The 55364-nt window shown below is 68.5% G+C and carries 45 protein-coding genes and 20 pseudogenes (2 of these 65 running past the window's edge); 21 read left to right on the top strand and 44 right to left on the bottom strand.

The window, feature by feature from the left end; translation table 11 throughout:
* Positions 1 to 440, top strand: partial view of a type I DNA topoisomerase gene (gene topA, locus AV541_RS09170; protein ID WP_060384739.1) — the 3' end only. It extends 2035 nt beyond the left edge of the window; 440 of the gene's 2475 nt are visible here — the last part of the coding sequence; the start codon falls outside the window, past its left edge; the stop codon is at positions 438 to 440.
* On the top strand, positions 440 to 703 hold the full coding sequence (locus AV541_RS09165) for a hypothetical protein (RefSeq protein WP_014509855.1): 264 nt from the start codon (positions 440 to 442) through the stop codon (positions 701 to 703). Before topA ends, AV541_RS09165 begins: the two co-directional genes overlap by 1 nt.
* On the opposite strand, the pseudogene AV541_RS09160 reads toward AV541_RS09165, so the two are convergent.
* From AV541_RS09160 to AV541_RS09145, 4 pseudogenes are all read right to left on the bottom strand, one after another.
* Positions 645 to 1762, bottom strand: a pseudogene (locus AV541_RS09160) (VanW family protein). The gene AV541_RS09165 and the pseudogene AV541_RS09160 sit on opposite strands and share 59 nt — an antisense overlap.
* A 119-nt stretch (positions 1763 to 1881) precedes the next feature.
* Positions 1882 to 2555: pseudogene (locus AV541_RS09155) on the bottom strand (ATP-binding cassette domain-containing protein).
* Positions 2552 to 3186: pseudogene (locus tag AV541_RS09150) on the bottom strand (ABC transporter permease). The pseudogenes AV541_RS09155 and AV541_RS09150 overlap by 4 nt, the downstream one beginning before the upstream one ends.
* Positions 3173 to 3969 (bottom strand): annotated as a pseudogene (locus AV541_RS09145) (ABC transporter substrate-binding protein). Before AV541_RS09145 ends, AV541_RS09150 begins: the two co-directional pseudogenes overlap by 14 nt.
* 30 nt (positions 3970 to 3999) lie before the next feature.
* On the opposite strand from AV541_RS09145, the gene AV541_RS09140 reads away from it, so the two are divergent.
* Positions 4000 to 4284, top strand: coding sequence for a DUF309 domain-containing protein (locus AV541_RS09140; RefSeq protein WP_008631090.1), 285 nt, complete (start codon positions 4000 to 4002; stop codon positions 4282 to 4284).
* Entirely contained in the window at positions 4281 to 5261 is a 981-nt protein-coding gene (locus AV541_RS09135) for an asparaginase (RefSeq protein ID WP_060384738.1), read from the top strand. Before AV541_RS09140 ends, AV541_RS09135 begins: the two co-directional genes overlap by 4 nt.
* Here the strand turns inward: AV541_RS09135 and AV541_RS09130 are convergent, their stop codons facing one another.
* The 3 genes and pseudogenes from AV541_RS09130 to AV541_RS09120 form a co-directional block, all read right to left on the bottom strand.
* The gene (locus AV541_RS09130) at positions 5262 to 5570 is read right to left on the bottom strand and encodes a DUF4282 domain-containing protein (protein WP_060384737.1); all 309 of its coding nucleotides are present in this window, start codon (positions 5568 to 5570) and stop codon (positions 5262 to 5264) included.
* Positions 5571 to 5629: 59 nt separating this feature from the next.
* Positions 5630 to 6288 (bottom strand): annotated as a pseudogene (locus AV541_RS09125) (DUF5639 domain-containing protein).
* 9 nt (positions 6289 to 6297) lie between these two features.
* A pseudogene (locus AV541_RS09120) lies at positions 6298 to 7355 on the bottom strand (MFS transporter).
* A gap of 17 nt (positions 7356 to 7372) precedes the next feature.
* Here AV541_RS09120 and AV541_RS09115 point away from each other — a divergent pair.
* The 3 pseudogenes from AV541_RS09115 to AV541_RS09105 all read left to right on the top strand — a co-directional run bounded on the left by AV541_RS09115 (position 7373) and on the right by AV541_RS09105 (position 10945).
* A pseudogene (locus AV541_RS09115) lies at positions 7373 to 9498 on the top strand (primosomal protein N' family DNA-binding protein).
* A 14-nt stretch (positions 9499 to 9512) separates the two neighbouring features.
* Positions 9513 to 10621, top strand: a pseudogene (gene alr / locus AV541_RS09110) (alanine racemase).
* 4 nt (positions 10622 to 10625) lie between these two features.
* A pseudogene (locus AV541_RS09105) lies at positions 10626 to 10945 on the top strand (DUF3208 domain-containing protein).
* Here the strand turns inward: AV541_RS09105 and AV541_RS09100 are convergent.
* The 5 genes from AV541_RS09100 to AV541_RS09080 form a co-directional block, all read right to left on the bottom strand.
* Positions 10932 to 11171 carry a hypothetical protein gene (locus AV541_RS09100; protein WP_008631108.1) on the bottom strand — a complete coding sequence of 80 codons (240 nt, stop codon included), beginning with the start codon at positions 11169 to 11171 and terminating at the stop codon, positions 10932 to 10934. The pseudogene AV541_RS09105 and the gene AV541_RS09100 sit on opposite strands and share 14 nt — an antisense overlap.
* Before the next feature lie 85 nt (positions 11172 to 11256).
* Positions 11257 to 11928, bottom strand: a complete 672-nt coding sequence (gene moaD, locus AV541_RS09095; RefSeq protein ID WP_060384736.1) for a molybdopterin converting factor subunit 1 — start codon at positions 11926 to 11928, stop codon at positions 11257 to 11259.
* Positions 11918 to 12820, bottom strand: a complete 903-nt coding sequence (locus tag AV541_RS09090) for a LexA family protein (RefSeq protein ID WP_060384735.1) — start codon at positions 12818 to 12820, stop codon at positions 11918 to 11920. Before AV541_RS09090 ends, moaD begins: the two co-directional genes overlap by 11 nt.
* 4 nt (positions 12821 to 12824) lie before the next feature.
* Entirely contained in the window at positions 12825 to 13175 is a 351-nt protein-coding gene (locus AV541_RS09085) for a P-II family nitrogen regulator (RefSeq protein ID WP_060384734.1), read from the bottom strand.
* Positions 13172 to 14503, bottom strand: a complete 1332-nt coding sequence (locus AV541_RS09080; protein ID WP_038035009.1) for an ammonium transporter — start codon at positions 14501 to 14503, stop codon at positions 13172 to 13174. The genes AV541_RS09085 and AV541_RS09080 overlap by 4 nt, the downstream gene beginning before the upstream one ends.
* Positions 14504 to 14719: 216 nt before the next feature.
* On the opposite strand from AV541_RS09080, the gene AV541_RS09075 reads away from it, so the two are divergent.
* Both AV541_RS09075 and AV541_RS09070 read left to right on the top strand, forming a co-directional pair.
* Positions 14720 to 16255 carry an ATP-binding protein gene (locus AV541_RS09075; protein ID WP_008631115.1) on the top strand — a complete coding sequence of 512 codons (1536 nt, stop codon included), beginning with the start codon at positions 14720 to 14722 and terminating at the stop codon, positions 16253 to 16255.
* Between the two features lie 28 nt (positions 16256 to 16283).
* Complete coding sequence (locus AV541_RS09070) at positions 16284 to 16736, top strand: tRNA (cytidine(34)-2'-O)-methyltransferase (RefSeq protein ID WP_008631116.1); 453 nt, start codon at positions 16284 to 16286, stop codon at positions 16734 to 16736.
* Here the strand turns inward: AV541_RS09070 and AV541_RS09065 are convergent.
* A complete protein-coding gene (locus tag AV541_RS09065; RefSeq protein ID WP_209440254.1) occupies positions 16723 to 17355 on the bottom strand; it encodes a metallophosphoesterase in 633 nt (210 codons plus the stop codon). The genes AV541_RS09070 and AV541_RS09065 overlap by 14 nt on opposite strands.
* Before the next feature lie 28 nt (positions 17356 to 17383).
* Here AV541_RS09065 and AV541_RS09060 point away from each other — a divergent pair, with 28 nt between their 5' ends.
* Complete coding sequence (locus AV541_RS09060; protein ID WP_060384732.1) at positions 17384 to 18268, top strand: histone deacetylase family protein; 885 nt, start codon at positions 17384 to 17386, stop codon at positions 18266 to 18268.
* Here AV541_RS09060 and AV541_RS09055 read toward each other — a convergent pair.
* Together AV541_RS09055 and AV541_RS09050 are read right to left on the bottom strand one after the other, a co-directional pair.
* Entirely contained in the window at positions 18238 to 19095 is an 858-nt protein-coding gene (locus AV541_RS09055; RefSeq protein WP_060384731.1) for a GNAT family N-acetyltransferase, read from the bottom strand. The genes AV541_RS09060 and AV541_RS09055 overlap by 31 nt on opposite strands.
* Positions 19052 to 19735, bottom strand: coding sequence for a histidine phosphatase family protein (locus AV541_RS09050; protein WP_060384730.1), 684 nt, complete (start codon positions 19733 to 19735; stop codon positions 19052 to 19054). The genes AV541_RS09055 and AV541_RS09050 overlap by 44 nt, the downstream gene beginning before the upstream one ends.
* A 17-nt stretch (positions 19736 to 19752) precedes the next feature.
* Here AV541_RS09050 and AV541_RS09045 point away from each other — a divergent pair.
* Positions 19753 to 20669, top strand: a pseudogene (locus AV541_RS09045) (diacylglycerol/lipid kinase family protein).
* Here AV541_RS09045 and AV541_RS09040 read toward each other — a convergent pair.
* Both AV541_RS09040 and AV541_RS09035 read right to left on the bottom strand, forming a co-directional pair.
* Entirely contained in the window at positions 20666 to 21055 is a 390-nt protein-coding gene (locus tag AV541_RS09040) for an HI0074 family nucleotidyltransferase substrate-binding subunit (protein WP_014630168.1), read from the bottom strand. The pseudogene AV541_RS09045 and the gene AV541_RS09040 sit on opposite strands and share 4 nt — an antisense overlap.
* Positions 21033 to 21338 (bottom strand): nucleotidyltransferase domain-containing protein, encoded by a 306-nt coding sequence (locus AV541_RS09035; protein ID WP_008631124.1) that lies wholly within the window; start codon positions 21336 to 21338, stop codon positions 21033 to 21035. Before AV541_RS09035 ends, AV541_RS09040 begins: the two co-directional genes overlap by 23 nt.
* Positions 21339 to 21368: 30 nt before the next feature.
* Between AV541_RS09035 and aspC the strand changes: the two are divergent.
* Positions 21369 to 22525, top strand: a pseudogene (aspC, locus tag AV541_RS09030) (aspartate/prephenate aminotransferase).
* Here the strand turns inward: aspC and lspA are convergent.
* Positions 22522 to 22980 carry a signal peptidase II gene (gene lspA / locus AV541_RS09025; RefSeq protein ID WP_060384729.1) on the bottom strand — a complete coding sequence of 153 codons (459 nt, stop codon included), beginning with the start codon at positions 22978 to 22980 and terminating at the stop codon, positions 22522 to 22524. The pseudogene aspC and the gene lspA overlap by 4 nt on opposite strands.
* Before the next feature lie 73 nt (positions 22981 to 23053).
* Between lspA and rpmB the strand changes: the two genes are divergently transcribed.
* Positions 23054 to 23350 carry a 50S ribosomal protein L28 gene (rpmB, locus tag AV541_RS09020; protein WP_008631133.1) on the top strand — a complete coding sequence of 99 codons (297 nt, stop codon included), beginning with the start codon at positions 23054 to 23056 and terminating at the stop codon, positions 23348 to 23350.
* Between the two features lie 190 nt (positions 23351 to 23540).
* Positions 23541 to 24236 (top strand): M23 family metallopeptidase, encoded by a 696-nt coding sequence (locus AV541_RS09015; RefSeq protein WP_014630165.1) that lies wholly within the window; start codon positions 23541 to 23543, stop codon positions 24234 to 24236.
* Here AV541_RS09015 and AV541_RS09010 read toward each other — a convergent pair.
* The 20 genes and pseudogenes from AV541_RS09010 to AV541_RS08925 all read right to left on the bottom strand — a co-directional run bounded on the left by AV541_RS09010 (position 24233) and on the right by AV541_RS08925 (position 42999).
* A pseudogene (locus AV541_RS09010) lies at positions 24233 to 25581 on the bottom strand (FAD-binding oxidoreductase). The gene AV541_RS09015 and the pseudogene AV541_RS09010 overlap by 4 nt on opposite strands.
* A gap of 78 nt (positions 25582 to 25659) precedes the next feature.
* A complete protein-coding gene (locus tag AV541_RS12690; RefSeq protein WP_244880528.1) occupies positions 25660 to 26502 on the bottom strand; it encodes an ABC transporter ATP-binding protein in 843 nt (280 codons plus the stop codon).
* On the bottom strand, positions 26454 to 27221 hold the full coding sequence (locus tag AV541_RS12685; protein ID WP_244880527.1) for a hypothetical protein: 768 nt from the start codon (positions 27219 to 27221) through the stop codon (positions 26454 to 26456). The genes AV541_RS12690 and AV541_RS12685 overlap by 49 nt, the downstream gene beginning before the upstream one ends.
* 293 nt (positions 27222 to 27514) lie before the next feature.
* The gene (locus AV541_RS13610; protein WP_060384728.1) at positions 27515 to 27850 is read right to left on the bottom strand and encodes an IS5/IS1182 family transposase; all 336 of its coding nucleotides are present in this window, start codon (positions 27848 to 27850) and stop codon (positions 27515 to 27517) included.
* 193 nt (positions 27851 to 28043) lie between these two features.
* Positions 28044 to 28397 (bottom strand): hypothetical protein, encoded by a 354-nt coding sequence (locus AV541_RS12675; RefSeq protein WP_244880526.1) that lies wholly within the window; start codon positions 28395 to 28397, stop codon positions 28044 to 28046.
* 782 nt (positions 28398 to 29179) lie between these two features.
* Positions 29180 to 29764: an SMP-30/gluconolactonase/LRE family protein gene (locus AV541_RS08990; RefSeq protein WP_038035012.1), complete on the bottom strand. Its 585-nt coding sequence runs from the start codon at positions 29762 to 29764 to the stop codon at positions 29180 to 29182.
* 354 nt (positions 29765 to 30118) lie between these two features.
* Positions 30119 to 30520 (bottom strand): PIN domain-containing protein, encoded by a 402-nt coding sequence (locus AV541_RS08985; protein ID WP_244880525.1) that lies wholly within the window; start codon positions 30518 to 30520, stop codon positions 30119 to 30121.
* A complete protein-coding gene (locus tag AV541_RS08980) occupies positions 30517 to 30759 on the bottom strand; it encodes an AbrB/MazE/SpoVT family DNA-binding domain-containing protein (protein WP_008631141.1) in 243 nt (80 codons plus the stop codon). Before AV541_RS08980 ends, AV541_RS08985 begins: the two co-directional genes overlap by 4 nt.
* A gap of 73 nt (positions 30760 to 30832) precedes the next feature.
* Positions 30833 to 31807 (bottom strand): MFS transporter, encoded by a 975-nt coding sequence (locus AV541_RS11215; protein WP_244880666.1) that lies wholly within the window; start codon positions 31805 to 31807, stop codon positions 30833 to 30835.
* Between the two features lie 168 nt (positions 31808 to 31975).
* The gene (locus tag AV541_RS08970) at positions 31976 to 32947 is read right to left on the bottom strand and encodes an NHL repeat-containing protein (RefSeq protein WP_008631144.1); all 972 of its coding nucleotides are present in this window, start codon (positions 32945 to 32947) and stop codon (positions 31976 to 31978) included.
* A gap of 72 nt (positions 32948 to 33019) precedes the next feature.
* Positions 33020 to 34216, bottom strand: coding sequence for an MFS transporter (locus AV541_RS08965; RefSeq protein ID WP_003043751.1), 1197 nt, complete (start codon positions 34214 to 34216; stop codon positions 33020 to 33022).
* Positions 34209 to 35597, bottom strand: a complete 1389-nt coding sequence (locus AV541_RS11210) for a radical SAM protein (RefSeq protein WP_119361266.1) — start codon at positions 35595 to 35597, stop codon at positions 34209 to 34211. The genes AV541_RS08965 and AV541_RS11210 overlap by 8 nt, the downstream gene beginning before the upstream one ends.
* Before the next feature lie 40 nt (positions 35598 to 35637).
* A pseudogene (locus AV541_RS08960) lies at positions 35638 to 37265 on the bottom strand (IS1634 family transposase).
* A 359-nt stretch (positions 37266 to 37624) separates the two neighbouring features.
* A pseudogene (locus tag AV541_RS08955) lies at positions 37625 to 39102 on the bottom strand (hypothetical protein).
* Positions 39103 to 39188: 86 nt separating this feature from the next.
* A complete protein-coding gene (locus AV541_RS11205; protein WP_008631157.1) occupies positions 39189 to 39383 on the bottom strand; it encodes a hypothetical protein in 195 nt (64 codons plus the stop codon).
* Between the two features lie 408 nt (positions 39384 to 39791).
* Positions 39792 to 40686 (bottom strand): annotated as a pseudogene (locus tag AV541_RS11460) (IS5 family transposase).
* A 100-nt stretch (positions 40687 to 40786) separates the two neighbouring features.
* Positions 40787 to 41218: pseudogene (locus AV541_RS08940) on the bottom strand (MFS transporter); the annotation flags it as partial.
* A gap of 86 nt (positions 41219 to 41304) precedes the next feature.
* A complete protein-coding gene (locus AV541_RS08935; RefSeq protein WP_060384726.1) occupies positions 41305 to 42264 on the bottom strand; it encodes an aldo/keto reductase family protein in 960 nt (319 codons plus the stop codon).
* A 43-nt stretch (positions 42265 to 42307) separates the two neighbouring features.
* Complete coding sequence (locus AV541_RS08930) at positions 42308 to 42517, bottom strand: CDGSH iron-sulfur domain-containing protein (protein ID WP_008631176.1); 210 nt, start codon at positions 42515 to 42517, stop codon at positions 42308 to 42310.
* Positions 42518 to 42526: 9 nt separating this feature from the next.
* Positions 42527 to 42999, bottom strand: a pseudogene (locus AV541_RS08925) (AbrB family transcriptional regulator).
* Positions 43000 to 43027: 28 nt separating this feature from the next.
* Between AV541_RS08925 and AV541_RS08920 the strand changes: the two are divergent.
* Entirely contained in the window at positions 43028 to 45334 is a 2307-nt protein-coding gene (locus AV541_RS08920) for a penicillin acylase family protein (RefSeq protein ID WP_038035019.1), read from the top strand.
* 98 nt (positions 45335 to 45432) lie between these two features.
* On the opposite strand, the gene AV541_RS08915 is transcribed toward AV541_RS08920, so the two are convergent.
* Complete coding sequence (locus tag AV541_RS08915) at positions 45433 to 47526, bottom strand: AAA family ATPase (RefSeq protein WP_038035676.1); 2094 nt, start codon at positions 47524 to 47526, stop codon at positions 45433 to 45435.
* Positions 47527 to 47591: 65 nt separating this feature from the next.
* Between AV541_RS08915 and glgC the strand changes: the two genes are divergently transcribed.
* The 6 genes and pseudogenes from glgC (at position 47592) to AV541_RS08885 (ending at position 52560) form a co-directional block, all read left to right on the top strand.
* On the top strand, positions 47592 to 48836 hold the full coding sequence (glgC, locus tag AV541_RS08910) for a glucose-1-phosphate adenylyltransferase (protein ID WP_008631183.1): 1245 nt from the start codon (positions 47592 to 47594) through the stop codon (positions 48834 to 48836).
* 2 nt (positions 48837 to 48838) lie between these two features.
* Positions 48839 to 49525, top strand: a complete 687-nt coding sequence (locus tag AV541_RS08905; protein WP_008633992.1) for a SagB/ThcOx family dehydrogenase — start codon at positions 48839 to 48841, stop codon at positions 49523 to 49525.
* Positions 49526 to 49533: 8 nt separating this feature from the next.
* On the top strand, positions 49534 to 50205 hold the full coding sequence (locus AV541_RS08900; RefSeq protein WP_008631184.1) for a response regulator transcription factor: 672 nt from the start codon (positions 49534 to 49536) through the stop codon (positions 50203 to 50205).
* 26 nt (positions 50206 to 50231) lie between these two features.
* Complete coding sequence (locus AV541_RS08895; protein ID WP_008631185.1) at positions 50232 to 50603, top strand: gamma-glutamylcyclotransferase family protein; 372 nt, start codon at positions 50232 to 50234, stop codon at positions 50601 to 50603.
* Between the two features lies 1 nt (position 50604).
* A pseudogene (locus AV541_RS08890) lies at positions 50605 to 51926 on the top strand (glycogen synthase).
* Position 51927: 1 nt separating this feature from the next.
* Entirely contained in the window at positions 51928 to 52560 is a 633-nt protein-coding gene (locus AV541_RS08885; RefSeq protein ID WP_008631187.1) for a tetratricopeptide repeat protein, read from the top strand.
* Here AV541_RS08885 and dusA read toward each other — a convergent pair.
* From dusA to AV541_RS08860, 5 genes and pseudogenes are all read right to left on the bottom strand, one after another.
* Positions 52456 to 53483, bottom strand: a pseudogene (gene dusA, locus AV541_RS08880) (tRNA dihydrouridine(20/20a) synthase DusA). The gene AV541_RS08885 and the pseudogene dusA overlap by 105 nt on opposite strands.
* Positions 53476 to 54498 carry a 4-hydroxy-3-methylbut-2-enyl diphosphate reductase gene (gene ispH, locus AV541_RS08875; protein ID WP_038035024.1) on the bottom strand — a complete coding sequence of 341 codons (1023 nt, stop codon included), beginning with the start codon at positions 54496 to 54498 and terminating at the stop codon, positions 53476 to 53478. The pseudogene dusA and the gene ispH overlap by 8 nt, the downstream one beginning before the upstream one ends.
* Position 54499: 1 nt before the next feature.
* Complete coding sequence (locus tag AV541_RS08870) at positions 54500 to 55096, bottom strand: hypothetical protein (protein WP_008631190.1); 597 nt, start codon at positions 55094 to 55096, stop codon at positions 54500 to 54502.
* Entirely contained in the window at positions 55084 to 55275 is a 192-nt protein-coding gene (locus AV541_RS08865) for a hypothetical protein (RefSeq protein ID WP_008631191.1), read from the bottom strand. The genes AV541_RS08870 and AV541_RS08865 overlap by 13 nt, the downstream gene beginning before the upstream one ends.
* Positions 55276 to 55282: 7 nt before the next feature.
* Positions 55283 to 55364, bottom strand: a pseudogene (locus tag AV541_RS08860) (polyprenyl synthetase family protein); it runs 909 nt beyond the window's last position.

The following is a 55364-nucleotide window of genomic DNA, read 5'->3' as shown; positions in this document are numbered from 1 at the left end:
GGGGCCGGGTTCTGGAAAAGCGGAGCCGGAGGGGCAGGCCCTACTACAAGTGCGAGAACAACGCTTGCGACTTTCTCTCCTTCTACCCCCTCCTGGAGGAGGCCTGCCCCGCCTGCGGTTGGCCCCTGGTGAAGAAAGGGGAGAAGGCCTTCTGCCTCAACCCCGCCTGCCCGGAGCACGAGCCGAGCCTCCTTCCCGCCCCCAAGGAGGCCAAGAAAGGGCGGTCCCGGGGGAAGGGCAAGCCCCCCCTCGCCCCCCCTAAGGACTGGGAGGAGCTCGTCCCCTTCCTCCCCGGGCTTTCCCCCGAGGAGCGCCGGGCGGTGGAGGCCCTGGCCCGGGGGGAGGCCCTGGCCGAGGAGGAGGCGCGGCTTGCCCGGCGGGCCCTCTTCAAGCTCCGCATGCGCAAGGGCAAGGCCCGGAAGGAGCCGGTCCGGGCGTGATGGCGAGCTTCAAGCTCCACCTCCTGCGCCTCGCCCGGGAGGGCCAGGTGGAGGTCCCGGGGGTACCGGGGCTTAGGGCCTACACCTTGAGGGAGGGGCTGGAGCGGCCGGGGCCGGCCTTCTACCTCCTCCTGGAGGGGGAGCTCGTGGTGGACCTGCCCGAGGGCCGGTACCTGCACCTGCGCCGCGGGGAGGCGGCCCGGGTCACGGAGCCGCACCGGCTTCTTCCGGTGGAGCGGGCGGTGCTTCTGGAGCTGGGCTAGGCCCCACCAGATAGACTGCCCCCCAGGGGCGGTAGACGCTCACCACCTGGTCCTCCCGGACGCGCCCGTCCCCGTAGCGCACGCGGCGGCGGACCACCACCTTGGCCCCTTCGGCGGCGAAGTCCACCTGCTTGCGCGCCCCCGGGGGAAGGGTGGGGTCGGGGATCTCCCGGGGGGGGAGGGGGGGCTTGCGGTCCGTGATGAAGGGGCCCTCCCAGGCCACCTCCCGGTCCTTGGTGCCGAAGAGGTGGAAGCGGAGGCGGCCTTCCTGCACCGAGGCCTGGATCCAGAGGGCCCCGGGGGTGTCGTTCAGGACCTTGAGGTCCTTGTAGGGCTGGATCACGGCGGCGTCCAGCCCGGGGGGCTTATAGTAGGCCACCTGGTAGCTGTGGGCGTGGCGTTCCAGGATGGGGAGGCCGGCGAAGAAGAAGGCCCGGAAGAGGGTGGTGGAGACCTGGCACACCCCGCCCCCCACGCCGATTTCCGTCCGGTCCCCCACGATGACGTAGGCCTCCTTGAACCCGGCCTCGAGGGCAATGGGCCCCAGGGCCCGGTTGAAGGAGAAGGGGCCTGGGGGGACGAGGAGGCCGTCCAAGCGGCTCGCCGCCAGGCGGATGTTGTGGACCCGCTCGGGGCTCGAGCCCCAAAAGCCCGTCTCCGCCGTGGCCAGGTGCTCCCGCACCCCGAGGGCGTAGAGGTCCTCAAGGCTTGGGGAAGGGGGCGTGTAGCGCACCGGGAGGAGGAAGCGCTTTTTCCCCTGCGCTCGGGCCTCGCGGAAGGCCTTTAAGGCCTCCTCCCGGTCAAAGGCGAGGCCCTTCTTCTCCACACCCTGCCACCGCCCGTCCTGGTAGATAAACCGGGGGGCCGGGGCGGCCGGGCGAGCCGGTCCAGGAGGCGGAGAAGCTCTCCTTCCGAGGCCACGGGGTAGCGTTGGGTTCCGGTGTAGGCCACGAGCCGCCCCTCCTCGAGGACGTTCTCCCGCAGGACGAGGACCGCCTCCAGGGGAGCGCTCTGCCCCAAGGCGAGGCCGAGGAGGAAGAGGAGGGCGATGGGGCGCATACCCTATTATGCCTCCCATCCGGACCTGAGGCCAGTCATACCCTCGCTTCCTTCGGCCCACAAACCCTAGCAGGGACCTTTTGCCGGGGCCCCATGCTTTGGGCCAGCCTCGGGCGGGGTCAGAAGACCATCTCCCCCCGGAGGAAGGCCTGGGTTCTTGGGTCCTTGGGGGCGGCGAAGACCTCCGCTACGGGGCCTTCCTCCACCGCCTCCCCCGGTGCAGGAAGAGGAGGTGGTGGCCCAGGCGCCGGGCCTGGAAGAGGTTGTGGGTGGCGAGGACCACACCCCGGCCCTCCTCCGCGGCCCGGCGCAGGAGGACCTCCACCCGGAGGGCGTTCGCCGGGTCCAGGTTGGCGGTGGGCTCGTCCAGGAGGAGGACCTCGGGCTCCACCGCCAGGGCCCGGGCCAGGGCGAGGCGGGCCGCCTCCCCGGCGGAGAGGCGGTGGGCCGGCCGGGAGGCCAGGGCCTCGAGGCCCACCTCCTTGAGCCGGGCCTGGGCCCGCTGGCGCGCCTTTTCCCGGGGGACGCCGTGGAGGAGGAGGCCGAAGGCGGCGTTGTCCAGGACGCTTCGGTGGAGGAGGGGCGGGGTCTGGGGCAGGTAGACCCTAAGCCCCCCCGTCACGCGCCCCCCTTCCGGCGGGAGGAGGCCCGCGAGGAGGCGGAGGAGGGTGGTCTTGCCGCTCCCCGAGGGGCCGAGGACCACGAGCACCTCTCCCGGGGCCAGGGCGAGGCGCGGCACCCGGAGCCGGAAGCCGGGGAAGGTTAGGGTCAGGTCCTCCGCCTGGAGGATCACTCCCGCTCCAGGATAACCAGGAAGGCGGTGACCAGGAGGGCGATGCCGAGGAGGACCGCCCCCAGGGCCAGGGCCGCCTGCAGCTCCCCCATGCGGGTCTCCACCACGATGGCGGTGGTGAGGACCCGGGTGTGGTGGCGGATGTCCCCCCCTACCAGGGTGGCCGCCCCCACCTCGCTGATGGCCCCCCAAACCCCGCCGCCAGGGCGGCGGCCAGGGTGCGGCGGCTTTCCCAGAAGAGGGTGGGAAGTACCTGCCCCTCCTTACCCCCCAGGCTCCGCACCAGAAGCCGCACCTCTTCCACCCGGCTCCGGGCCCCGGAGAGGACGAAGGCGGCGATGGGGGGAAAGGCCAGGACCGCCTCCGCCAGCACCATGGCGTAGGGGGTGTAAAGAAGCCCCAAGAAGCCCAAGGGCCCGGAGCGGGAAAGGAGGAGGTAAAAGAGGAGGCCCACCACCACCGAGGGCAGGGCGAGCCCGGAGTAGAGGAGAACCCGCCCCAAGAGCCCCCCGCCCCCCCGCAAGGCCAGCCAGAGGCCCAAGGGCACCGCAGGCAAGGCCGCCAAGAGGGTGGCGAGCCCCGCCACCCAAAGGCTGCGCAGGGCGATCTCCCAAAGCTCAACGGCCTCCACTTACCGGGATGATACACCGCCCCCTCAGGGGCTGGAACAGGGTCTGCCCTTCCACCTTCAGGCTTTCCACCAGGCGGGCGGCCTCCTCCGTGGCCAGGAAGCGGCGGAGCGCCTGGGCCTCCTTGACCCTCGCCCCCCGGGAACCACGTAATAGGTGTACTGGTTCAGGAGAAGGGGGTCGTCTTCCCGGGCGTAAAGGGCCACCAAGCCCCGCTTCCGGCCCACGGTGAGGTAGGTGGCCAGGTCGGAGAGGGTGTAGGCCCCCTTCTCCGCCGCCAGGACCAGGGTCTGGCCCATCCCCGCCCCCGACTCCAGGTACCAGTCCCCCTGCGGAGTCAGGCCCGCCGCCTGCCAAAGGGCCAGCTCCTTTAGGTGGGTGCCCGAGCGGTCCCCCCGGGAAACAAAGAGGGCCCGGGCCTGGGCGATGCGCCGCAGGGCCTCCCGGATGTCCTTCGCCCCCCGCACCCCGGCGGGGTCCCCCGCGGGCCCCACCAGGAGGAAGATGTTCTTGGCCAAGCAGAAGGGCTCGGCTATGATACCCCGCCTAAGGGCCTCCTCCTCCAGCTCCGGGGCGTGGGTCAAGACGGCATCCACGTCCTTGCGCTCCGCCAGGCGCAGGGCCTGGCCCGTGCCCACGGCCAGGACCTCCACCTGCACCCCCGAGGCCTTCGTGAAGGCCGGCAAGAGCCGGTCCAGAAGCCCCGAGTCGTAGACGCTGGTGGTGGTGGCGAGCCGCAGGGCCAAGGCCGGCCCCAGCAGAACGAGGAGGGCGAGGAGGCGCATGGGACAATTATAGCCCGGTAAGCTGGGGGCGTGGTGCCCGACTGGGAGGAGGTCCTGGGCCTGTGGCGGGCGGGGCGGTACTACGAGGTGCACGAGGTCCTGGAGCCCTACTGGCTTAAGGCCACGGGGGAGGAGCGCCGCCTCCTCCAGGGGGTGATCCTCTTGGCGGCGGCCCTCCACCAGAGGCGCTTGGGCCGGCCGGGCCTGCGCAACCTGAAGAAGGCGGAGACCCGGCTGGAGGGGCTTCCCTGCCCCCTCATGGGCCTGGACTGGTGCTCGCTTTTGCAGGAGGCCCGGCGTAGACTCGGGGCGTGAGCGCCGAGGTCTTCGTTTACCGCGGCTCCTTGGTGGAAAACCGGCACCGCGTTTCCCTGGCCCTCTGGGGCCCGGAGGGGCTTGTGGCCTACGGGGGCGACCCCGGCCTGGTGGCCTACCTGCGTTCCTCCGCCAAGCCCTTCCAGGCCCTAGCCCTCTACCTTACGGGGGCGGTAGAGCGCTTTGGCCTCACGGAGGAGGAGGTGGCCTTGGCCACGGCGAGCCACGACGGGACGCCCCGGCACGTGGAGGTGGCGGCCCGCTTCCTGGGGAAGCTCGGACTGGGGCCGGAGCACCTGGCCTGCGGGGTCCACCCGCCCTTCTCCCGGGAGGCGCGGGCGGCCCTCGAGGCCCAGGGCCTTAGGCCCACCCCCCTGCACCACAACTGCTCCGGGAAGCACGCCGGGATGCTGGCCGCGGCCTTGGCCCTCGGGGCGCCCGCGGACGAGTACCACCTGCCGGACCACCCCGTCCAGCGCCTCAACCTGGCGACGCTGGAGGCCCTCTCAGGGGTTCGGCCGGGGCTCGCCACCGACGGGTGCAGCGTCCCCACCTTCGCCCTCCCCCTGGCCCGGGCCGCCCGGGCCTTCTTCCTCTTGGCCGACCCTGGCCGCGCGCCCGAGGCCTACCGGACACCCCTCCTCCGGGTGCGTGAGGCCATGCGCCGCCACCCTGACCTGGTGGCGGGGCCGGGGAGCGTGGATACCCTCCTCATGGAGCGGCTCCCCGTGGTGGCCAAACGGGGTGCGGACGGGTACTACGGCCTCGCCCTTCTGGAAGGCCCCCGGGGGCCCTTGGGCGTGGCCTTGAAGGTGGAGGACGGGGCTACCCAGGCCCGGGAGGTGGCGGTGGTGGCCCTCCTCCGGGTCCTGGGCCTGGAGCCGGGAGAGACACCTTGGGACCGGCCCCCCGTACGCAACCACCGGGGCCTCGAGGTGGGCCACTGGGAGGCCCGGCTCAACCTGGTCTGGGTTTGATCAGGCCTTTTCCTTCCGCAGGGCGTCCCGGATCTCCCGGGTGTTTTCGGCGATGCGGATTAGGGAGACCAGGGCCTCGAGGGTCACCCGGACGGCGACGGCGTAGAGGAGGAACCCGAGGGGAGCGAGAACGAGGAGGGTGAGGACGCCGAGGCCTGCGGAGGCCTCAAAGGCCCCCACCACGGCGAAGAGGGCGTAGATGCCCCCCACCGCCAGGGCCAGGGCGTAGACGAGCCCCGTGAGCTGGATGGTTACGAACCGCTCAAAGGCCAGGTCAAAGAGGGCGGCGAAGAACTCCTTCGCGTTCATGTTTACCTCCTTTCCCCTCAAGCTTACCCTTGGCCCCTCCGGAAAATCAATCCACCCGGCTAGAGCACCCGGGCGAGGCGCAGGAAGGCCGGGGGCGGGGGAGGGGGGGCGCCGCCGTCCTGGTAGCGGAAGCGCAGGTCCCAAAGGGGCCCTTCCCCCAGGCCCAGGCCGCGGGGGAAGCGGGGCCTCAGGTCCAAGGGCCGGGCCTCCTCCCCCCGAAGGCCTCCCGGAACCTCTCCACCTCCTTAGGGTGGCCGAAGTGGTAGGCGTAGAGCCACGGGCCTTCCTCCTCCTCGAGGGCGAAGAGGAACCGGGGAGTGGGAACGAGGCGGGGGAAGCTCCCGGAAAAGGGCCGCCGCAGGAAGGCTTGGGCCCGCCCGGGGCGCAGGCGCAGCACCACCTCCTCCGCCTGGCCCAGAAGGCCGAAGCTCCCCACGAAAAGCCGGACCAGGTCGTAGCCCTGGACGTTCTTCACCACCACTCCTCCTGCCCGGACGCGGCGTCCCTTGGGGGTGCGGAAGGTGAGGCCCAGGACCTCCGCGGGGAAGAAGAAGGTCTGGGCGAAGCCGCCCCGGGCCACGAGCCCCCCGACCCCGCCCGGGAGCTCCACGGGGGGAAAGGGAGGGAAAAGCCCCGTTCCCGCGAGGAGGGCGTGGACCTCCAAGAGGCCCGCTTCGCCCGGGGCCACCAGGTACTGGTCGGCTGCGTGAACCTCCATGGGGTCATGCTACTTCGCCTCCACGGGGGCGAGGAGAAGGGCGAGGAGGGCGAGGGCGGCGCCAAGCCCCACCGCCAAGGGGAAGCTGTGCAGGAAGAAGAGGTAGGCGAGGCCCGCCAGGGTGCCCCCCAGGTAGAAGCTTGCCACGTAGGTCCCGCTCACCCCCGGCCCCCTCTGCCCTGCGGCCCCCGAGGCCAGGCTTTGGGCCGTGAAGAGGAAGGCCATGAGGAGAACGAAGCCCGCCACCAGGAAGGGCGGGGGAAGGAGGAGGAGGCCTAGGGCCACGAGGACGCCGAGGAAGGCCAGGCGGAAGGTGCGCCGAGGACCGAGCCTTGCGGCGAGGAAGCCCGAGAGGGCGCTCCCCGGGAGGCCAAAGAGGTAGGCCAGGTACACGAGCCCCACCTCCGCCGGGCGGTAGCCCAGGTCCAAAAGCCGGTAGGGGAGGAGGTTGGCCAGAAAGAGGTTGAGGAAGAGGAGGACAGCGCCCACCAGGTACAGGGGGAGAGCCCGGAGGTCGTAGCGGGCGGGCCCCAGGGCGGGTGTCTTCCCCCCGGGGAGGCTGAGGAGGAGGAGGCCCAGGGCCAAGGCGGGGAGGGAGAGGAAAAGGAGGGCCTCCCGCACCCCCAGGCCCTCGGCCAGCACCCCGGCGAGGACCCGGCCGAGGCCACCCCCAAGGACGTTGCCCGCCATGTAGAGGCCCGCCACCTCCCAGGCCCGCTTGGGGTAGAGGCGGGGGAGAAGGGCGATGGCCAGGGCAGGGACGAGGGCCGCCCCGGCCCCCTGGAGGAGCCGGGCCAGGGTCCAGAGGAAAAGGCTCGGGCTCAAAGCCCCCAGGACCCCGCCCGCCCCCACCAGGAGGAGGCCCCCGCCCAGGAGGACCCCGGGGGGAAGGGAAAGCCTCGGGGTCAGGGGGGAGAGGAGGACGAGGAGGAGGAGGGGAAGCCCCATTCCCAGCCCCGCGGCCCCCGGGGGGCCCCGAAGAGCCTCTCCAGGAGGGGGAGGAGGGGGACCACCGCGTAGAGGGCGCTGTAGAGGGCTACGCCCGAGAAGAGCACGGCGAGCCGCACACCCTTATGCTAGGCCTGTGCGGGTGCTCCAGGTGGCCCTTCCCCTGCCGCTTCCGCCCATGAGCTACCTTCCCCCCCTGGGGCAGGAGGGAGAAGAGGCCTTGGGGCGGCGGGTGGCCGTTCCTTTTCGGGGGGAGGTCCAGGTGGGGGTGGTGGTGGGGGAGGGGGGGCGGCCCTCCCTGAGCCTCCGCCACGCCATCGCCTACCTGGACCCCGCCCCCTACCTGCGCCCGGAGGAGATCCTCTTTTTGGAGGAGGCGGCCCGCTACCTCTTCGCCCCCCTGGGCCAGGTGCTGGCGGACTTCCTCCCTCCCTTCCCCCCTTTGCGCCACCGGGTCCGCCTCTACCCGGGGGCGGACCCGAAGGTCCTGCCCCCGGGGCTTGGGGCCCTGGTGGACTGGCGGGAGGCCCGGGGCTTTGACCCCAAGCTTTTGGACTACCTGCGGGAGGCGGGGATGCTGGAGGAAGAGCTCGCCTTCCGGGAAGCGCGGGGGGTGCTGGTGCCCCTGAAGCCCGCCCACCCCGATCCCCAGCTGGACCGCGTCCTTCAGGTCCTGCGGGAGCTGGGCTTCGCCGAAAGCCAGGCGGCCTTGGCCCGGGCGGCGGGGGTGGGGGTGGGCCGGGTGCGCCGTCTCGTCCAGGAGGGGTACATCGGCACCGCGTCCCTAGAGGAGGCCGCCCCGCCCCCGGCGGACGGGGTGGACGTGGCGCCCCTCCACCTTCCCGAGAGGCCCGAGCGGGTCAACGGCGGGAGGTTTCTGGAGCGTATTCGGGCGCTCAAGGGGCTTTTGGGGGAGGGGGACCACCTGGTCCTCTTCCCCGAGGTGAGCCTCTTGGAGCGGTTTCTCGCCCACTTCCCCGAGGCCACGCCCTACCACGGGGGGCTTTCCGGCCCGGTCCGGGAGCGGTTTTTCCGGAGGCCGCGCGGCGTGGTCTTCGCCACCTACGGCGGGCTTCTCCTCCCCTTCACCCCGCGCGCTTTGGTGGTGGTGGAGGAGGGGAGCGAAAGCTACAAGCTCCCCTCGGGGAGCCGGGCCTTCGTTCCTCCGCTTGCGGAACTTAGGGCCCGGCTCCTTGGGGTGCCCCTCACCTACCTCTCCCTGGTGCCCGCGGTGGAGGTTTTGGAGCGGAAGGGGTTTGCCCTGCCCGTGCCCAAGCCCCGCCTTCTCCTCTTGGACCTCCGGCGGGAGCGGGGCTTTCCCGTCACGGGGCGGGCCTTGGCCCTTCTCCGCCAGGTGGAGGAGCGGGGGCGGCAGGCCGTGGTCCTCTCCGCCCGAAAGGGGTACAGCGCCCTCCTCCTCTGCCAGGACTGCGGCTTCCGGCCCATGTGCCCCGACTGCGCCTTGCCCCTGCGGTACCACCGGGAGGGGAAGGGGGCGCTGGTCTGCCACCAGTGCGGCCACCGCGAGGACCCGCCCCTTCTCTGTCCCCGGTGCGGTTCCCCCCTTCTCGCCCCCAAGGGGCCCGGGGTGGACTGGATCCGGGAGGCCCTTGCGGAGAGGCTTTCCCTTCCCGTTTACCGCTACGCCGGCGACGGAAAAGACGACCTCACCCCCCTTCTCGAGGGCCGGCCGGGGGTGGTGGTGGGGACCACGGCCCTCCTCAGGGGGCCTAGGCTTCCCGACCTCGCCCTCGTCCTCCTCCCTTTGGCGGACGGCTTCCTCCTGGAGTCGGACTTCCGGGCGGCGGAGCGGTACCACCGCCTTCTCTGGGCCCTCACGGAGCTCAGGCCCGGGCGGAGGCCCCTCCTCGTCCTCCAGACCTTCACCCCGAGCACCCCGTGCACCGAGCCCTCGAGGCGGGGGAGGTGGAGGCCTACCTGTGGCAGGAGAAGGCCCTGCGGGAGGCCCTCAACTACCCGCCGCGGGTGCGCATGGTGAAGCTTGAGGTGCGCCACCGGAAGGAAGAGCGGGCCCGGGAAAAGGCCTTCGCCCTCCTGGAGGCCTTGCGGGCCGAGGCGGAGGAGGGGGAGGTCCTGGGCCCCGCCCCCGCTCCCGTGCCCCGGGTGAAGGGGCATTACGTCTTCCACCTCCTCCTCCGGGGGAGCACGGAGCGGCTCGCCCGCCTCCTCGGCCTCCTGGACCGGCGGCAGTTCAGGCTGGACCCCGACCCCTTCCACTTCGTGGGGCTTTTGGAGGACTGAGCGCCCCCAAGGGCGTGCGCCCGGGCGGGTATCCTAAAGGGGTGCAGGCCCGGGCCTGGATAGAGGTGGACCTTGCCGCCCTCTGGGCGAACTACCGGCTTCTCGCCGGGCGGGCGGGAGGGGAGGTGATCCCCGTGCTCAAGGCGGACGCCTACGGCCACGGGGCCCTTCCCCTGGCCCGCTTCCTGGAGGGAAAGGGCGTGGGGCGCTTCGCCGTGGCCACCCTGGAGGAGGGGAGGGCCTTGAGGGAAGGGGGGTCAAGGGGGAGGTCCTCCTTCTCGGGAGCCTCCACCCCCTAGAGGCGGAGGCGGCTCTAAGGTGGGGGCTTACCCCAACCCTTTCCACCCTCGAGGCGGCGGAGGCCCTTTCCCTGCGGGCCCGCGCCCTGGGTCTTGTGCCCCGGGCCCACCTCAAGGTGGACACGGGCATGAACCGGGTGGGCTTTCCCTGGGAGGAGGCGGCTTCGGCCCTGCGGGCGGTGGAGGCCATGGGGGTGAGGGTGGAAGGCGTCTACACCCACCTCGCCACCGCCGGGGAGGACGCGGCCTTCGTGGAGACGCAGCGGCGCCGCTTCCAGGAGGTGCGCCGCGCCCTGGGGAAAAATTACTTTTACCACCTGGAGAGCTCCCTGGGCCTCCTCCGCCACGGGGCCACGGCGGGGGTGCGGGTGGGGCTCGCCCTTTACGGCCTCGTCCCCGGCTTTGGCCTCAAGCCCGTCCTTCGGATCCTCGCCCGGCCCACCCTGGTGAAGCGCCTGAAGGCGGGGGACCGGGTGGGGTACGGGGGGGTCTATGTGGCCCGGGGCGGGGAGTGGCTCGCCACCCTGCCCGTGGGGTACGCCGACGGGCTTCCCTGGGGGGCGGTGCGGTTCGTGAAGGGGCCGGACGGGCGCCTCCTGGAGGTGGCGGGCCGGATCTCCATGGACCAGACCACCGTCCTCCTCCCCGGCCCCGTGGGCCTCGAGGCCGTGTTTGAGGTGCTCTCGGCGGACTTCGGTCCCACGGGCCTCCTGGCCTGGGCCGAGGCCCGGGGCACCCTTCCCTACGAGGTGGCGGTGCACCTTTCCCGGAGGCTTCCGAGGCTTTACCTCCTGGAAGGGGCGGTCTTCGCCCGGGTAGGCTAGGGGCGTGGAGGCCATCCGGCTTTTCCAGGGCTACCTCTGGCATCCCAAAGAGGACCCTTGGGACCTCAAGGCCCTTTTGCCCCAGGAGGTCCTTGGGGCGAGGCTTCTTCTGGACGAGGTCCCGCCCCCCACCCCCTTCTTTGAGGACGGCACCCCCACCCACACCCAGCGCTTCTACCAGCTCACCCTCCTGGTCCTCACGGAAAAGCCCCCGAGGCCCTGAAGCCCCTGGCCGAGGAGGCGGCAAAGGCCCTTGGGGAAGTTTTAGAGGGCCTTCCCCCGGGAGTGGGCTGGCTCCTTCTGGAGGACCTCAGGCCCCTCTAGGCCGCCTGGGGACGGCGTACCCCCAGGTGAGGCCGAGGGCGAGGAGGAGGAGACCCAAGGGCCTAGGCCGCGCCAGGAGGCCCACGAACCCCCCGAAGAGGAGAAGCCCGAAGGCCACCCGGCCCCGCCCCGCCCGGTAGGCCCGGCCCGAGAGGAAGCCGAGGAGGAGGGGGAGGGCGAAGAGGACGAGGAGGAGGAGAAAGGCGGCGAAGGCAAAGGAGGTCATGCCCCTTTCCCCTATTCGGGCCATCCAGGGCGAGGGGGCCTGCCCTCAGGGCCCCTCTGCGGGCTCAGGCCCGCAGAGGGAAGGCTCATAGCCGCTTGTCCTCCGGGGCGAAGCCCTCCACCCAGAAGCTTCCGTCCTTGCGGTGCTCCTTCTTCCAGACGGGGAGGATCTGCTTCACCCGGTCAATGGCGTACTGGCAGGCGGCGAAGGCCTCCTTGCGGTGCCGTGCCGAGACCACGATGGCGATGGAGGCCTCCCCCGGGTCCACCCGGCCCAGGCGGTGCCAGAGGGCGATGCGGCCCAAGGGCCAGCGGGCGCGCATCTCGGCGAGGATCTCCGCCATCACCTTTTCCGCCATCTCCGGGTAGGCCTCGTACTCCAAAAAGGCCACCTCCTCCCCTCGGTTGGGGCTTCGGGTGGTGCCGAGGAAGCTCACCACCGCCCCGTACTCCGGGGCCGTGGCCCAGGCCACGAGGGCCTCGAGGTCCAAAGGCTCCTGGGTCAGGCCGTAGGAGTCCTGCCCGCCGGAGACCGGGGGAAAAAAGGCCACCTCGTCCCCCTCCTTTAAGGGGGTTTCCGCCCCCGCCAGGGCCTGGTTCACCGCTGCCATTCCGCCCTCGAGGCGAAGCCCGGGGAAGCGTTCCTCCAGGGCTTTCTGGGCCTCCCGCACCCGGGCGCCCTCGGGGAGCTCCAGGGCGAGGCGGTCCGTCCCCGCTTGCTCCCGGTAAAGGGCGAAGAGCCGGACCTCAATCCGCATGCTGCCCAGTATAGACCTGGGAGAGGCTATAGGCCACGGAGAGGGCCTCGGCGTAGCGCATGCGCAAGGGGCCGATCAGGGTGAGCTCCCCCAGCCACTCCCCCTTCTGGAAGCCCGCCTGGACCAGGGCGAGCCCCTCCACCTCCCCCACCCGCACGTCCACCCTGCCGGGTGGAGTGAGGAGGTCCTCGCCGCCTTCCTCGTAAAGGGCCACGAGCCGCTCCAGAAACCCGGGATCCTTGGCCTCGGGCTCCTTCAGGGCCTCGGAGAGGCCCTCCCGGTACCGGAGGGCGAAGCCGGAGGCGAGGGCCCGGGAGAGGTGGGCGAAGAGCTCCTCCAGGCCCTTGGGGGCCTCGGGCAGGGCCTCCAAGGACCCCGTGAGGGCCTCCTCCGCCCGGCGGAGGGCCTCCTGGGGGAGGACGAGGGGGAGCCGGACCTCCTTGACCCGCCCCCCCTCGAGGACCAGCACCGCCAGGGTGCCCTCGGGGAGGGGGGAGAGGTGAACCTGGAGGAGCTTGGGGGCCCGCCGGGGCCGGAGGCGGAGGAGGGCGGGGTAGCCGGAAAGCCCCACCGCCACCTTCACCAGGAAGGCCTCGGGCTCCCGGGCTCCCTCCAAGGCCCGTTCCAGGCGCCTACGGGTGGCTTCCGGCAGGGGCCTGGGGGGGAGGAGGGAAAGGGAGTACTGGCGGAAGCCCTGCCGCGTGGGTACCCTCCCCGCCGAGGCGTGGGGCTTGGTGAGGTAGCCCATCTCCTCGAGGGCGATGAGCTCGTACCGGGCCAGGGCGGGGGAAAGGCCCAGCCCCTCGGCGATCCGCGCCGAGGGCACCGGGGCCTTGGTCTGGATGTACTCGTCCACCAAGAGGTGGAGAACCCGCCGCTGCCTGGCCGTCACATCCTTATTGTACCGGGGTCACGGCGGCCTCGTCCTCCTCCCCGGTGCGGATCCGGTAGACCTTCTCCACCGGGAGGACGAAGATTTTCCCGTCCCCCACCTCCCCGGTGCGGGCCGCCCTCAGGATGGCCTCCACCGTGGGCTTCACGAAGGGCTCCGAGACCCCGATCTCCAGGCGCACCTTCTCGTGGAGCTCCATCTTCACCGTGGTGCCCCGGTAGGTCTCCACCTTTTCCGTCTCCCCGCCGTGGCCCTGGACGCGGCTTAGGGTGAGCCCGCGGACCTCCGCCTGGAAAAGGGCCTCCAGCACCTCGTTGAGCTTCTCCGGGCGGACGATGGCCACGATGAGCTTCACGCCTCACCTCCCTTAGGCTTCAGGGCGGGCACGGAGGGGTTCCCCGAGGAAAGGACCAGGATGGCCCCTTCCCCGCTCGTGTAGGCCTCCTCGCCGTGCTGGGTCACGTCCAGGCCCACCCCTTCCTCCTTGGGGCCTGCCCGCAAGGGGGTGAGGAGGCCCACCAGCTTGAGGAGGGCGAAGGTGCCCAAGGCGGAGTAGGCCATGGCCACCGCCACCGCCAGGGCCTGGACCCCAAGCTGGGCGGGGTTGCCGAAGAGAAGGCCCTTGGCCCCGCCCCAGGCCTCCTCCGCCAGGAGGCCGGTGAGGAGGGCCCCGGTGATCCCTCCGACCCCGTGGCCGGCGAAGACGTCCAGGCTGTCGTCCAGCCGGGTCCTCGCCCGCCAGAGGAGGGCGTAGTAGCTGGGGAAGGCGGCAAGCGCCCCGATGAGGAGGGCGGAGAGAGGGGAGACGAAGCCTGCGGCCGGGGTCACGGCCACCAGGCCCACCACGATGGCCGTGGCCGCCCCCACCGCCGTGGCTTTGCCGGTGCGAAGGAGGTCCAGGAGGGTCCAGGCCAGAAGGGTGGCCGCGGGGGCCAGCATGGTGTTCGCGAAGGCCAGGGCAGCCGAGGCGTTGGCCGCCAGGGCGCTTCCCCCGTTGAAGCCGAACCAGCCGAACCAGAGGAGAGCTGCTCCCAAAAGGGTGAAGGGGACGTTATGGGGCAGGATGGCCTGCCGCCCGTAGTCCTTCCGCGCGCCCAGGACCAGGGCGCCCACCAAGGCGGCGACGCCGGCGTTGATGTGCACCACCGTGCCCCCGGCGAAGTCCAGGGCGCCCAGGGCCCCCAAAAACCCCCCGCCCCAGACCCAGTGGGCGATGGGGGCGTAGACGAGAAGCCCCCAGAGGGTGAGGAAGAGAAGAAGGGCAGGAAAGCGCATCCGCTCCACCAGGGCCCCCGTGAGGAGGGCGGCGGTGAGGATGGCGAAGGTGCCCTGGAAGGCCATGAAGAGGAGGTGGGGGATATCCCCCTTGGCCTCGAGGCCCACCCCCTTGAGGAAGGCGTGCCCAAGCCCTCCAAGCCATGGGCTTCCTTCGGCGAAGGCCAGGCTGTAGCCCAAAAGGGCCCAGCCCACCCCCACGAACCCCAGGGCGGCGAAGCTCATCATCATGGTGTTCAAGGCGTTTTTGGAGCGTACCAGCCCTCCGTAGAAAAAGGCCAAGGCCGGTGTCATGAGGAAGACCAGGGCCGTGGACACCAGGATCCACGCCGTGGCCGCCCCGTCCACCCCTTCCGCCAAGGCAACTCCCGATAGCCCCAATGCCGTTATGAGGGTTTTCTTCCGCATCCTCGCACCCCCTTAGGGCCAAGGGTAGAGGATGGGATGCAAAATGTCAATAGATCCTGCGACAAATTGCAATAACTATCCGAACGTTACAAGAAGACTTGCCGACTTACCTTGCTAAGTGTTCCGCAAAAATGGCGCATATGCCACGGATTTATTGAACAAACCTGCGACCGAGCCCCTCCCTCTCCTCCCCGGACGCCCCGTAAACTGGGCCCCGTGACGTGGGAGGAGCTTGAGGAACGTCTGGCCCGGGGGCAGGACGAGCGCACCCTCTTCCTGCCCCAGGACATCTCCCCCGAGGACCTGGCCCGCTACGCCGCGGGCCTCGCCAACCACAAGGGGGGCACCCTCTTCCTGGGCGTGAGCCCCGAGGGCAAGGTCCTGGGCGCCCAGGACCTCCACCCCCTGCAGGTGACCCACGCCCTCTTTGAGCTCACCCAAGGGCTCCTCCTCCCCTACGTGGAGGTGGTGGAGGGGCCCTGGGGCCGGGTGCTCGCCCTCCACGTGCCCCAAAGCCCGGCGGCCATCGCCGTGGGGACGGGGCGGGTGCCCTTCTGGGACGGGAGGCGCCTTTCGGAGCTCAAGGTGGGCCAGAGCCTGCCCGAGCCCGACTTCACCGCCCAGGTCCTGCCCGCGGCGAGCCTTTCCGACCTGGACCCGGTGGAGGTCTTGCGCTTAAGGCGCATCCTGGAGGAACGGGGAAGCGCCTTGGCCGCCCTCCCCGACCTGGAGCTCCTCTTTGCCCTGGGGCTCTTGGAGCGGGTGGAGGGGGAGGTGCGCCCCACGGTGGCGGGTCTTCTCCTGGCGGGGACGTCCCTCGCCTTAAAGCGGCTTCTCCCCCAGGCGGAGGTGAGCTACTACTTCCACGAGGCCGAAGAAGGCTACAGCTTCCGGGAGGACCTCCTTAAGCCCATCCCCGCCCTCCTGGAGCGCCTGAAGGAGCTCATCCAGGCGCGGAACCGGGTCCGTTTCCTCACCGTGGGGCTTTTCCGCCTCGAGGTCTGGGACTTTGACCAGGAGGTCTACCGCGAGGCCCTGGTCAACGCCCTCGTCCACCGGGACTGGCGGAGCAAGGACGCCATCCAGGTCCACCACTACCGGGACCGGCTGGAGGTCTCCAACCCCGGCGGCTTCCCCCCCGGCATCACCCCGGAGAACGTCCTCCGCCACCCCCCCAAAAGGCGGAACCCCCGCCTGGCCGAGGCCCTCTACCGCCTGGGCTACGTGGAGCGGGCGGGAAGCGGCGTGGACAAGATGTACCGCCTCCTCCTCAAGTACGGCAAGGAGCCCCCGGAGTACCGCCTCTTCCCCGAGGCCCTGACCCTCGTCCTCTACAACCCCGAGCTGGACGAGGCCTTCGTGCGGGAGATCGCCGAGGCCCAGGAGCGGCTTGGGGGGTTCAGCCTGGACCACCTCATCGCCGTGGGGTACCTGCGCCGGGTGGGGGAGGCGGGCTTGGAGGAGCTTGCCCGGGCGCTCCAGCTTCCCGAGGAGGCGGCGCGGCGGGTCCTTTCCCGCATGGAAAGGATGGGGCTTCTGCGTAAGGAGGGAGGGCGGTACCACCTGGCCCGGCGGGACCTTTTGGCGGAGCGGGCCCTCGCCCTCTTGGAGGCGCCCAGGCGCCGCCAAGAGGTGGAGCGGGCCCTCGGGCTTTCCCGCAAAAGGGCCCTGGAGCTTCTCCGCCGCCTCATCCGGGAGGGTCGGGTGGAACGGGTGGGCCGGGGGGCGGCCACCCGCTACCGGAGGCGGTGAAATCGCCCCATCCCGGTTTAGGAGAAGCATGGCGCTCCACTTGGTCCTCTACCAGCCCGAGATCCCCCAGAACGTGGGCAACATCGCCCGCACCGCGGCCGCCTTGGGGTGGCCCCTCCACCTCATCCGCCCCTTGGGCTTCCTCCTCTCTAGCCCCAAGCTCAAGCGGGCGGGCCTGGACTACTGGCCCCACGTGGACCTCAGGCTCCACGACTCCTTTGCGGCGTTCCTGGAGGCCCTGCCCCGGGGGGCGCGGGTCTTCGCCTTCAGCGCCCGGGGGGAAGCCTCCCTCTACGAGGCCCGCTTCCGGGAGGGGGACTACCTCCTCTTCGGCCCCGAAAGCCGGGGGCTTCCCGAGGAGGTCCTCGCCCGCTTCCCCACCCTAAAGATCCCCATGCCGGGACCGGTGCGCTCCTTGAACCTGGCGGTGGCCGTGGGGGTGGCGGCCTACGAGGCCTACCGCCAGCTCACAGGGCGATGAGGGCGTAGCCCTGGGCGTGGACCACCTCCACGCCCAAAGGGGTGCGGTGCCGCCTTTTTGGGTTCGCCCCGAGGAGCGGGGTGTGGCCGTGGACGTGGAGCCTGGGCCGGTAGAGGCGGTGGAGGAGGAGGAAGGCCCCTGCCCCCCGGTGGGCGAAGTCCTCCCCGGAGGTGGGCCCCGGGGGCGGGGCATGGGTGAGGAGGACGTCCAGCCCGTGGCCCAAGAGGAGCCGCCTTGGGAGGAGGAGGGGAAGGGGTTTGAGGGCCAGACGGTAGAGCTCGGCCTCCGAGAGCTGCCCCTCCCCCTCCCGGTAGCGGGGTACCCCCCCGATGCCATAGAAGAGCCTCCCCCGGTGGCGGAAAAGTCGGCCGTGGAGGTTCACCACCCCTCCGGGGCGCCGCCTCTTTCCCCCCTCCCACACCCACTCCTCCCCGTGGTTCCCGGGCACGTAGAGCACGGGCACCCGGACCTTGGTGGCCACGTACTCCAGGTACTCCCCCGGAAGGTCCCCCGCCGCCAGCACCAGGTCAAAGGGGGGGAGGTTTTCGGGGAAGCGGGGGGAGTGGATGTGGGGGTGGACCTGGTCGGAGAGGAGAAGGAGGCGCACGCTCCTTTTCATTCTGGCAAAAAGGCGTAAGGATAGGGGCGTGCGGGCCTACACCACAGCCCACCTCTTCCTTCCCCTGCCCGAGGGCCACCCTTTTCCCCTCTACAAGTACGGGGGCGTGGCCGAGGCCCTAAAGGGGCTTCTTCCCGTCCTCCCCGCCCCCGAGGTGCCCCGGGAGGCCCTCTTCCTGGCCCACGAGGCTTCCTACCTGGAGAAGCTTTTCGGGGAGGGGCTTACCCGGGAGGAGTCCTTGAGGCTTGGCCTCCCCTTTAGCCAGGCCCTCTTGCGGCGTGCCCTCCACGCCGCCGGGGGCACCCTGGCCGCGGCCCTGGACGCCCTTAAGACCGGCCTCGGCCTCAACCTCGCCGGGGGCACCCACCACGCCTTCCCCGGCCGGGCCGAGGGGTACAGCCTCTTCAACGACGTGGCCGTGGCCATTTTCTGGCTCCGGGCCAAGGAGGGGTTTTCGGGCCGGGTCTTGGTGGTGGACCTGGACGCCCACCAGGGGAACGGCACCGCCTTCTTCTTCCGGGAGGACCCCTCCGTCTTCACCCTCTCCCTCCACGGGGAGCGGAACTACCCCCTGAAGAAGGAAAGGAGCGACCTGGACGTGGGCCTTCCCGATGGGACGGGGGACGAGGCCTACCTCTGGGCCTTGGAGGAGGCCCTGGAGAAGGCCCGGGCCTTCCGCCCGGACCTCGTCTTCTACAACGCCGGGGTGGACGTCTTAAAGGGGGACCGCTTCGGCCGCCTCGCCTTAAGCCCGGAAGGGGTGAGGCGGCGGGACGAACGGGTCTTCCGCTTCGTCAAGGCCCTCGGGGCGCCCCTCGTGGTGGTGATGGGCGGGGGGTACAACCGCGACCCCCGCCTCACCGTGGAGGCCCACGCGGCGACCTACCGCCTGGCCTTGAGCTCCTTGGCGTAGGTGGCCACCGCCTCCTCGAGGCTAAACCCCAGGCTCCGGTAGAGGTCTAGAGCGCCCTTTTCGTGGTCGTGGGCCCGGACCCGGAGAAGGTCCGCCCCCTTCCTTCGGGCGAGCTTCGCCGCCTCGGAGAGGAGGGTGCGCCCGATCCCCTTCCCCCGGGCCTCGGGGACGACCCCGATGTAGGCCACGCTGGCCTCGCCTCCTTCCAGCTCCACCTCGGCGAGGCCCACGGGCACCCCTTTCAGGTAGGCCACGAGGAGGTGGACGGCGGGGTCCTGGAAGTGCTCCTCAAGCTCCTCGTCCGTCCAGCGGAGGCGCAGGGCCCAGCTCTCCTCGCTTTCCCGGTAGAGCTCCCGGTAGACCCCGGCCCCGGGGAAGCCCTCCTCCACCCGCACGCCCTCGGGGGCGGGGTAGTCCAGCCCCTCGGGGTGCTTGACGAAGAAGTAGGTCACGTGGAGGAGGCCGAAGCCCGCTTCCTCCAGGACCCGGCGCAGGACCCGGTTTTCCTCCCGGGGGAAGGCGTAAAGCCGCTCCACCTCCACCTCTCGGGCCCGCTTCTCCGCCGCCTCCAGGAGGGGGGGCAGGTCCTCCTCCCGGTAGGCCAGGGGCCCTTCCAAAGCGGCCCCGTCCCAGAAGGGGTAGAGGCCCACGTACCCCGCCACCTCCTCCCCCTCCTTAAGGAGGACGAGGCCGTCTTCCAGCTCCTCGGCGAGGCCCTCGAGGTCCCTGGCCTCCGGGGCGAGGACGCCCCGCTCGGGGCTTTGGTCCATGTGGCGGAGGAGCCTAAGAAGCCCCGGGAGGTCCTTGCGGGCCACGGGCCGGATCATGCCCCCAGTCTACCGCCAGGTTCAGGGCCTTCACCACCCCCTCCTCCCCGTAGAAGTCCACCACGGAGAGCCGGGCGTAGTCCTGCTCCAGCCTGAGGCCCTCTTCAGGGGGTAAGGGGAGGGCGAGGCTTAGGGCGGCCCGGTTCAGGGTGCAGTTCCCCACCACGAGGAGGGCCTGGCCCCGGTGCTTCCCGAGGAGGGCCTTCACCGCCCGCCTCCCCCGTTCCCAGGCCTCCCGCACGCTCTCTCCCCCGGGCGGGGCGAAGCCCGCCTCGTCCGCCGTCCAGGCGGCCACGGCCCCGGGGAAGCGGGCCTCCACCTCGGGGAAGGAAAGCCCCTCCCAGGCGCCCCAGGCCCGTTCCCGCAGCTCGGGGAGGAGGGTGTAGGGCACCCCCAGGGCCTCGGCGAAAAGCCGGGCCGCCTCGGCCTCCGCCAGGCTGTCGGCGGCGTAGACGTGGGCCACGGGGAAGCCTTGGAGGAGGGGAAGGAGGGCGAGGAGGGCGCTTCGGCCCTTGGGGCTTAGGGGCAGGCCCGGGTGGCTGTAGAGCACGTGGCGGGGGTTCTCCACGGGCCCGGCCCGGGTGAGGAGGAGGGTGGTCTTCTTGTGGGGGCCCTTCAGGAAGTGGGCGAGGAGGCCCATATCCGTAGAATACGGGGGTGGAGAAGTGGGTCATCGTGAACCCCGCCGCGGGCCGCGGCAAGGTGGGGAGGCTCTCCGGGGCCATCCTGAAGGCGGCCCGCCAGGAGGGGGCCAAGGCCTTCCTCACGGAAGGTCCGGGCCACGCCACCGAGCTTGCCCAAAGGGCCCCCGAGGGGGCCCGGGTGGTGGCCGTGGGGGGGGACGGCACGGTGCACGAGGTCTTGAGGGGCCTCGCGGGCACGGACAAGGTCCTGGGGGTGGTGCCCATCGGCAGCGGCAACGACTTCGCCCGCATGCTGGGCCTCCTCGGGCTTCCCTGGCCCAAGGCCTTGGAGCTCGCCCTCCACGCCCCCGAGGAGGCGGTGGACCTGGGGTGGGTGAACGGGGAGCCCTTCGGGGCCTCCTTGGGGATCGGGTTTGACGCCCTGGTGGCCAAGAAGGCCCTCTCCGCCCCCCCCTTCCTCCGGGGAATGCCCCGCTACCTCTACGCCCTCTTCGCCGTGCTCAAGGATTTGCGCCTTCCCGAGGGGCGGGTCTTGGTGGACGGGGAGGAGGTGTACCAGGGCCCCCTTCTCCTCCTCGCCGCCATGAACGGGCCCATGTACGGCGGGGGCATCCCCATCGCCCCCATGGCCGACCCCAGGGACGGGCGGCTTTCCGTGGTCCTGGCGGGGGAGTTTTCCCGGATGGGGGTGGTTCTTATCCTGCCGCGGCTCCTTCTGGGCCGGCACCTCTCCCACCCCGGGTGCGGGCGTACGCGGGGCAGGAGGTGGCGGTGGAGTTCGCCCATCCCGTTCCCGCCCACGCGGACGGGGAGCTTTTGCCCGAGGCCTCCCTCTACCGGGCCGAGGTCCGGCCTTTGGGGCTTAGGGTGGTGGGGGGGCGGGCGGGCGTTCAGAAGGGGGCGCTTTCGCCTAGGCCCGCGGGGGCCTAGAGGGCTTCTTCCAGGCGGCGAAGAAGTTCCTGGAAGCGTTCTAGAGCCTGGGGCAGCTCGGCGTAGATGCGCTCGGCCAAGGCCTCGTCGTAGGTGTGGCTCGTGAGGTTGCGCAGCTCCAGCATCTCCAGCCAGAAGGGGTCCTCGGGGAGGAGGCCCACTTGGAAAGCTCCCCGGATGGCCGCGCGGGGGGAGCGGGCCTCGAGGCCTTGGAGTTCCAGAAAGGTTTTTAGGGTCTTCCAGGCCAGCTCAAAGGTGAACTCAAACCGCTGGATGGCCGAGTCCCGGATAAACTCGTCCTTGGGCCGCTCTAAGGCGGCCTTTAGCCTCTCCACCGCCCGGGCCAGGGAGGCCATCTGCGCCCTAAGCTTCTCTTCCCTCGTCAAGGAGGACCCCTTCCCTTTCCACCACCTCCTTGAGCCCCGGGGCCCAGGAGAGCTCCACCAGGTCCAGGGGCTGGAGGATGGGGAGGCCTTCCAGGGCCTCCCTAAGCTCCGCCAGGGTGGCGAGGTCCAAGGGAGGATCGGCCAGGAGGGCCAGATCGTAGTCCGAGCGGGGGCTCCCCTCCTTCCTCGCCCGGGAACCGAAGAGGTAGAGGCGGTAGCGCCTTCCCTTGAGCCGCGTGCGCACCCGGCGCTTCACCTCCTCCAGGACCTCCCCTTCCGTCACGGGTCCATTCTACCCGCGTATACTTAGGCCATGCGCGGCCTTTCCCGAAGGGTCCAGGCCATGAAGCCCTCGGCCACGGTGGCGGTGAACGCCAAGGCCCTGGAGCTAAGGCGCCAAGGGGTGGACCTCGTGGCCCTCACCGCTGGTGAGCCCGACTTTGACACCCCCGAGCACGTGAAGGAGGCGGCGAGGCGCGCCCTCGCCCAGGGGAAGACCAAGTACGCCCCCCCTGCGGGGATCCCGGAGCTTCGGGAGGCCCTGGCGGAGAAGTTCCGCCGGGAAAACGGCCTTCAGGTCACTCCCGAGGAGACCATCGTCACCGTGGGGGGGAAGCAGGCCCTCTTCAACCTCTTCCAGGCCATCCTGGACCCGGGGGACGAGGTCATCGTCCTCCGCCCCTACTGGGTGAGCTACCCGGAGATGGTGCGCTTCGCCGGGGGGGTGGTGGTGGAGGTGGAAACCCTCCCGAGGAAGGCTTCGTCCCCGACCCCGAGAGGGTCCGGCGGGCCATCACCCCCCGCACCAAGGCCCTGGTGGTGAACTCCCCCAACAACCCCACGGGGGCGGTCTACCCGAGGGAGGTCTTGGAGGCCCTCGCGAGGCTTGCGGTGGAGCACGACTTCTACCTGGTCTCCGACGAGATCTACGAGCACCTCATCTACGAGGGGGAGCCCTTCTCCCCGGGGCGCGTGGCCCCGGAGCACACCCTCACCGTGAACGGGGCGGCCAAGGCCTTCGCCATGACCGGATGGCGCATCGGCTACGCCTGCGGGCCCAAGGCGGTGATCAAGGCCATGGCCGATGTGTCCAGCCAGTCCACCACGAGCCCGGACACCATCGCCCAGTGGGCCACCCTGGAGGCCCTCACCAACCAGGAGGCCTCCCGCGCCTTCGTGGAGATGGCCAGGGAGGCCTACCGCAGGAGGCGGGACCTGTTGCTTGAGGGCCTTACCGCCCTTGGCCTTAAGGCGGTGCGCCCGAGCGGGGCCTTCTACGTCCTCATGGACACCTCCCCCATCGCCCCCGACGAGGTGCGGGCGGCGGAGCGCCTTCTGGAGGCGGGGGTGGCGGTGGTTCCCGGCACGGACTTTGCCGCCTACGGGCACGTGCGCCTTTCCTACGCCACCAGCGAGACCAACCTCAAGAAGGCCCTGGAGCGCTTCGCTGGCCTCCTCCAGACGGTCTAGTAACGCCGCTTCTTGCGGGCCAGGAGGGGGCCCAGGAGGAGGAGGGCCGCCCCCAGGGTTACGTACACGTCCGCCAGGTTGAAGACGGGGAAGTTGGCGATGAAGGGGACGGAGGTGCCGAGGTCCAGGTAGTCCACCACCCACCCCCGGCCCAGCCGGTCTATGCCGTTGCCCAGGGCCCCGGCGGCGAGCAGGGAAAGGGCCAAGGCTTCCCATAAGGAGTAGCGCCGCCGGGCCAGAAGGTAGAGGAAGGCCGTCCCCACCAGGAGGCTCAGCCACCCTAGGAGAAAGGCTTTTCCCTGGAAGAGGCCAAACCCCGCCCCGGTGTTTTGCACCAGGGTCAGGTAGAGGAGGTCCCCCAGGAGGGGCCTCGGCACGGGGGAGAGGTTCTCCAGGGCCCAGAGCTTCAGGATCTGGTCTAGGGCGATGAGGAGGGGCACCAGCACCGTGGGCATCCCAAAGAGTCTACCGGATGGCAGGCGGTGTGCTATACTCCTTAGGGTTTGCCTTCGGGCACGGGAGGGTGCTATGTCCAAGGTGTGCGAGATCAGCGGGAAGCGGCCCATCGTGGCCAACAGCATCCAAAGGCGGGGTAAGGCCAAGCGGGAAGGGGGTGTGGGCAAGAAGACCACCGGCATCTCCAAGCGCCGCCAGTACCCCAACCTGCAGAAGGTCCGGGTGCGGGTCGCCGGCCAGGAGATCACCTTCCGCGTGGCCGCAAGCCACATCCCCAAGGTCTACGAGCTCGTGGAGCGGGCCAAGGGGCTTAAGCTGGAGGGGCTTTCCCCCAAGGAGATCAAGAAGGAGCTCCTCAAGCTCCTCTAGCGTCCCCAGGCCCCGTGCCGGCTTGAGCCTGTACGGGGCAAGAAGGGCCTTCCCGCCCCGAGGGGGCGGGGAGCGTTTTTTGGTCCAGGGTGCGCTGCCTCTCGCTTTCGCCGCGGTGGGGGCCTTCCTCTGGCCCCGGTTCGGGCCCCCTCGGTTGCGCGATCCACGTGCGGCCACTTAGGATGGCCCCGTGGGCTGGAAGCCGGGGCACTACCTCCTCCTGGCCGTGAGCCTTTACGCCCTGGTGGTCACCTTCGCCTTCTCCCTTAGGGGGCGGCAGGTGGCGGCCTTGCGCCAGGAGGCCATGGCCTACCGGGAAAGGGCCCTCTGGGCCCCCGAGGGGTACATGCTGCCCCTCCCCGGGGCCTGCCTGCCCTCCCTTCCCGAGAACCTGCCGGGTGCCCCCCGCCCTTACCGCAAGGGGGTGAGCGCGGGCTTCGTCTTCCGCCAGGGGGACGCCTGCGTGCCCGTGGTGCGGGGGATGGGGGTGGTGGCGGCCTTCGGGGGCGAGGTGGTGAAGGTGGACCCGGACTTCCAGGAGCTTTCCGAGGAGGCCTGGCAGGCGCTTCTGGAGCGGGTGCGGGAGGGAGCCTCCCCGGAGGAGATGGACCTCCTCCGCGGCCTCGAGGTCCACGTCCGCCACCCGGACGGCCGCACCACGGTCTACGCCCACCTCCAGGCCCCCTACCCGGGGCTCAAGGTGGGAAGCCGCGTCCACCGGGGGGACCCCATCGGCTACGTGGGGAACACGGGGCTTAGGGGGGGCGCCTCCCGGCTCCTCTTTGAGGTCTGGGAGGGGGAGCCCGACCGAAGCGCCTTCCTCTTCCAGGGCTTGGAGGGGGAGGAGCTCCTCCGCCGGGCCCGGGCCTTCTTCGGCCTCCCCTAGACGACCTTACCCGGGTTCAGGAGCCCTTCGGGGTCAAAGAGGGCCTTGAGCCTCCGCATCCACTCCAGGGCGGGGCCGTGCTCCTTGGGGAGGAACTTCCTTTTGCGGAGGCCCACCCCGTGCTCGGCGGTGCAGGTGCCCCCAAGCTCCAGGGCCTTTTCCACGAGCCTCTCGGCGTAGGCCTCGGCCTTGGGGTAGTCCTCGGGGAGGACGGGAATTAGGGTGTGGAAGTTCCCGTCCCCCACGTGGCCCAGGATGTTCCCGGTGAGGCCCATCTCCCTTAGGAGCCCTTGGGCGAAGCGCACCATCTCGGGAAGCCGGGAGAGGGGGACGGCGGTGTCGGTGATCATGAAGCGGTGGCCGGGGAAGAGGTGGACGAGGGCCCAGTAGGCCTGGTGCCGGGCCTCCCACTGGCCGCGCCTCTCCTCCTCCGTTTTGGCCACCTCCACCTCGAGGGCCCCGGCCTCCCGCACGAGCTCCAGGGCCAAGGCCATCTCCGCCTCCAGGGCCTCCTTGGTGGAGGAGTGGAACTCCAGGAAAAGGGCAGGCCGCTCGGGGAAGCCCGTGCCCAGGTGGCGGTTGAGGGCCTTCAGGGCGAACTCGTCCAGAAGCTCCAGCCGGGCCACGGGAAGCCCGCTGGCCATCACCCGGTAGCTGGCCTCCGCCGCCTCCTCCACCCCGGGGAAGAAGACCCTTAGGGTGTGCACGTGCTCGGGGAGGGGGTGGAGCCTAAGGGTGAGGCGGGTGATGACCCCCAGGGTGCCCTCGGAGCCGATGAAGAGGTCCTTCAGGTCGTAGCCGGCGCTGGTCTTGCGCACCGGGCGCCCAAGCTCCAGGACCTCGCCGCTCGCCAGGACCACCTGGAGGGCGAGGACGTTCTGCCGCATCCCCCCGTAGCGCACCGTGGTGGTGCCGCTGGCGTTGGTGGCGGCCATCCCCCCAAGGTGGCGTCGGCCCCGGGGTCCACGGGGAAGAAGAGGCCCGTGCCCTTCAGGGCCTCGTTTAGGGCCTTGCGGGTGAGGCCGGGCTCCACCACGCAAAGGAAGTCCTGGGGCCTCACCTCCAGGACCCGGTTCATCCGGCTCAGGTCCAGGCTGATGGCCTCCCTGACGGGGTAGAGGTGGCCCTCGAGGCTCGTCCCCGCCCCGAAGGGGATCACCGCCACGCCCCATTCCCGTGCCCAACGGAGGGCCTTCTGCACGTCCTCCACGCCCTCCGGGTAGACCACGGCCAACACGGGCCTCGCCTCGGGGTAGCCCTCGTCTTTGCCGTGGCGCAGGCGCTCGCTTTCCGAGAGGTCCACCTTCCCCGGGAAGAGGCGCTTTAGGGCTTCCAGCTTGTCCATGCCTTTGAGTTTACGCCTTGCCCAGGAAGGGGACCGCGCCCAGGGGGAAGGGGAAGCCTCACCCCGGTCAAGATCCCCTCAGGTTTCGTAAAGTTGGGCCTGGAGCCGCCAAAGCTCGGCGTAGGCGCCCTTCCTCCGCAACAACTCCTCATGGGTCCCTTCCTCCACCAACCGGCCTTCCTGGAGGACGAGGATCCGGTCCGCCATGCGCACCGAACCCAGGCGGTGGGTGATGAGGATGACCGTCTTACCCCCGGCCATCCCGGCGAAGCGCCTGTAGAGGTGGGCCTCCTCTTTGGGATCCAGCGAGGCCGTAGGCTCGTCCAAGACCAAAAGCTTGGCCTTGCGGAAGAAGGCCCGCGAGAGGGCGACTCGTTGCCATTCCCCCAGGGAAAGCTCTGTGCCGCCAAAGGCCTTGGACAGGAGGGCCTGGGGGCCAAGCCGCTGGAGGAGCTCCCAGGCCCCGCCTAAGCGTAAGGCCTCTGCGACACGGTTAGGGTCGGGCTTCACGTCCGGGTCGGAAAGGGCGACGTTTTCCTCGAGGGTTAGGGCGTAGCGGCCAAAGTCCTGGAAGACTGCGGCGATGAGGGCGCGCCAGGCCTTCAGGTCTATTTCCCGGAGGTCAATCCCGTCCACCAGGATGCGGCCCTCCGTGGGGTCGTAGAAGCGGAGGAGGAGCTTTACCAGGGTGGTCTTGCCCGCCCCGTTTTCCCCCACCAAAGCCAGGCGCTCCCCCCGTCGGAGGGCAAAGGAGACTCCCGCAAGCGCCCGCTTTCCGTTGGGGTAGCAGAACCCCACCCCTTCAAACCGGATCTCCTCAAAACCCTGGACCTTCCTGCCCGGGCCAGTCTCCGCCATGGAAGCGGGCCTGGCTAGGAAGCTTTCCAGCTTTTCAAAGTACAACAGGCTTTCGTACAGCATGCCCCGTCCTGGACTAGGGCGTAGAGGTTTTGCTGGAGGCTTCCCACCGACTGCAAGAGGAGCACCAGACTGCCCAGGCTCCCTCCCAAGAGGGTCTGGCGCAGCCCCAAGAAGAGGGCAAGAGCCGTGAAAAGGGCGCTCAGTAGCACCAGCAGGCTGGTCCCTAGGGCCTGGCGGCCTCGAGCACGGCGCAGGCTTTGGTAAAGGCTATGGAAAACCTCGAGGTAACGTCTGCGGAAGAAGGGCAAAAGACCGAATAACCGCACCTCTTTGGCAGTCTCGGGGCTCAAGAGCACCTCGGCGAAATAGCGCATTCGCCGGGCCTCGGGGGCCCCGAAGAGTAGGGCCTCCCACACCCCCTTCTGGAGCCGAAAGGTGAGCCAGGCTTGGGGCAGGGTGGCCAAAAGCAGGAGTAAGGGGAAGAAAGGCGCCAGCCCAAATAGCAGGAGAAGAACCCCGAGAGCGGCGAGGACCTCCCGGAAAGCGTTGCCCAGGAAAACCAGCAGGTTGAGGGGCTGGTAAGGGGCCTGGTCGCGTAGCACCTGAAGCTCATCGTGAAAGCGGGGATCCTCAAAGGGGGTCAGGTCCGGCGTGCCGGCCACCTTCTCCATGAGGAGCAGGTGAACCCGAGCGGTGAGCTTTTCGTTCACCGAACCTTGCAGGTAGGCCACCCAGGGGGTGAGGAGGAAGTCCAGGCCAAAAGCCAGCGCTAACCCCACCAGCGGCCAAAGCAGGGTTGGGGTAAAGGGACTACCCCCCAGTGTGGTCGCCAGCTGGTCCACCAAGGCACGGGTGAGGCCCAGCACCGCCACTGGCACGAGCCCTCCCAGGACCAGGAGCCCAAGCAAAAGGGCGCTCTCCCTGGGGCTTGCGCGGAAGATGTGCCGCAGCGCAGGGAGCAGCAGGCGCCAAAGGGATCTTTTACCCAGCCCCAACCACCTCCTGCGGACGAGAAATCCAACGCGTGGGGTTGATGTAGTTAGAAACCGTTGTAAAAGTCTCCTCCTCCAGCTTATGCGGCCCTGGCCAGCCGCTTCACCAGCAAGCGTATCATGCCTAAATACATCCAGGCTTCCGTTACCTCAGGGTGGTACTCGTAATCTTTCCCCAGCCGTCGGTTTCGCCCCATCCAGGCAAAGGTCCGCTCCACCACCCACCGCTTGGGCAGGGGCTTGAACCCACCCTCCCGCGGGATCTCCGGCACCTCCTCCCCCTCCCGCACCCAGACCCCCCGCACCCCCGCGTAAGGACGGGCCACCACCTCCAGCTCCAGTCCCAGCCCCCTAGCCACCTCCCGCAAACCCCGGTAGCCCCAGTCCACAAAGAGCTTGCCTACCCGGGGCCACAAGGAGCGGGGAGGTTACGCGGAGGTTACGTGGAAAGGGTGCCACGGCCAGCATCCCGCGTGGCTCCCCGTAACCAGGGCCCCAAGCCCTTGCCAAATCCGGCCGGCCCCTCTAGCGGCGGGGCTCCTGACGGGCTAGCCGGGCCGTGGGGCCGAGGAGGAGAAAGGAGGCGAGGCAGAAAACGCTCCCAGGAGATCACCGGGTCCGTTTCTCCATTTGGCCGAGGAAGCCCCAGGCGACCAAGGCCAGGAGGAGAAATCCAAGCCCCGCTCCCAGATAGACCTCCTCCAAGCCCACCTTTCCCCCCACTGCCCCCGCCAAAAGTGCCCCCAAAAGCCCGGCCGAGCCGCTAAGGAACCTCATTCCACCCCCTACCCGGCCCAGCAGGGCATCCGGGGCCAGGGCCTGCCTTAGCACCACCTCTTGGACCCCCAGGAGGATGGCGCTTATCCCCAGGAGGGCCACGAGGAGCAGGCCCAGGGGAAGGGGAGGCTTGAAGAGCAAACCCAGGACGGCCCCGGCGTCCATGAGGAAAAGGAGGCTAAGCACCCTTTGCGGCCTTTTGCCTTTAAGTTTCCCTGCCAAAAGCCCTCCTAAGGCCCCCCAAGGGAGAAGGCGGTGCTGAGGAGCCCATACCCTATGGGTCCGTACCCGGCTTGGAGGGACCAGAGGGGAAGAAGGGCGAAGGGCATGACCCGGAGGAAGCTGGCTCCAAGGACCGCTCCGGCTAGCCGACGAAAGAAGGCTTCCTGGTACAGCCACCTCAGGCCAGCCAGCACCCCCGGGGGGGCTTTTCCAAGAGGCGGTATGGGAGGGAGCCTAGCGGCGAAGTGAATGGCCACAAAGCCTAGCGCGCCCCCGAGGAAAAAGGGCCAGGAGGGATTCTGGACGAAGAGGAAGGCGCCTAAGGGGGCGCCGAGAAGGTCAGCAAGGAGACTTGCCGTGTAAAGACACCCATGGGCCTTCTCCCGTTCCTGCGGCACGAGTCTAGGGACCAGGACCCGGACCTCCAGAAGAAGCTCAAGGATGTTGTCTACCAGGTAAAGGCCGAGAAAGGTCCATGGACCAATGAGGCCGAGGCTTGTTCCTAAAAGAAAGCGCAGGAGACTGCCAGAGAGAAGCCCGAAGCTGAGGGCTTTTTTGCGGTCCGTCCGATCTAGAAGGTAGCCTGTGAAGAGGGCTAAGACGGAGGCACCCCAACCGATGGCGTGTTGCAGACCCAGGTAGAAGGGGTTGTCTAAGCGAGCGAGGTGGAGGGAGGCCGCGGTGCCTACGGCCCCCCCAGCGCAGCTGGCCAAAAACAGGATCGTGGCTAATAAGAACATCTTCAGCTAAGTCAAGAAACCCTCTACTTCCCAGACCACCCCGTCAGCAGAGGAGCAAACGTACATTTTCTCCGAGTCCTGAGAGAACCTTACGCAAGTAGGCATCCTTAGCCCTCTCACAACGGGAGGCTGGAAGTGGTAATTGCCAGGTTGAGCGGGGTCTACGGCAATGACTTCTCCCATCTCTGGCTGAACGGCAAAGAGCAATCCGGATGAGGGATGAAACCGCATCCCTCCTAGGCGATGAAGCCCCCAGGCTACCAACGCATTCGGATGGGCAACCAACTCAGAGTAGGTAATTTTCTCCGGCAATTCATCCGGATTTATGCGGAAGATTTGGCCCAGGCTTCCTACAGCGAGGTAGAAGAAGCCCCTTCCAGCAGCATCGTCAATCCAAAAAGGTTTAGCCTCCGAAGCGTCCCCCCCTTTTGTAATGTCCCGAACAGTGCCCGCAGTGTGTTCGGAAACTAAAAGCCTGCCGTCTGGGGTCCACTCCATGTGGGAGGGATTCTTCAAACCCCAGGCGAAGGGCCTCACGTAAACCCGCCGCGTCCGGCCGCCGACCTTGACCTCCTGCACTTCTTTGAGCATCTCCTTTACCCCCTTACGGGTTAGCCCCAGGGTAGCAGGGGGAAGATTACGCGGGGTTACGTGGAAGGGGTTCCACGCCTGGCCTCCCGCGTAACCTCGCGTAACCCCAGGCCCTCCGCGTAACCCTCCCCGTGGCACCCTGGGGGCATGAGGGGCAAAGTCTTTTGGCTTTGGCTCTTGGCCTGGCTCCTCCTCCTGGCCCGGCCTTCCGGGCCCGCTTTGGCCTGCTGGGACCCCAACTGCGTCCCCCCGGCCTCACACCCCGTACTCCCGGCGGAGCCTCGCCACCCGGGCCCGGGCGATGGGGCGGCGGGGATCTTGGGGGATAGCTTCTGGCGAGGAACAGGCCGAATCCTAGGGAAGCAGCTCTACCCCGGCCCGCCTTCGCAGCTTGCGGTCCAAAGTGGCGAGCCCGGCCCCTTGCCTGCGGGCGCGTTGGGCCAAGAAGGCGTCCACCAGGCTGAGCCCTCCCTTCCCGGCCTCCTCCAGGGCGGGGCGGAGGTCCTCCTCGTCTTCCAGAAGGACCCCCTCCCGGTCCAGTAAGTCCAAGAGGGCCCCCGCCGCCTCGGCCCGCCCCACCCCGTAGAAGGAGACCAGGGTGTAGAAGGCCTCGGCCACCGCCAAGGGGTGGACGGCCAGGGTGTAGCGCCCCTCCTCGGCCCCGCGAAACACCTCCAGGGCTTGGGCGGCAAGCTCCGGAGGGTCCCCGGTCAGGAGGCGGAGCATCAGGGAGGTGTCCAGATAGTAGGGCTTCAAGCCCCTTCCCTCCACGCCTCCTCCCGCGCCCGCCTCTCCGCCTCTTCCCCGGGGAACCCCCGCTTGCCCTTCAGGCGCCCGAGCAAGGCCTCCAGGGGTACGCGGCGCCGGGGGCGGAGGAAGGCCCCTCCTTCCCGGAGCTCAAAGACCACCTCTTCTCCCGGGCGGAGGCCAAGGGCCTCCCGGATCGCCTTGGGAAGGGTGATCTGCCCTTTACTGCTTACCCTGGACTTTACCATTCCCTTCTCACTTTACCACGGCCCCCATTCCGGCGCCACAAAGCCGCGTTTGCTGGCGAGACCTAGCCTGCCTTCACCGCCACCCCCTTCCCGCCCAGGGGGCGAGGGCGAGGAGGAGCCCCCCGGCCAGGAGGAAGGGGAGGGGGAGGGCCACCCCTGCCAGGGCCCCGCCCAGGAGGGGGCCTAAGGGGGCGAGTAGGCCCGAAACAAAGGCCACTCCTCCCATACCCCGGCCCACAAGTTCCTCGGGCAACTCCCGGTAGGTGAGGCCGGTGACCAACAAACTCCAAAACTGCTGCCCTACGCCGAAGAGGAAGGCCAGGCCTACCGCCACGGGCCACGGGGGGAGAAGCGCCAAGCCCAGCAGGACCCCACCCATGAGAAACAGGCTCACCGTGGCTAGCAAGCCGCGCCCTGCGGAAAGAAGCCTACCCAAGAGGAGGGCTCCGGCGGCCGAGCCCATGCCCCAGGCCCCCGAGAGGAGGCCGTAGACCCAAGGCGGGGCCTCCAGGCTGCGGAGCACATAGAGGGGCAGAAGGGCAAAGAGGAGCCCGTGGACCAAACCATGGAGGCGGGCGATCAGGAAAACCCGTCGGAGCAGGGGGTGGCGAAGGAAGAAGTGGAGCCCGGCGAAGGCTTCTCCCAGCCGAAAGGGAGCTCTCGGCTTTGGGGGAGGGGCCGGGGGTAGGCGGGCGTAGAGGAGGCCGGAGAGGAGGAGCAAGGGTCCCCCGAGAAGCGGAGGCAGGGCTGTGCTTTTGGCGTAGGCGGTTCCGGCGAGGGGCTCGGCTAGGCTGTCGGCGGCGAAGTGCAGGGCGGAGAGCTGCCCTAACCTGGGCTCGTAGTTTTCCTTCGGTACCAGGCTCCTCAGGTAAAGCCCCGCACCCAAGGCGCGGAAGCGGTCCAGGAACTCAAAGAGCAGAAGGAGAACGAGGAGATAGGGAAGAGGCAAGCCCGGGGCGGGGAGAAGGGCGAGGGCCAGGGCGGCCTGGCCGAGGGTGGAAAGGACCAGAACCCGCTTCCGGTCCGAGCGATCCAGAAGGGCACCCACCCACAAGCTCGCGAACCCCAAGGTGTAGACGAGGGTCTGGGGAGCGTGGCTTCTATAGGGGTCCTGGCCTTTTCCGCAGCCAAGAGGTACACAGGGAGGTAAAAGAAGCCCGACGCGAAAAGGCGCATGCCTTCCGCAGCGAGCAGAATGGAAAAGGGCGTAAAGCTCCTACACAATGGCGCCGCGAACTTCCCAGATTACGCCGTTGGTGGGTGAGCAGACGAGGAGGCCTTCCAGGTCTGGCGTAAACCTAACGCAGGTTGGTGTTGGTAAGCCCCTGACCACGGGAGGGTGGAAAGTGTAGCTATCTGGGGTTTCCTTGTCCAGAGCAAGAATTTCTCCTTCTCGGGGTTTGGTTACATAAATTTTGCCATTTTGGGGATGCGTTCTGATGCCCCCCATTTCGCCAACATCCAAGGCCAGCGTGTAATCAAGAGCTGCAGAAAGAAGATCCCGCCTTCCCTCGCTAACAGGATAGATCAAGACCCTGCCCAAGCTGCTCGTAGCTATAGCTAGAAGCCTTCCTCCGCCTCCACCACCTCCTCCATCGTCTATCCAAGAGGTTTTGCTACATCCACTGGCATATGCCGACCAGTCCTCGCTTTCCCAAGACCATCTGGGGGCTAGACCTTCTAAGCCAGGGGAACGGTGAGCCGGTATCTGATCGATGAGGATTTCTGGAGTGCCGGTTGTAATTTCGTACACAGCCCCTGCAACATCACGAAAGGCCGTGGGTTCCTTGGAAGCCACGGCAAAAATTCTTACGTGCGCCTTTCCTAGAGCCGCTAGGCTGTAGGGCCGAATTAGACCATCCAAAAAGACAGGGGCCTTTTCGGCCTCACCTCCTGCGGAAATCTCCCGTATGCGGTTGCCCCAGAATTCGGAAATCAGCACCCTACCGTCGGGCAACGGGCACATGCTGGAGGGCCCCTGGAGCCCCCAGGCGAAGGGCTTGGCCTCCTCCATGTCCCCGCCCTTGGTGACGTCCTTCACCTTGCCCGTGGTGCGCTCCACCACCAGGAGCCTGCCGTCCGGGGTCCACTCCATGTGGGTGGGCGCGTGCAGGTTCCAGCCGAAGGGCCTCACGTGGACCCGCCGCGTCCGGCCGCCGACCTTGACCTCCTGCACTTCCTTGAGCATCTCCTTCACCCCCTTACGGGTTAGCCCCAGAGTAGCAGCAGGGGAATACCGCCCGTGGAGCCCAGGAGGGCCTCACCCACGCCCCTCGGCGTCACCACGAGGGGAGAGAACCCTTTGGGAGAGGCGGAGGAGAGGGGGAAAGAGAAGGGAGGCCAGGAGGAAAACGCTCCCAAAGGCCACGAAGGCCCCCCTGGGCCCCAGGAGGTCCCCAAGCCCCCCGCCCAAGGGGGAGCCCAGGACCCGGGCCGTCTGGGTGAGGACGTTGACGTAGGCAAAGAGGCCCACCAGGGTCTCCGGGGGGGCAAGCCGCTGGAGGAAGGTCCGGAAGGCGATCCGGGCCACGGAAACCCCCGCCCCCGAGACCAAAGACCCGAGGAGGAGGTGGGGGTAAGGGAGGAGGCCGTTCCCCAGGTTGCCCAGGCCCAGGAGGCCAAGCCCCCCGAGGAGGCCAAGGACCGGGGGGAGGGAGACGCGGGTAAGGGCCTGGGCCACAAGGAAGCCCCCCAGGCTAAAGCCCGCCCAGGCGATACCTAGCCCCTCGGGCCGCTTGAGGTCGTGGAAGAGAAGAGCGGTGAGGACCCCGCCCCCCGTGAGGGCCAGGGCAGGGAGAAGGGCAGGTAGAGCAACGGGGAGGAGAACACCCAAGGGTACACCCCCAAAGGCCTTCCGCCTCCCTTCGGAAGGGCCTAGGGGAGGAGGGGCCTTCAGGCCCAGGAGGAGGACCAGGGCCACCCCCAGAGGAAGGGCGAAGAGGGGAAGGGCGTAGGGCCCCAGGCGGTCCACGGCAAAGCCCCCTATGAGGGGGGCCAGGACCAGGCCCAAGGTATTGGCCATTTCCCAGCGGGCGTTGGCCTGGGACAGGGCCTCCTTAGGGAAGAGGCGGGGCAGGGCGCTTCCCAGTAAAACGCCGTAGATGGCCAGAGCAGCCGTAAGGAAGAGGAAGAGGGCGAGCAAGGCGGCGTAAAGGAGAAGAAAGGTGCTAAGGCCAGGGCTTCCCAGGGCGAGGAGGGCCGCTACCCCAAGGCCAAAGGCGAGGAGGCGGAGCACCATTTGGGGCCTGGTCTCAAGCCAGGATTGGAGGAGAAAGGGGGTCAGGATGCTCGCTAAGGCTTGAACCAGGGTGAGGACCGAAGTTTGTAGCCCCGAGGCTCCCGCTTCCAGGAACCGCCATAGGCCCGCCACCACCAGGCCCTGGCCGGTCAGGGTTAGAAGGAAGGCGAGGAGGAAGAAGGAGAAGGTACCCGAGGGCGGAGTTAAATCCTTAGCCATGCTGGGACGCTGAGCCATCAGCTAGAGGGATTTCGCTGGTGTAATTGGGGATAGTCCGAATGTCCACGGCATCAAAGAAGTTCGGTTGAACAGGTATTTTCCGTAGCTCTTGCAGTAGAGGCGAATTCTCCCAAATGTCGGCTAAAGTGCTCGTTAGAAGGTTGCCGAAGAACGAATACCTGGGCCGCCACTCACGCAATTTGGCAGAAACGTAGACATTACCCCTCGGATCTACGCGAAGAGCACGATTACCCCTAGAGGTAAGCCATATCTGATCGCGGGCCGGGTTTTCCGATCTAAGTTCTCTAGAAAGCTTATACCACAGCCTTTGGTGGGGCTTAATCGCACCTAATCTAACCATGTCCATGTATTCCCCTACAGCGAAGTCCCACTCTTCCTGGCTAAGAACGAGATGATTCAAGCTTGCCCCGCGCCCTGCGGGATACATGGGCGCAATCCCATACATAGCGTTGTTTTGTGTTGCGATTTCACCTATCTTTCTAATCTCAGTGTAGTTCTTCTTGTGAACTACCGTGAAGACAGCCAGAGGGATACCGGCTTTGGCAATGAGACTTATCTGCCGCAAGGTAGTCTTAAATCCCCCCTTACCCCGAAGCAAATCGTGGCTATCCGGACTAGATCCGTCTAAAGTGGTACCCACGAAGTTCAGATTTTTTGTGGACGCAATCTTATCTAAGTCGCTATCTCGCAACACGGACAAGTCGGTGTTAACTTGAACGCTAAACCCTAGCTCGTCCGCTAGGCGGATGATCTCCAATCCATCTGGCCTACTCAGTGGATCACCTCCTGTGAATTCAAGGTAGAAGACCCCTTCCTTTCTTATGGAATCCAAGATATATCCCCACTCATCGAAAGTCAGCTCTTCCCGAAGAGGTATTTTGGGTTCAGGGCCGGATTCGTATGCACAGTATGCACAACGCCTATAGCACCTATTCGTGAGCTCGATTTCCATGGATAGAGGCCTATAGTACCGGTCATCGGAGAAGTGTTGATCGTCTAGGAACAAAGCTTTAGATTCCAGCCCTTCTTGAGAAGGGCGAAGGTATCCCTCGGCAATCAAGTAAAGGATTAAATGCCCCGCTGCCTCTACAAATCCCTTGGTAATTTCACTTAAGCCTCCTTCTTTGAGAACTTGCTTGAGGGCCAGCGATGGCCTAGTAGCAACTACAAAGGATCTAACAAGGTCGAAGGCTTCCTGATTGAGAAAAATGCCCCTCTTAAAGCCGTAGAGTATTCCCCCGAACCGCTCTCTGCGTAGGACAACGCTAGCGTCGCTGGCAAGGACAAGGGGCACGTCTTCGACCCAAAGCCTTTCGTATTCCGAGCCTAATCCTTCTTCGAGGTCCTCCTCGTAAGCCAATATAAAATTGCCTGTATCAATCCCACATTCCGCACCCCCTTCACTCCAGCAGGTAATATCGCCCGGCCCCCAGGAGGCGCACCGCGGTCTCGTGATGGGGCGCCAGGTTGAGAACCAGCCACCTGCCCCCCAGCTCCACCAGTCGGACCCACATAAAGAGTTGAAACACCCAGCGCAAGGTGGGCTTGGCTGTGGGTCTCCCCTTCTGGTCCGGCAGGCTGGACCCCGTCTCCCAAAGCCTCCGCCTCAGCGCCCACTCCCCCAGGGCGTACACCAGAAGGGCCAGGGCCATCACCATCCCCAGGGCCATCACCCGCTCGGGCCGCTTCAAGAAGGTGCTCTCCGCAAAGAACAGGGGGTCCTTCAGAAACCGGAACCCCCGCTCCACCGTCCGGGCCTGGTCCTTGTACCGCCTCAGCACCTCCTGAGGGGGAAGCCCCTCCCGGTCCAGCACGTTCGTGGCCAGGAGGAATCGCCCCAGGCCCCGCCTCGCCCGCTCCAGCTTCTCCTGATCCACCTCCAGGCGGGCCCGCAGGCGGTAGACCACCGCCAAGGGTCGCTCCCCCTTGCGCGGCCGGCCCACCCGCTCCCATTGGCGTTCCTCCTGCACTCCCAGGTAGACCAGCCGGTGCAAAGGAAGTCGGCCGCTGGCCTCGCTCAGGGCCCGCCGGGCGTCCGCCTCACAGGCGAAGGTCCGAGCCGTCAGCCGGCCCAGGACCTTCCGCGCCTCCCCTTCGGCCCGCGCTATCCGCTGCTGGAGGCTCGCTTCCTCCATCCTGGCCCGCTCCTGGCTCTCCACCAACAGCCAGCGCTGCCGCACACCCCCGTACTCGCTCTCCACCTCCAGCCCCCGGTAGCCGGGCAGCAGAGGCCTCCAGGCCTCCTGGGGTAACTCCTTGCGTAGCAGGACCTTGGCCTCCTTTAGGGTGGCCGGCACCCGCATGACCCAGGAGAACCCCCGCAGGGCCCCCAGGTTCTCCTGGCTGTAGCTGGCCCCGTCCAGCACCACCACCTCCCCCAGTTCCAGGCTCTGGCGGTAGCGCGCCAGCAGGGAAACCAAGGCCTCCTGATCCGACTGGTTCCCATCCCCAGGAGCGAAGAGCAGGGGAATCCCCCGGTATCGGCGCAGATCAGGTTCATCACCCACTGCTTGAGGTCTGGGCGGTGGTCCCGGCTGTAGCCGTGGGTGAGGCGGATGACCAGGGGCTCGTCCCCCGTATCGGTCTGGCCCTCTTCCCCGCTCCTGTACGCCCCGTGGACGTGAAAGCTGGTGGAGTCCACGTGAAGAGCCCGCACGGGAAAGGGAAAGGCTCTGCGGGCAGATTTAGCCACCTCCACGAACAGCTCGGTGACCCCGGCCGCGTACAGGCTGTCCAGCATCCGGCCCATGCGGTCGTCGTTCAAAAGTTCGGGGGTGATGCCGGGCCCCAGGAGCAGCTCGGTGGGCTTGCCCTGGAAGAAGTGGCCGAAGAGGTAGAGGGGAGAGGTGACGAAGCCCAGGGCGTTCAGTATGGCGGCCTTGAGGGCCATGCCAGTGGAGACCTTTTCGCCCGGCCTTGGGCCCACGAACCGGTCTACGGTCTGTACCAGTCCTATCTGATCCAGGATGCTGGCCACCAGGCCCAGGTGGCCCAGGTCGTACACCTGTAGGTTGGGTGTGGTTTCCATCCCAAAATCCTAAGGCCAAGGGAGAGGGGTGCGGAATGTCGGTCAATGGCAACCATCAGGAAATCATGCTGCTGGCCTACGACCTTTGGAAGTTGTAAACCCCTCTCGTGCATTTCTTCCACCCCCTTCCGGGTTACCCCCAAGGTAGCAGGGGGGAGGTTACGCGGGGTTACGTGGAAAGGGTTCCACAGCTGGCCTCCCGCGTAACCTCGCGTAACCTCTGGCCCCCCACGTAACCCTCCTCGTGGCACCCTGGGGGCATGAGGGGCAAGGTTCTTCTCCTCCTCCTGGCCTGGCTCCTCTTCCGGCCTTCCGAGCCCCATCTGGCCTGCTGGGACCCCAACTGCTTTCCCCCGGCCTCACACCCCGTACTCCCGGCGGAGCCTCGCCACCCGGGCCTGGGCGATGGGAAGGCGGGGGTCTTCGGGGGGAAGCCTCTCCAGGAGGGCCTCCCAAAGCTCCAGGTCCTCCCCCAGGCGCTCCGCCAGGGTGAGGAGGAGGTCTAGCCTCCCGCTGGCGAGCACCGCTTGCCTCAGGGCCTCCTCCAGCTCCAGGCGGAGTTCCTCCACCCCTGGGGCCTGGCTCCAGGGGAGGAGGGGGCCCCGGTAGAGGGCTAGGGCCCCTTCCAGATCCCCCTGGGAGAGGGCCTTTAGGAAGGCCGAAAGGTCCGAGGGGGAGGGGTTGCCAGGCGGTAAGGAGCGCAGGAGACCCGGAGGCCTTTTCCCCGCAGGCGGTGGAGGAGGGCCTTCAGAGCCCCTAGGTTGGGCTCCCCGTAAAGCGCCTCCGCCAGGGCCTCTCCGGAGAGGCCCTCCTTGTGGGCGAGGAGGAGGGCCAAGGCCTCGGTGCCCCTGGGGCCCAGGGAGGGAAGGGGGCCTTCCCCAAGGAGGCGAAGGAGAGGGGTTCCGGCCTCTCCCAAAAGGAGGACCCGGGCCTCCGGGCGGAGAGCGGGGGCAAGCTCCGGGGCCAGGGAGGCCTCCACCTCCATCCCGAGCGCCTTCAGGCGGGCCTCGGCCAGGAGGGCGTAGAGGGCCCCATCTTCCCGCAAAAGGCCGTGGGCGGCGAGAAGGCAGGCCTCATCCCCCTCCCCAAGCCCCCGGGCGAGGAGGTAAAACCCCCAGGGCCAGCCCTCCCGGGGGAGGAAGACCTGGGCCCCCTCTAGGAGAAGCCGGACCTCCGGGGGGTCCAGGGCCAGGGCGCCAAGGACGAGGAAGCTCGCGAGGCTTGGCGGCGCCAGGAGGGGGAGGAGGCCCCGGAGGAGGTTCCCCGCCCTCCCCCGGTTTCCCCGGAGGAGGTGGGCCAGGGCCAGGGTGTGCCCCGCGAGGAGGCGCACCCCGGGGAAGGGGTGGGGCAAAAAGGGCTCCGCCTCCTCCAGGACCGAAGGGAGGGGGGTGGTGCCGAAGAAGAGCTCCAGGCGCAGGTGGTGGAGGATGGTCCAGGGGGAGGGGTCCTTGAGGCGGGCGAGGGCGGCGTGGGCCAGGGCCTCGGGCCGGCCCAGGCGCTCCAGGGCCACGGCCAGGGCCAGGTGGAGCCGAGCCTCCCCCTTGGCGTCCCCCCGGAAGCGGCGGAGGGCCTCCTCCAGGGCCAGGGCCCCCGCCTTTGGGGGTAGGGCCAGGCCCAGGTGGTAGAGGGTGAAGGGGGTCTGGGCCCTTCGGGCGGCCTCCAGGGCCAGGGTGCGGTAGGCCCGAAGGTCCCCCTTCCGCCCCTCAAGAAAGCCCAGGAGGGCCAGGCGCTCGGCCTCCGGGAGGCCTTCTTGGGGGGTTTGGAGGAGGGCCAGGGCTTCCCGTTCCCGCCCCTCCTCCAGGAGGCGGAGGACGGGGGCGAGGAGAGGCTCGCCCATAGGGGAAGCCTACAGACCCCCTCCTTCCTTGGGAGAGAAGGAAGCCACATTGGAAGGATGTCCCTTGGCCTTGCGTCTGTGCCCGATCACGGCGCGGCTGCCTGGTTTTCCTTGGCGTCGGGGAGGAGGCGTTCCGCTTCCCGCACCTTAGGGAGGAGGTAGCCGGAAAGCCCCCAAAGCACCCCCAGGCTCCCGAAGAGGAGGAGCATGAGGGCGATGCCCTCCCCTTGCCCGTACTGGGGAGCGAAGACCCCGTCCGCCAGGGGGCCAGCCAAGGCCATCCCCAAGGGGTTGATACCAGGCGATCATGCGCCTCGCGGCGAAGACCTTCCCCTGGACGGAAGGCGGCACCTTGGCCTGCCAGATGGCCTGGTTGGACCCGTTGATGATCGGGATAAAGAGGCTTTCTAGGAAGGCCAGGGTTGCCCAGGCCCCTGGGCCTTCGGCCACCCCCATCAAGGCCAAGGCCAGGCTGGAGAAGGCCATGCCCAGGAAGACTCCGTGGACTCGCTTCTTGGGGCCGCCCCACACCGAAAGGAGAAGCCGCCCCACCACCCCGCCGAGCCCTGCGACGGAGCGTACCAGGGCCAGGGCCGCCTCCGACATCCCCGTCTTGGCCAGCACCATGGCGGGCAGGACGGTGACGGCCAGGGTGCTGAGAAACTGTTGTAAAAGTCCCCTCCTCCAGCTTATGCGGCCCTGGCCAGCCGCTTCACCAGCAAGCGTATCATGCCTAAATACATCCAGGCTTCCGTTACCTCAGGGTGGTACTCGTAATCTTTCCCCAGCCGTCGGTTTCGCCCCATCCAGGCAAAGGTCCGCTCCACCACCCACCGCTTGGGCAGGGGCTTGAACCCACCCTCCCGCGGGATCTCCGGCACCTCTTCCCCCTCCCGCACCCAGACCCCCCGCACCCCCGCGTAAGGACGGGCCACCACCTCCAGCTCCAGTCCCAGCCCCCTAGCCACCTCCCGCAAACCCCGGTAGCCCCAGTCCACAAAGAGCTTGCGTACCCGGGGCCACAAGGAGAGGTCCATCCCCAAAAGCAACGCCTGCCCACCCCACTTGTCGTGCTCATTGGCCGGGTGGACAAAGGCCTTCAAAAGACGGCCCCCCGTGTCCGTCAGGATCTGCCGCTTCCTCCCTTTGACCTTCTTCGCCCCGTCGTGTCCCCGGGGCCCCCCTTTTCACTCGTCTGCAAGATACGGGCTATGCCCGTGACCACCGACTGGCTGTCCATAACCAGGGCACTCGGGAGGCATACCGTCCTCCCCGCTCCCGGTCACGACGGGCCAGAACCTGAGCTACCTTCTCCCAAACCCCTTCCTTCTGCCACTTGCGGAAGTAGTGGTAGACCGTGGACCAGTGGGGCAAGTCGTGAGGCATGGCCCGCCACTTGATGCCGTTTTCCAGGACGTAAAGTATGGCGCTGACGATCTCCCTCCTCAAGGTGTTCCCCTAACGGGGAAGCAGCGGCACCTTTGCGGGTCGGCCACCGGGCTTGGGGGCGGGGATCAACGGCTCCAGGATGGCCCACTCCGCGTCCGACAGGTCGCTGGGGTAAGATCTCCGTGTAGAAGCCACCCTTCAAGTATAGCGGACTTTTACGACAGTCTCTGAGAAAGTTGATGCCGAAAAACATGAGCTGAAGGCCGAGAAGGAGCGGCCTTTCCAGGATGAAGCGGAAACCGTAGAGGGCTTCTTCCCTGAGGGAGGTCCTGGGGCCGGTCCGGGGCGGAAGGCCCGGGATGGGCACCAGGAGGAGGGTGAGGACCGCGGCGCCCGCCCCCAGGAGGTCCAGGGCGAAGACGCCCCCGAGGCCCAAGGGCTTGAGAAGGGCAGCCGCCAGGACGGGGGCCCCCACCCCGGCCAGGGACTCCGCCAGGCTCATCATGCCGCTCGCCCGGGCGTAGCCCTTCTTCTCCAGCATGGCGGAGAGGGCGGCGGAGAGGGCGGGCCAGTGGAGGCTGGAGAGGGCCCCCGTGAGGGCGGAGACCAGGTAGAGGTGGAAGACCTCGAGGCGCCCCAGGAGGTAGAGCAAAAGGAGGAAGCCGGTGGCCACCCCCCCGCCGAGGTCGGCCGCCAGCATGGCCCACTTTCTGGGGTAGCGGTCCACCAAGGCCCCCGCCAGGGGGGAGAGGAGGAGGGGGAGGAAGTGGAAGAGGCTGAGGAGGGAGAGGGTGGTGGCCTGGCCCCCGTGCCCTAGGCCTCGCCCTTCAGGATGGCCTCAATCTTCTCCAGGGCCTCCTGGGGCAGGTCCACCCCGGCGGCCCCCAGGCTCTCCCGGATCTGCTCGGGGCGGGTGGCCCCGGTGATGGCGCTACTGATCCCGGGAAGCCTCAGCACCCAGGCCAGGGCGAGCTGGGTGCGGGTGAGGCCGAGCTCGTCCGCCACCGCCTTGAGCTTGAGCACCTTCCTCCGGTTCTCCTCGGTGAGGTAGCGCTCCCTGAACTGGTCGTAGCGGGCGAAGCGGCTTCCCTCCGGGATGCCCTCGTCGTACTTGCCGGTGAGCATCCCCTGGGCCAGGGGGCTCCAGACCACAAGGCCCATCCCGAAGCGCTCCGCCTCGGGGAGGATCTCGTTTTCCACCCGCTCCCGGTAGAGCATGGAGTACTGGGGCTGCTCCACCACGGGCGGGTGGAGGCCGTTTTCCTTGGCGAAGGTCACGGCCTCGGCGATCCTTGCGGCAGGCCACTCCGAGGTGCCCCAGTAGAGGGCGTACCCCTTCTCCACGATGGTGTGCATGGCGTAGACGATCTCCTCCATGGGGACCTCGGGGTCAAAACGGTGGGCGAAGAAGATGTCCACGTAGTCGGTCTTGAGCCGCTTGAGGCTTTTCGTGATGCTCTCCAAAAGGTGCTTGCGGCTTAGGCCCCGGTCGTTCGGGTCCTCGGACATGGGCCAGTAGGCCTTGGTGGAGAGGACCAGGGTGTGCCGGGGGAACTCCTGGAGGATCTCCCCCATGATCTCCTCGGCGAGGCCTTTGGCGTAGACGTCGGCGTTGTCAAAGAAGTTCACGCCCCCTTCGTAGGCGATTCTAACGATCTCCCGGACGGTCTCCTTGTCCTTCACCACGTCCCCGAAGGTGACCCAGGCCCCCAGGGAGATCTCCGAGACCTTCAGGCCCCACTTGCCGAGCTTGCGGTAGCGCATCTCGCCCATAGCCCCCGCAGTCTACCCCTTGTGGCCGGGATTGACCAGCGGGTCAGTCGCTTTCCACCTCCAAGACCCCGCCCGGGGCCTGGAAGCCGATCCGCTTGTGGGCGCCGTCGCAGAAGGGCTTGTTCCCCGAGCCCCCGCAGCGGCAGAGGAAGACCCGGGGCCGCTCCAAAACCTCCTCCTTCTCCCCCACGCGCACCACGAAGCGCTTGCCCTCCACCCGGATGGGGCCGTTTTCCAGGAACTCCAGCCGCATGCCTTCACTCTACCTGAGAAGCCGGGCGAGGAGGGGGACGAGGAGGAAGAGGGCGAGGACGCGCACCGTGTGGAAGACCCCCACCAGGGCGGGGCTTCCCCCCTCGGCCTGGCTCAGGGGCCCCATGCCCGTGATCCCCCGGGGGCCAGGGCGAAGAGGAGGGCTTTGGGGGGCTGGTCCAGGGGCCTGGCGAGGAGGAAGGCGAGGAGGAGGGCGAGGGCGAGGAAGGCGAGGGCGGCGAGGAGGGCGTAGGGGAGGAGCTTGGGGGAGAGGAGCTCCTTCCGGAAGGAAAGCCCCACCAAAACCCCAGCGGCGAGCTGCACGGCGAGGTCCAGGCCCCTTGGGGTGGGGGCGGGGGAGGTGAGGAGCTGGGCGAGGCCCGTGCCCAGCATGGCCCCCACCACGGCCCCGCCCGGAAGGCCCAGGCGGTGGAAGAGGAGTCCGAGGAAAACCCCGCTTAAGGAAGCGCGCAGGAGGTCCATGGGAGGTATGGTATGCTTCTTCCCAACCATGAAGCGCTTCTTGCGGGGGCTGGCCTGGCTTTTGGGCCTTTTCCTTTTCCTTGCCCTTCTCCTCGGCTTCTCGGGGTACCTCTACCTCAGGGCCTCCCTGCCCCAAGGGGAAGGCCGCATCGCCCTGGAGGGGCTTTCCGCCCCGGTGGAGGTGGTCCGGGACGGCAAGGGGGTGGTGCGCATCCGGGCGGCGACGCTTAAGGACCTCTTCTTCGCCCAGGGCTTCGTCCACGCCCAGGAGCGGCTTTGGCAGATGGAGTTCCAGCGCCGGGTGGGCCAGGGGCGCTTGAGCGAGATCCTGGGGGAGGCCACGCTTCCCCAGGACCGGTTCCTCCGCACCTGGGGCTTCTACCGGGCGGCCCAGGCGGCCTACGGGAGGCTCTACCCCGAGGAGAAGGAGGCGGTGGACGCCTACGCTGCCGGGGTAAACGCCTTCTTGGCCTCTGGAGCCCCCCTGCCGCCCGAGTTCAGGCTCCTCGGCTTCCGCCCCGAGCCCTGGACGGGCCCCGACGTCCTGGTCTGGGCCAAGATGATGAGTTACGACCTCTCGGGGAACTGGGAGGAGGAGCTAAAACGCCACCGCCTCCTCGCCCGGGGGGTAAGCCCAAAGCGGCTCCTTGAGCTCATGCCCCCTTACCCCGAGGACGCCCCCACCATCCTTTCCGCTGAGGACCTTAAGCTTCCCCTCAAGCGGGAAGAGGTCCCAAGCGCCCTCCTCCGGATGGCCCCGCCCCGCTTCATGGAGGCCAGCAACAACTGGGTGGTCTCGGGAAGCCGCACCGAAACGGGCAAGCCCTTCCTCGCCAACGACCCCCACCTCGCCCTCCAGGCCCCGAGCCTCTGGTTCCTCATGGCCCTTGAGGCCCCAGGGCTTAGGGCCATCGGGGCCACCTTGCCCGGCCTGCCCGGCGTCGTCATCGGGCGGAACGACCGCATCGCCTGGGGGGTGACGAACGTGGGGGCGGACGTGGAGGACCTCTACCTCCTGGAGGAGGTGGAAGGAAGGGGCTACCGCTACAAGGGCCGGGTCGTCCCCTACGGGGTGCGGGAGGAGGTGATCCGGGTCAAGGGGGGAAGGGAAGAGGTGCTGAAAGTGCGGGAGACGGTCTACGGGCCCGTCATCACCGACGCCCTAGAGGACCCCCCCAAGACCCCCATGGCCCTCCGCTGGGTGAGCCTGGACGAAGAGGACCACATCCTCATGGCCTTCCTGGGGGTGAACCTGGCGGGGAACTGGGAGGAGTTTAAAAAGGCCCTTTTGCCCTACTCCGCCCCGAGCCAGAACTTCGTCTACGCCGACGTGGAGGGCAACATCGGCTACATCGCCCCGGGGAAGTTTCCCGTCCGCAAGGAGGGGCACACGGGGATGGTGCCGGTGCCGGGAAACGGGGAGTGGGACTGGCTGGGCTACCGGAGGCCCGAGGAGTGGCCCCAGGCCTTCAACCCCGCCAGGGGCTACCTCGTCACCGCCAACCACAAGGTGACCCCTAAGGGCTTTCCCTACGCCCTCACCTACGACTGGGCCGAGCCCTACCGGGCGGAGCGCATAGAGGAGCTCCTCCTCGCCAAGGAGAAGCTTTCCCTGGATGACATGAAGGCCATCCAGCAGGACCAGAAGAGCCTCCTCTACCGGGACTTCCGCCCGGTTTTGGAGCTCCTCATCCCCCTTTCCGAAAGGGGCCAGGCCTGGAAGGAGCGCCTTCTTTCCTGGGACGGCACCATGGACAAGGCCTTCGAGGAGGCCTTGGTCTTCGCCCTCTGGTACACCGAGCTCACCCGGCTTCCCCAGGAGGAGGTGGGGGAGGCCTACTGGGACGAGCCCCGCTACCTCCTTAAGGCCCTGAAGGAGGGGGACAAGAACTGCGACCAGCCGGAGACCGAGTACCGGGAGTCCTGCCTGGACTATGCCGCCCTCGCCTTGGAACGGGCCCTGGACCGGAAGGAGGCCCTAGGGGCCAGGGCCTGGGGGGAGGTGCACCGGGCGCGCTTTGTCCACGCCGTCCTCACCCACACCCCCCTAAAACGCCTCTCCGACCGGGAGGTGGCCTTCGGCGGGGACCGGTACACGGTGAACGTGGGGCCTTTTGACCCCGAGACCCTCGCCATGGGCCACGGGCCGAGCTACCGCCAGATCGTGGACCTTTCGGACATGGAGGGCTCCCTCTTCGTCCACCCTATGGGCCAGTCGGGCCACTTCCTCTCCCGCCACTACGCCGACCTCCTCTCCTTTTGGCGGCGCGGCGAGTACCTCCCCATGCGCTTCGCGGGGGAGGGGAGGGCGCTTCTTTTGGAGCCCGGGCGCTAAGTGGCTGCGCGTTGATTCCGCAACACGGGTTGCCCGCAAAAAAGCTTGGAAAGCTTCCTTTTGGGGCCCCCATCGCGGCGAAAGCCGCGGTGGGGTACTTAGCCTTTCTCCCCGTCCCCGTTCTCCAGCTTCTGGAAGTGCTCCAGGGCCTCCCGCACCTTCTCGTGCACCCAGTAGGCCCTGCGCCCGAAGAGGAGTTCCACCGCCTCGTCCACCTCCTCCACGGCGTAGAGGTGGAAGACGCCCTCCTCCACCGCCTCCACCACCTCCCGCCTCAGGGTGAGGTGGGGGAGGTTGGCCTTGGGGAGGACCACCCCTTGGGTGCCCGTGAGGCCCAAGGTTTGGCAGACGCGGAAAAAGCCCTCCACCTTCTCCGTCACCCGGCCCACCGCGAGGACCCTTCCCGTTTGGTCAATGGCCCCGGTCACCGCCAGGTCCTGCCGCAAGGGAAGGCCGGAGATGGCGGAGAGCACCGCAAGAAGCTCGGCGAGGCCCGCCGAATCCCCCTCGAGGCTCCCGTAGCTTTGCTCAAAGACCAGGCTCACCGTGGCGGAGAGGGCCCCAAGCTGCGCGTAGGTGCCCCGGAGGTACCCCGCCAGGGTGAGGACGGCCTTGTGGAAGACCTGCCCCCCGAGGCCCACCTCCCGGTCAATGGAGAGGATCCCCTCCCGGCCGGGCCCCGCCTGGGCGGTGATGCGCACGGGGCGGCCCGTGGGGGCGGGACCCTCGAGGACCACGAGGCCGTTCACCTCCCCCACCCGCTCCCCCGTCACCTCCAGGGCCACCACCCCTTCCTCCACGTCCTTGAGGAAAAGCTCCTGCTCCAGGGCGAAGCGGTCCTCCCGGGCCTTGAGGGCTTGCTCCACCCCTTCCCGGCCCACGGGGTTCTGGTAGCGGGCGGCCTCCCGGGCCAGGTCCAGGAGGCGGTAGATGCGGGCGTCCAGCCTTTCCCGGTGCCCGGCCATGCGCCGGGCCTCGTCGGCGAGGGCGGCGAGCCCCTCCGGGAGGAGGCGCACCCCCTGGGCCTCCAGAAAGCCTCCCAGGTGGGCCACGTGGGCCTCGGTGTAGGGCATCTCGGGGTTGAACTCCACCCGGAAGGGGAAGAGCTCCAAGAACTCCTCGTCCTCCTCTAAAAGGGCGATGACCTCCGGCGGGCCCACCAGGAAGACCTGGGCCTTGAGGGGGGCGGGTTGGAGCCTGGGGCCCCGCACCTCGGGCCTAGGGGCGAGGGGCTCTATTTCCCCCGTGGCCAGGCTCCGCTTGAGCAGGGGGTAGCTCCCAAGCTCCAGCACCCGGTGGGCCTCGAGGACCAAAACCCCCCCTGCGGCCCGCATCAGGGCGCCGGGCCGCAGGAGGCCCAGGTGGGTGGTGAGGACCCCCTCCCGGACCTCGTACTCCAGGTGGCCGAAAAGCCTTTCCGGGGTGGGGTTCGGCTCGTAGACCACCCGCGTCCCCCCTTCCACGAGAAGGCGGGGGAGAAGGGCCTCGCCCTCCACCTCCTCCTCCAGGGCCGCGGCCCGGAGGAGGGACTCCAGGAGCCAGTCCAGGTACCGGGCGGCCTCGGGGAAGCGCGCCTTTAGGCCTTCCACCTTGGGCTGGAGGAGGCGCTCGGCGAAGCTACGGCGCAGGGCCGCCACCTCGGCCTGGGCCCGCTGCCGCACCTCCACGTAGGCCAAAACGGTCTCCTCCAGCTTGGCGGAAAGCTCCGGGGGGAGGGGGCCTTGGCCCGTGAGGGTGAACCCCCCTTCCTCCTCCGCGAGGGCGAAGCCGTGGGCCTTGGCCTCTTGGGCGAGGGCCTGGAGCAGGGCCTCCGCCTCCCTCTCGTGGCGGGACTCCACCAGGTTCTTCGCGTAGAGAAAGCCCTTTTCCCGGAAAAGGCCGGGGGTGAACTCGGCGAAGAGGGCCTCCACTCCTTCCACCAAGGCCCTGCCCTCCCCCTCGGGGAGGAGGAGGGGGAAGGCTTCCTCCCCCAGGGGAAGGTAGACGAGCTCTTCCTTGGGGAAGGCCCGGCCCTCGAGGAAGGCGAGGAGCCGGGCGCGCTTGCCGAGGCCGCTCGGCCCCACCAGGTAGCCGTGCCCCCGGTGGAGGAAGGCGGCCTCGAGGGCCCTTAGCGCCCGCTCCTGCCCGAAGAAGAGGGGGGCGGGCCGGGGACGGGTGGGCGGGGTGAACCAGCGCACGGAGGCGACCCGCATGGGGAACACTATACCGGTCCCGCCTTGAGGGCTTCGGGTAGACTGGCCGTAAAGGGGGGAGAAGGATGGTCAAGGTGGAAGTGCTAGGAATGATTCTTGCCGGAGGCCAGGGTAGCCGGCTTTACCCCCTCACGGCCAAGCGGGCCAAGCCCGCCGTGCCCTTCGGGGCCAAGTACCGCATCATTGACTTCGTCCTCAACAACTTCGTGAACTCCGGCATCTACGCCATCTACGTCCTCACCCAGTACAAGGCCCAGTCCCTCACCGAGCACATCCAGCGTTACTGGCGCTTCGGGGCCTTTTTGGAGGACCACTTCATCCTCCTCGTGCCCGCCCAGATGTACCGCTACGAGGAGCTCGGGCCCGTCTGGTACCGGGGCACGGCCGACGCCATCTACCAGAACCTCCACCTGGTGCACAACCACGAGCCCCGAGCGGTGGCCGTCTTCGGCGGGGACCACATCTTCAAGATGAACATCCGCCACATGGTGGAGTACCACTACGACACCCGGGCCGACATCACCATCGCCGCCTACCCCGTCCCCGTGGCCGAGGCCACCCGCTTCGGCGTGTTGCAGGTGGACGAGGAGTGGCGCATCACCGAGTTTCAGGAGAAGCCCCAAAGCCCCAAGCCCATCCCCGGTCGGCCCGATATGGCTTTGGCCTCCATGGGCAACTACATCTTCCGCACCGAGGCCCTCTTTGAGCTTTTGGAGGCGGACGCCAGGGACGAGACCAGCGCCCACGACTTCGGCAAGGACGTCATCCCCCGGGCCCTTAGGGAGGGGTATAGGGTCTACGCCTACGACTTCCACCGCAACCCCATCCCCGGCCAGGAGGGGCCGAACCTCTACTGGCGGGACGTGGGGACCCTGGACGCGTATTACGAGGCCAGCATGGACCTGGTGAAGGTGGTCCCCGAGTTTGACCTCTTCAACCCGGAGTGGCCCCTCCGCACCGCCAACCTCTTCAGCCCCCCGGCCAAGTTCGTCCATGAGACCGGGGACCGGGTGGGGCGCGCCCTGAATAGCCTCCTCGCCGGCGGGGTCATCGTGAGCGGGGGAACGGTGCGGGAGTCGGTCCTTTTCCGCCGGGTGCGGGTGAACTCCTATAGCTTGGTAGAGCACTCCGTCCTCTTTGACGACGTGGAGGTGGGCCGCTACTGCCGCATCAAAAACGCCATCATCGACAAGAACGTGAAGATCCCTCCCCATACCGAGATCGGCTACGACCTGGAGCTGGACCGGGCCCGGGGTTTCACCGTCACCCCTGAGGGCGTGGTGGTGGTGCCCAAGGGCTACCGCTTTTAGCCATGGAGAAGCATCCCGGTAAGCTCTTTTACCGCCTAAGCCGCCTTTTCCCCGGGGACGCCCTGCCCCTCAAGCGGAGGCCCAAGGCCAAGGTCTACGCCAACCCCCTGGAGACCCAGGCCCTGCCCCCCTTCCGCCAGGACGGGGGACCCCCCCTCTTCCGGGCCATGGCCCACCTCAGGCCCCTCCTCCCCGAGGTGGGGGCCTCCCTCACCTTGAAGGACCTCTCCCAGGTCCTCTACCCCCTGGCGGAGCGGGAGGGGCGCCGGGGCTTCCCCTCGGCGGGGGAGGCCTACCCCCTCGAGGCCTACCTGGTGGTGCGCCGGGTGGAGGGGGTCTTCCCCGGGGTCTACCATTACTTCCCCCGGGAGCACCAGCTCTTCCAGATCGCCGCCCAAGTGGCGGAGGCCGCCTGGGCCGAGGCCCTGATGGGGGTGGCCCTGGACCGGGCGGCCGTCCTCCTCGTCCTCACCCTTCTGCCCGAGCGGAGCGAGGCCCTCTTCGGCCTCCGGGGGTACCGCTACGCCCTCCTGGAGGCGGGCTACGCCGCAGGCCTCGTCCTCCTCGCCGCCGTGGGCCAGGGGCTGGCCGCCTACCCGGCGGCGACCTTCCACGATGAGGGGGTGGCCCGGCTTCTGGGCCTGCCCGAGGGGGAGTATCCTGGGGTCGTGGTGGTCCTGGGGCGGTAGGAGGCGGTATGGCGCGCATTTTGCTGGTGGAGGACGACCCCCAGGTAGGGGCGCTGGTGCGCCGCTTCCTGGAACGGGAGGGGTTCGCCGTGGCCTGGGTCCGCCTCGGACGGGAGGCCCTAAAGCGGGTAGGGGAGGAGGGGGCGGACGTGGTGGTCCTGGACCGGGGCCTCCCCGACCTCGAGGGGCTCGAGGTGCTCAAGGTTCTGAGGGAGCAAGACCCCCTTTTGCCCGTTCTCCTCCTCACGGGGCGGGCCGACGAGGAGAGCCGGGTGGAGGGGCTTCTGGAGGGGGCGGACGACTACCTGGGGAAGCCCTTTTCCCTGAGGGAGCTCCTCGCCCGCATCAAGGCCCTCCTGCGCCGGGCGGGGAAGGAGGGGCGGAGGCGCTTCGGGCCCTTGGAGGTGGACCTGGAGGGACGGCGGGCCTACCTGGAAGGGGAGCCCCTCCGGCTTTCCCCCACGGAGATGAACCTCCTTTTGGTCTTCGCCCAGGCCCCGGGCCGGGTCTTCACCCGGGGAGAGCTCCTGGAGCGGGTCTGGGGCCCAGACTTTGAGGGCTCGGAGCGGGTGGTGGACGCCTACGTGCGCCTCCTCCGCAAGAAGCTTGGGGACGACCCCGAGGCCCCCCGCTTCATTGAGACGGTGGTGGGCCTGGGGTACCGCTTCCTCGGGGATTGAGAACCTCGCCGGGGTGGGGCGCTTGGATGGAGGCCGTCTTCGTCTACGGGACCCTGAAGCGGGGGGAGCGGAACCACCCCCTGGTGCGCCCCTACCTCCACCGGGTCCTTCCCGGCTTCGTGGAGGGGTTTCGCCTCTACCACTTGCCCCAGAGCCCCCACCGCCCCTACGCCTACCCGGGTATGGTGCCGGGGGAGGGGCGGGTCTTTGGGGAGGTGCTTTTCCTCGCGCCCGAGGCCTTGCCCCTTCTGGACGAGCTGGAGGACGAGGGGGAGGAGTACCGGCGGGTGAGGGTGCGGGTGGAAACGGGGGAAGGCCCCCTGGAGGCCTGGGCCTACCTCTACCTCGGGGGCCTCGAGGGGGCCCTGCCCCTTCCCCAGGGGGTCTGGAAAGGGTAGCATGGGCGTTATGCGCGTGCTCCACGTGGCCCCCGAGGCCTACCCCCTGGCCAAGGTGGGGGGGCTTGCCGACGTGGTGGGGGCCCTTCCCAAGGCCCTGAGGCCTTTGGGGGTGGAGGCCCATGTCCTCCTCCCCTGGCACGGGGGGCTAGAGGCCAGGCGGGTGGGGGAAGTGGCCTTCGCCTTCTTCGGGCGGGAGGAGAGGGCCCCCTTGGGGGAGCGGGTGGAGGGCGGGGTGCGGTTTCTCCTCCTCGGGGTAGAGGGGTTTGGGCGGGAGCGGATCTACGGCTACCCCGACGACGCCGAGCGCTACCTCCGCTTCGCCCTGGCGGCCAAGGAGGTGGCGAGAGGGTACGACCTGGTCCACGCCCACGACTGGACGGCGGCCCTCCTCGCCCTCTACGCCCCCACGGTCTACACCATCCACAACCTGGCCCACCAAGGCCTCGTGGACCCGGCCCCCTTCTTCCACTGGACCGGGCTTCCCTGGACGCTCTTTCACATGGAGGCCCTGGAGTTCTACGGCCGGGTGAACCTGATGAAGGGGGGGATCGTCTTCGCCCGCCGGGTCACCACGGTGAGCCCCTCCTACGCCGAGGAGATAAAGACCCCGAGTTCGGCATGGGCCTGGACGGGGTCTTGCGGAGGCACGCCGGGAAGCTTGTGGGCATCCTGAACGGCCTGGACACCGAGGTCTTTGACCCCGGCAAAGACCCCTACCTCCCCGCCCCCTACACCCGGGAGGACCCCTCGGGGAAGGCCCGGGCCAAGGAGGCCTTCCGGGAGAGGACGGGGCTTAGGCCTCCCGTCCTCGCCTACGTGGGCCGCCTGGATTACCAAAAGGGTCTGGACCTCGTCCTAAAAGCCCTCCCCCGCCTCCTGGAGATGGGCTTTCGCCTCTACGTCCAAGGCGTGGGGGACGAGGGGCTTCAGGAGGCGTTCCTCCGGGCGGAGGAGGAAAACCCCGAAGGGATACGCTTCCTCCCCGCCTACGACGAGGCCATGGCCCGCCTGGCCTACGCCGGAGCGGAGGCGGTCTTGGTCCCGAGCCGCTTTGAGCCCTGCGGCCTGGTGCAGATGATCGCGAGCCGCTACGGCACCCCTCCCGTGGCCCGGGCGGTGGGGGGGCTCAAGGACACCGTGGAGGACGGGAGGACCGGGGTCCTTTTTGAGACCTACCACCCCGAGGGACTTCTTTACGGCGTGCTCCGCCTCTTCCGCCTGGGGGTGGAGGAGATGGGCCTTAGGGCCATGGAGAAGGACTTCTCCTGGGAGGGGCCGGCGCGGGCCTACCGGGAGGTGTACCGGGAGGCCTTGGGCTAGGATGGAGGGCGTGAAGGACCTCGAGGCGGAGGCCCTTTCCGGCGATCCCAAGGCCCAAGCCCTCCTCCACTTCCTCAGGCTCCTCCGGCGCAAGGACTACGCCGGGGCGCGGGCCTACGCCGAGGGCTTCCCCGAGGGGGAGAGGGAGCGCCTTTTAAGGGGGCTTTCCCTTCTGGAGGAGGACCCCGAGGCCCTGGACGACCCCCTCTTCGCTGCCGAGAAGGAGGTGGTCCTGGGGGTGAAGGCGGTGCGGGAGGGGCGGCGGGAGGAGGCGGAGGCGCACTTCAAAAGGGCCCTCGCCTTGGACCCCGCGCACCACCGGGCCCTCACCAACCTCGGGACCCTCCACCTGGAGCGGGGGGAGCTGGAGGAGGCCTTGGCCCTCTACCAAGAGGCCCTCAAGCTCGCCCCCGAGGACCCCCTCCTCCACGAGAACCTGGCCGCCCTCTACAAGCGGAAGGGGGACCTGGACAAGATGGTGGCCCACATGAAGCGGGCGACCCGCCTGAAGATGGCCCCACTCCCCTCCTTAGACCCCCTCACGGGCAAGCCCAGGCGCCGCTTCCGCCTGCCCCTTTGGGCCTGGCTTCTCCTGCTTGCCCTCCTCGCCTACCTCTTCCTCCATAAGCCGTAGGGCCCGGTCCAGGGCCTCTAAGGAGCGGCCCTCGCCCAAAAGCCTCCGCCAGAGCCTTCCCTTGGGCCTTCCCCGGAAGAGGTTGAGCATGTGCCGTAGGACCGTCCAAGGAGGCGTGCCCTTTAGGACCTCCTCCTCCAGGTAGGCCCGCATCCTCCGGGCCACCTCGAGGCGGCTTGGACGGCGGGGGAGGCCAAAGACCCTCCGGTCCGCCTCCTCCAGGACGAAGGGGTCCTCGTAGACCGCCCGCCCCAGCATCACCCCGTCCACCCGCTTCAGGTGGAAGAGGGCCTCCTCCAGGCTCCTTATCCCCCGTTGGTGACGAAGGTGAGCTGGGGGAAGTCCTCCTTGAGCCGGTGGACCCAGTCGTGGCGCAAGGGGGGGATCTCGCGGTTCGCCTTTGTGGAGAGGGCGAGGAGGGCGCTCCTCGCGTGGACCACGAAGACCTTGGCCCCCGCCTCCGCCATGGCCTCCACGCTTTGGGCAAGCCCCCGGTAGGTCTCCTTCCCCTCGAGGCCCAGGCGCATCTTCACCGTCACGGGGACGCGGACGGCCTCCCCCATGGCCTTCAGGATCTCTTGCACCCGCACGAGGTCCAAGAGGAGGCAGGCCCCATACCCGCCTTCCTGGGCTTTCTCCGAGGGGCAGCCCAGGTTGAGGTTGATCTCGTCGTAGCCGAAAGCCTCGCCGATCCTCGCCGCCTCCGCCAGGCTCTTTGGGTCGGAACCCGCAAGCTGGAGGGCGATGGGGTGCTCCTCAGGGCGGAAGGCGAGGAGGCGCTCCCGGTTTCCCCTCAGCACCGCCTGGTCCACGGTCATTTCCGTGTAGAGCCTGACCCCTTGGCTCACCTGCCGCACCAGAAAGCGGAAGTGCCGGTCGGTGCGGTCCACCATGGGGGCCACGGAAAGCCTCAGGTCAAGCACCCTTCAGGACCTCCTCGGGGGAGAGGGGCTTGGGCTCGCGGAAGGCGATCGTCTCCCACGCCCCTTCTTCCACCACCTCCAGCCCCGGGTTTTGGGCCTTGAGGCGGTCCACCACCCCCTGCACTAGGTCCTCGGGGGTGCTGGCGGCGGAGGTGATCCCCAGGCTTTCCACCCCCTCCAGCCACTCGGGCCTAAGCTCCTCCGGGCGCTCCAGCCGGTAGGCCCGGCCCACCAGGCTTTGGGCCAGCTCCAAAAGGCGCATCCCGTTGGAGGAGTGGGGGCTCGTGAGGACCAAAAAGGCGTCCACCTTGGGGGCGATCCGCTTCACCGCCTCCTGGCGGTTCTGGGTGGCGTAGCAGAGGTCCTTGCGGGAGGGGACCACCAGCTTGGGGAAGCGCTTTTTGAGGATGGCGATGGTGGCCAGGGTGTCGTCCACGCTCAAGGTGGTCTGGGTGAGGACCACCACCCGCTCGGGGTCCGGCACCTCCACGGTGCGGGGGTCGGCCAGGCGGGGGTCCTTGCCCACGTGGGTGTGCACCGCCACCAGGATGGTCCTCTCCGGGGCCTCCCCGTAGGTGCCCTTGATCTCCTGGTGGTCGGCGGAGTCTCCGATGAGGAGGATCCAGTAGCCTTCCTGGGCGTAGCGCTTGGCCTCGGTGTGGACCTTGGTCACCAGGGGGCAGGTGGCGTCCAGGATGGTGAGGCCCATCTTCGCCGCCTGCCTGCGGACGGCGGGCGGGTGGCCGTGGGCGGAGAAGACCACGGTGTCCGCGAGGCGCCTTTCCCGCCTTAGGCGCTCCACCTCGGCGAGGTCCTCCACGAAGTGGACCCCCTTGGCCTGGAGGCGCTCCACCACCACCCGGTTGTGGACGATTTCGTGGTAGACCACGAGCTCTCCCTTTTCCTTCAGGGCCTCCGCCCACCGCTCCACCGCCTCAATGGCCATCACCACCCCGGCGCAGAAGCCCCGGGGCCGGGCCAGGTAGACCCGCCGAAGCCCCGACATCCCTCCCATTCTACGGGCCCGGGGCCTCGGGGTCTGTGGCGGGGGAGAGGATTCTCTCCGCCACCTCCTGGACGAAGGGGGTCTGGGCCCGCCTGAGGGCCTTCCGCGCCGTGGCCTTCCCCTTGCCCCCGGGGCGGAAGCCTTCCTGGGCCAGGGCCAAGAGGGCGAGGGCGGCGGCGGGGAAGGGGAGGCCTTCCTTCTCCAGGAGGCCCAGGGCCTCCCCGTAGCGGTGAAGCGCCTCCCGAGGGTTTCCCTGCAAAAGGGCCCGGCTTCCTGCCTGGAAGAGGCGGGCCGCCTTGAGGAGCCCCTCCCCGTCCACCAAAGGCTCTCCCGCCTCCGCCGAGCGGAAGGCGGCCTCCACGAGCCGCTCCAAGGCGAGGGCCCGCTCCTCCTCGGGGAGGAGGGGGGAGTACCGGGCCCGGAAGAGGGGGGCGAACCAGGAGAGGCGGAGGGGCTTGGCGAGCCTAAAGGTTTCGCCCTGCACCTCCACCGCCTCTCCCAGGGCCTTGAGGAGGGGGGCGAGCCGGGGAAAGCGGGCCCGCACCTCCTCCCGCTTGGCCTCGCCCCGGAGGGCGAGGAAAAAGAGGAAGGCCTCTACTCCTTCCACGCCTCCACTTCCTTGTACTGCACCAGGACGGCGAAGAGGGGAGAGGGGCCTTCGGCCACGGCGAACTTCACGTCCACGAGGACCACGTCCTCGGGAAGGCCCTCCACGAAGCGGTTCAGGCGCTCTTGGAGGATGTCGGGGTCGTTGGCGATGATGACCCGGAAGCGCACCCCCTGCATGGCCCCATTATGCCCTGCGCTCCACCAAAGCGGCGAGGAGGCCCTGGAGGTGGTCCAGGGCCTCCTTCCCCGGGAGGTCCCGGAAGGCG

It is taken from the genome of Thermus parvatiensis (assembly GCF_001535545.1).
GTDB classification, from domain to species: domain Bacteria; phylum Deinococcota; class Deinococci; order Deinococcales; family Thermaceae; genus Thermus; species Thermus parvatiensis.
Note: the sequence above shows the minus strand (reverse complement) of the source record. Positions and strands in the feature narration are given on the sequence as shown.

Excerpts from the sequence above, each read along its gene's own strand:
- AV541_RS09165 (WP_014509855.1), top strand. The coding sequence starts at position 440 with ATGGCGAGCTTCAAGCTCCACCTCCTGCGCCTCGCCCGGGAGGGCCAG.
- AV541_RS09130 (WP_060384737.1), bottom strand. The coding sequence starts at position 5,570 with ATGAACGCGAAGGAGTTCTTCGCCGCCCTCTTTGACCTGGCCTTTGAG.
- AV541_RS09100 (WP_008631108.1), bottom strand. The coding sequence starts at position 11,171 with ATGACCTCCTTTGCCTTCGCCGCCTTTCTCCTCCTCCTCGTCCTCTTC.
- moaD (WP_060384736.1), bottom strand. The coding sequence starts at position 11,928 with ATGCGGATTGAGGTCCGGCTCTTCGCCCTTTACCGGGAGCAAGCGGGG.
- AV541_RS09080 (WP_038035009.1), bottom strand. The coding sequence starts at position 14,503 with ATGCGGAAGAAAACCCTCATAACGGCATTGGGGCTATCGGGAGTTGCC.
- AV541_RS09070 (WP_008631116.1), top strand. The coding sequence starts at position 16,284 with ATGGCGCTCCACTTGGTCCTCTACCAGCCCGAGATCCCCCAGAACGTG.
- AV541_RS09065 (WP_209440254.1), bottom strand. The coding sequence starts at position 17,355 with ATGAAAAGGAGCGTGCGCCTCCTTCTCCTCTCCGACCAGGTCCACCCC.
- AV541_RS09055 (WP_060384731.1), bottom strand. The coding sequence starts at position 19,095 with ATGATCCGGCCCGTGGCCCGCAAGGACCTCCCGGGGCTTCTTAGGCTC.
- AV541_RS09050 (WP_060384730.1), bottom strand. The coding sequence starts at position 19,735 with ATGGGCCTCCTCGCCCACTTCCTGAAGGGCCCCCACAAGAAGACCACC.
- lspA (WP_060384729.1), bottom strand. The coding sequence starts at position 22,980 with ATGCCCACGGTGCTGGTGCCCCTCCTCATCGCCCTAGACCAGATCCTG.
- rpmB (WP_008631133.1), top strand. The coding sequence starts at position 23,054 with ATGTCCAAGGTGTGCGAGATCAGCGGGAAGCGGCCCATCGTGGCCAAC.
- AV541_RS12690 (WP_244880528.1), bottom strand. The coding sequence starts at position 26,502 with ATGCTGTACGAAAGCCTGTTGTACTTTGAAAAGCTGGAAAGCTTCCTA.
- AV541_RS08990 (WP_038035012.1), bottom strand. The coding sequence starts at position 29,764 with ATGCTCAAAGAAGTGCAGGAGGTCAAGGTCGGCGGCCGGACGCGGCGG.
- AV541_RS08980 (WP_008631141.1), bottom strand. The coding sequence starts at position 30,759 with ATGGTAAAGTCCAGGGTAAGCAGTAAAGGGCAGATCACCCTTCCCAAG.
- AV541_RS08970 (WP_008631144.1), bottom strand. The coding sequence starts at position 32,947 with ATGCTCAAGGAAGTGCAGGAGGTCAAGGTCGGCGGCCGGACGCGGCGG.
- AV541_RS08965 (WP_003043751.1), bottom strand. The coding sequence starts at position 34,216 with ATGGCTAAGGATTTAACTCCGCCCTCGGGTACCTTCTCCTTCTTCCTC.
- AV541_RS11205 (WP_008631157.1), bottom strand. The coding sequence starts at position 39,383 with ATGGCCTTGGCTGGCCCCCTGGCGGACGGGGTCTTCGCTCCCCAGTAC.
- AV541_RS08935 (WP_060384726.1), bottom strand. The coding sequence starts at position 42,264 with ATGGGCGAGATGCGCTACCGCAAGCTCGGCAAGTGGGGCCTGAAGGTC.
- AV541_RS08930 (WP_008631176.1), bottom strand. The coding sequence starts at position 42,517 with ATGCGGCTGGAGTTCCTGGAAAACGGCCCCATCCGGGTGGAGGGCAAG.
- AV541_RS08920 (WP_038035019.1), top strand. The coding sequence starts at position 43,028 with ATGAAGCGCTTCTTGCGGGGGCTGGCCTGGCTTTTGGGCCTTTTCCTT.
- AV541_RS08915 (WP_038035676.1), bottom strand. The coding sequence starts at position 47,526 with ATGCGGGTCGCCTCCGTGCGCTGGTTCACCCCGCCCACCCGTCCCCGG.
- glgC (WP_008631183.1), top strand. The coding sequence starts at position 47,592 with ATGGTCAAGGTGGAAGTGCTAGGAATGATTCTTGCCGGAGGCCAGGGT.
- AV541_RS08905 (WP_008633992.1), top strand. The coding sequence starts at position 48,839 with ATGGAGAAGCATCCCGGTAAGCTCTTTTACCGCCTAAGCCGCCTTTTC.
- AV541_RS08900 (WP_008631184.1), top strand. The coding sequence starts at position 49,534 with ATGGCGCGCATTTTGCTGGTGGAGGACGACCCCCAGGTAGGGGCGCTG.
- AV541_RS08895 (WP_008631185.1), top strand. The coding sequence starts at position 50,232 with ATGGAGGCCGTCTTCGTCTACGGGACCCTGAAGCGGGGGGAGCGGAAC.
- AV541_RS08885 (WP_008631187.1), top strand. The coding sequence starts at position 51,928 with ATGGAGGGCGTGAAGGACCTCGAGGCGGAGGCCCTTTCCGGCGATCCC.
- ispH (WP_038035024.1), bottom strand. The coding sequence starts at position 54,498 with ATGGGAGGGATGTCGGGGCTTCGGCGGGTCTACCTGGCCCGGCCCCGG.
- AV541_RS08865 (WP_008631191.1), bottom strand. The coding sequence starts at position 55,275 with ATGCAGGGGGTGCGCTTCCGGGTCATCATCGCCAACGACCCCGACATC.